Origin of the sequence: Achromobacter sp. RTa (genome assembly GCF_000757485.1) — a bacterium.
Taxonomy (GTDB): domain Bacteria; phylum Pseudomonadota; class Gammaproteobacteria; order Burkholderiales; family Burkholderiaceae_B; genus Achromobacter.
The window spans coordinates 324,784-380,803 of record NZ_JPYO01000046.1; the positions used below are offsets into that span (position 1 = coordinate 324,784).

The 56,020-nt window shown below is 67.2% G+C and carries 54 protein-coding genes and 1 pseudogene (2 of these 55 running past the window's edge); 30 read left to right on the forward strand and 25 right to left on the reverse strand.

Annotation, left to right across the window (positions count from 1 at the left end; translation table 11 throughout):
* Window positions 1-129 carry the 5' portion of a PAS domain-containing protein gene (locus JL37_RS28570; protein ID WP_043548628.1) on the reverse strand. 2,862 nt of this gene lie to the left of the window's left edge, so the window shows 129 of its 2,991 coding nt (coding positions 1-129); the start codon lies at window positions 127-129; its stop codon lies beyond the left edge, outside the window.
* A gap of 70 nt (window positions 130-199) precedes the next feature.
* The gene (locus JL37_RS28575) at window positions 200-889 is read right to left on the reverse strand and encodes a DUF2325 domain-containing protein (RefSeq protein WP_043548629.1); all 690 of its coding nucleotides are present in this window, start codon (window positions 887-889) and stop codon (window positions 200-202) included.
* A 194-nt stretch (window positions 890-1,083) separates the two neighbouring features.
* On the opposite strand from JL37_RS28575, the gene JL37_RS28580 reads away from it, so the two are divergent.
* Window positions 1,084-1,413: a flagellar transcriptional regulator FlhD gene (locus JL37_RS28580; RefSeq protein WP_043548631.1), complete on the forward strand. Its 330-nt coding sequence runs from the start codon at window positions 1,084-1,086 to the stop codon at window positions 1,411-1,413.
* On the opposite strand, the gene JL37_RS28585 is transcribed toward JL37_RS28580, so the two are convergent.
* On the reverse strand, window positions 1,408-2,718 hold the full coding sequence (locus tag JL37_RS28585) for an MFS transporter (RefSeq protein ID WP_043548635.1): 1,311 nt from the start codon (window positions 2,716-2,718) through the stop codon (window positions 1,408-1,410). The genes JL37_RS28580 and JL37_RS28585 overlap by 6 nt on opposite strands.
* Window positions 2,719-2,875: 157 nt before the next feature.
* On the opposite strand from JL37_RS28585, the gene JL37_RS28590 reads away from it, so the two are divergent.
* Together JL37_RS28590 and JL37_RS28595 are read left to right on the forward strand one after the other, a co-directional pair.
* Complete coding sequence (locus JL37_RS28590) at window positions 2,876-3,772, forward strand: LysR family transcriptional regulator (RefSeq protein ID WP_043548638.1); 897 nt, start codon at window positions 2,876-2,878, stop codon at window positions 3,770-3,772.
* Between the two features lie 155 nt (window positions 3,773-3,927).
* Window positions 3,928-5,583: a mucoidy inhibitor MuiA family protein gene (locus tag JL37_RS28595; RefSeq protein WP_043548640.1), complete on the forward strand. Its 1,656-nt coding sequence runs from the start codon at window positions 3,928-3,930 to the stop codon at window positions 5,581-5,583.
* 24 nt (window positions 5,584-5,607) lie between these two features.
* On the opposite strand, the gene JL37_RS28600 is transcribed toward JL37_RS28595, so the two are convergent.
* Together JL37_RS28600 and JL37_RS28605 are read right to left on the reverse strand one after the other, a co-directional pair.
* Window positions 5,608-6,918: a ferric reductase-like transmembrane domain-containing protein gene (locus tag JL37_RS28600; RefSeq protein WP_043548644.1), complete on the reverse strand. Its 1,311-nt coding sequence runs from the start codon at window positions 6,916-6,918 to the stop codon at window positions 5,608-5,610.
* Between the two features lie 189 nt (window positions 6,919-7,107).
* Complete coding sequence (locus JL37_RS28605) at window positions 7,108-8,334, reverse strand: EAL domain-containing protein (protein ID WP_043548646.1); 1,227 nt, start codon at window positions 8,332-8,334, stop codon at window positions 7,108-7,110.
* A gap of 238 nt (window positions 8,335-8,572) precedes the next feature.
* Here JL37_RS28605 and JL37_RS28610 point away from each other — a divergent pair, with 238 nt between their 5' ends.
* The gene (locus JL37_RS28610) at window positions 8,573-9,712 is read left to right on the forward strand and encodes a 3-deoxy-7-phosphoheptulonate synthase (RefSeq protein ID WP_043548648.1); all 1,140 of its coding nucleotides are present in this window, start codon (window positions 8,573-8,575) and stop codon (window positions 9,710-9,712) included.
* Here JL37_RS28610 and JL37_RS28615 read toward each other — a convergent pair.
* Window positions 9,703-10,944, reverse strand: coding sequence for an FAD-binding oxidoreductase (locus JL37_RS28615; RefSeq protein WP_043548862.1), 1,242 nt, complete (start codon window positions 10,942-10,944; stop codon window positions 9,703-9,705). The genes JL37_RS28610 and JL37_RS28615 overlap by 10 nt on opposite strands.
* Before the next feature lie 109 nt (window positions 10,945-11,053).
* Between JL37_RS28615 and JL37_RS28620 the strand changes: the two genes are divergently transcribed.
* From JL37_RS28620 to JL37_RS28645, 6 genes are all read left to right on the forward strand, one after another.
* Window positions 11,054-11,653 (forward strand): GNAT family N-acetyltransferase, encoded by a 600-nt coding sequence (locus JL37_RS28620; RefSeq protein WP_043548651.1) that lies wholly within the window; start codon window positions 11,054-11,056, stop codon window positions 11,651-11,653.
* A gap of 124 nt (window positions 11,654-11,777) precedes the next feature.
* Complete coding sequence (locus JL37_RS28625) at window positions 11,778-12,257, forward strand: hypothetical protein (protein ID WP_043548653.1); 480 nt, start codon at window positions 11,778-11,780, stop codon at window positions 12,255-12,257.
* A gap of 322 nt (window positions 12,258-12,579) precedes the next feature.
* Window positions 12,580-13,299 carry a response regulator transcription factor gene (locus JL37_RS28630; RefSeq protein ID WP_043548654.1) on the forward strand — a complete coding sequence of 240 codons (720 nt, stop codon included), beginning with the start codon at window positions 12,580-12,582 and terminating at the stop codon, window positions 13,297-13,299.
* A gap of 10 nt (window positions 13,300-13,309) precedes the next feature.
* A complete protein-coding gene (locus tag JL37_RS28635; protein ID WP_043548655.1) occupies window positions 13,310-14,179 on the forward strand; it encodes a CoA ester lyase in 870 nt (289 codons plus the stop codon).
* A 161-nt stretch (window positions 14,180-14,340) separates the two neighbouring features.
* The gene (locus JL37_RS28640; RefSeq protein WP_081955246.1) at window positions 14,341-15,333 is read left to right on the forward strand and encodes a serine hydrolase; all 993 of its coding nucleotides are present in this window, start codon (window positions 14,341-14,343) and stop codon (window positions 15,331-15,333) included.
* A gap of 164 nt (window positions 15,334-15,497) precedes the next feature.
* A complete protein-coding gene (locus JL37_RS28645; protein ID WP_043548657.1) occupies window positions 15,498-17,129 on the forward strand; it encodes an ATP-binding cassette domain-containing protein in 1,632 nt (543 codons plus the stop codon).
* Between the two features lie 34 nt (window positions 17,130-17,163).
* On the opposite strand, the gene JL37_RS30625 is transcribed toward JL37_RS28645, so the two are convergent.
* Entirely contained in the window at window positions 17,164-17,340 is a 177-nt protein-coding gene (locus tag JL37_RS30625) for a hypothetical protein (RefSeq protein WP_156124423.1), read from the reverse strand.
* On the opposite strand from JL37_RS30625, the pseudogene JL37_RS28650 reads away from it, so the two are divergent.
* Window positions 17,305-17,505, forward strand: a pseudogene (locus JL37_RS28650) (DUF86 domain-containing protein); the annotation flags it as partial. The gene JL37_RS30625 and the pseudogene JL37_RS28650 overlap by 36 nt on opposite strands.
* On the opposite strand, the gene JL37_RS28655 reads toward JL37_RS28650, so the two are convergent.
* Window positions 17,502-18,335: an IclR family transcriptional regulator gene (locus JL37_RS28655; RefSeq protein ID WP_043548658.1), complete on the reverse strand. Its 834-nt coding sequence runs from the start codon at window positions 18,333-18,335 to the stop codon at window positions 17,502-17,504. The pseudogene JL37_RS28650 and the gene JL37_RS28655 overlap by 4 nt on opposite strands.
* 114 nt (window positions 18,336-18,449) lie before the next feature.
* Between JL37_RS28655 and JL37_RS28660 the strand changes: the two genes are divergently transcribed.
* From JL37_RS28660 to JL37_RS28675, 4 genes are all read left to right on the forward strand, one after another.
* Window positions 18,450-20,804 carry a cytochrome P450/oxidoreductase gene (locus JL37_RS28660; protein WP_043548868.1) on the forward strand — a complete coding sequence of 785 codons (2,355 nt, stop codon included), beginning with the start codon at window positions 18,450-18,452 and terminating at the stop codon, window positions 20,802-20,804.
* A gap of 229 nt (window positions 20,805-21,033) precedes the next feature.
* Window positions 21,034-21,897, forward strand: coding sequence for an archaetidylserine decarboxylase (gene asd / locus JL37_RS28665; RefSeq protein ID WP_043548659.1), 864 nt, complete (start codon window positions 21,034-21,036; stop codon window positions 21,895-21,897).
* 109 nt (window positions 21,898-22,006) lie between these two features.
* Window positions 22,007-23,233 (forward strand): alpha-hydroxy acid oxidase, encoded by a 1,227-nt coding sequence (locus JL37_RS28670; RefSeq protein ID WP_043548660.1) that lies wholly within the window; start codon window positions 22,007-22,009, stop codon window positions 23,231-23,233.
* Window positions 23,234-23,322: 89 nt separating this feature from the next.
* Window positions 23,323-24,489 (forward strand): metallophosphoesterase, encoded by a 1,167-nt coding sequence (locus tag JL37_RS28675; RefSeq protein WP_043548662.1) that lies wholly within the window; start codon window positions 23,323-23,325, stop codon window positions 24,487-24,489.
* A 15-nt stretch (window positions 24,490-24,504) separates the two neighbouring features.
* Here JL37_RS28675 and JL37_RS28680 read toward each other — a convergent pair whose 3' ends face one another.
* Window positions 24,505-24,960 (reverse strand): Lrp/AsnC family transcriptional regulator, encoded by a 456-nt coding sequence (locus tag JL37_RS28680; RefSeq protein WP_043548663.1) that lies wholly within the window; start codon window positions 24,958-24,960, stop codon window positions 24,505-24,507.
* A 91-nt stretch (window positions 24,961-25,051) separates the two neighbouring features.
* Here JL37_RS28680 and JL37_RS28685 point away from each other — a divergent pair, with 91 nt between their 5' ends.
* Complete coding sequence (locus tag JL37_RS28685; protein WP_043548664.1) at window positions 25,052-26,248, forward strand: MFS transporter; 1,197 nt, start codon at window positions 25,052-25,054, stop codon at window positions 26,246-26,248.
* 18 nt (window positions 26,249-26,266) lie between these two features.
* On the opposite strand, the gene JL37_RS28690 is transcribed toward JL37_RS28685, so the two are convergent.
* Window positions 26,267-27,670, reverse strand: a complete 1,404-nt coding sequence (locus JL37_RS28690; protein WP_231570450.1) for a sensor domain-containing diguanylate cyclase — start codon at window positions 27,668-27,670, stop codon at window positions 26,267-26,269.
* Window positions 27,671-27,821: 151 nt separating this feature from the next.
* On the reverse strand, window positions 27,822-28,643 hold the full coding sequence (locus tag JL37_RS28695; protein ID WP_043548872.1) for a MetQ/NlpA family ABC transporter substrate-binding protein: 822 nt from the start codon (window positions 28,641-28,643) through the stop codon (window positions 27,822-27,824).
* A 160-nt stretch (window positions 28,644-28,803) separates the two neighbouring features.
* On the opposite strand from JL37_RS28695, the gene rocD reads away from it, so the two are divergent.
* Both rocD and rocF read left to right on the forward strand, forming a co-directional pair.
* Window positions 28,804-30,027 carry an ornithine--oxo-acid transaminase gene (rocD, locus tag JL37_RS28700; RefSeq protein ID WP_043548666.1) on the forward strand — a complete coding sequence of 408 codons (1,224 nt, stop codon included), beginning with the start codon at window positions 28,804-28,806 and terminating at the stop codon, window positions 30,025-30,027.
* 27 nt (window positions 30,028-30,054) lie between these two features.
* Window positions 30,055-30,993 (forward strand): arginase, encoded by a 939-nt coding sequence (gene rocF, locus JL37_RS28705; protein WP_043548668.1) that lies wholly within the window; start codon window positions 30,055-30,057, stop codon window positions 30,991-30,993.
* A gap of 28 nt (window positions 30,994-31,021) precedes the next feature.
* Here the strand turns inward: rocF and JL37_RS28710 are convergent, their stop codons facing one another.
* Window positions 31,022-31,762, reverse strand: coding sequence for an IclR family transcriptional regulator (locus JL37_RS28710; RefSeq protein ID WP_043548669.1), 741 nt, complete (start codon window positions 31,760-31,762; stop codon window positions 31,022-31,024).
* 244 nt (window positions 31,763-32,006) lie between these two features.
* Between JL37_RS28710 and JL37_RS28715 the strand changes: the two genes are divergently transcribed.
* Complete coding sequence (locus JL37_RS28715) at window positions 32,007-33,215, forward strand: ABC transporter substrate-binding protein (protein WP_043548873.1); 1,209 nt, start codon at window positions 32,007-32,009, stop codon at window positions 33,213-33,215.
* Between the two features lie 74 nt (window positions 33,216-33,289).
* The gene (locus tag JL37_RS28720) at window positions 33,290-34,348 is read left to right on the forward strand and encodes an alcohol dehydrogenase (RefSeq protein ID WP_043548670.1); all 1,059 of its coding nucleotides are present in this window, start codon (window positions 33,290-33,292) and stop codon (window positions 34,346-34,348) included.
* A 211-nt stretch (window positions 34,349-34,559) separates the two neighbouring features.
* On the opposite strand, the gene JL37_RS28725 is transcribed toward JL37_RS28720, so the two are convergent.
* Entirely contained in the window at window positions 34,560-35,078 is a 519-nt protein-coding gene (locus JL37_RS28725; RefSeq protein WP_043548673.1) for an RES family NAD+ phosphorylase, read from the reverse strand.
* A gap of 40 nt (window positions 35,079-35,118) precedes the next feature.
* Window positions 35,119-35,604 (reverse strand): antitoxin Xre/MbcA/ParS toxin-binding domain-containing protein, encoded by a 486-nt coding sequence (locus JL37_RS28730; RefSeq protein ID WP_043548675.1) that lies wholly within the window; start codon window positions 35,602-35,604, stop codon window positions 35,119-35,121.
* 194 nt (window positions 35,605-35,798) lie between these two features.
* On the opposite strand from JL37_RS28730, the gene JL37_RS28735 reads away from it, so the two are divergent.
* A complete protein-coding gene (locus JL37_RS28735; protein WP_043548677.1) occupies window positions 35,799-36,176 on the forward strand; it encodes a DUF423 domain-containing protein in 378 nt (125 codons plus the stop codon).
* 88 nt (window positions 36,177-36,264) lie between these two features.
* The gene (locus tag JL37_RS28740; RefSeq protein WP_043548680.1) at window positions 36,265-37,179 is read left to right on the forward strand and encodes a DMT family transporter; all 915 of its coding nucleotides are present in this window, start codon (window positions 36,265-36,267) and stop codon (window positions 37,177-37,179) included.
* 7 nt (window positions 37,180-37,186) lie between these two features.
* Here the strand turns inward: JL37_RS28740 and JL37_RS28745 are convergent, their stop codons facing one another.
* The gene (locus JL37_RS28745) at window positions 37,187-37,825 is read right to left on the reverse strand and encodes a glutathione S-transferase family protein (protein ID WP_043548682.1); all 639 of its coding nucleotides are present in this window, start codon (window positions 37,823-37,825) and stop codon (window positions 37,187-37,189) included.
* A 5-nt stretch (window positions 37,826-37,830) separates the two neighbouring features.
* On the reverse strand, window positions 37,831-38,985 hold the full coding sequence (locus tag JL37_RS28750; RefSeq protein WP_043548683.1) for a PQQ-dependent sugar dehydrogenase: 1,155 nt from the start codon (window positions 38,983-38,985) through the stop codon (window positions 37,831-37,833).
* A gap of 151 nt (window positions 38,986-39,136) precedes the next feature.
* On the opposite strand from JL37_RS28750, the gene JL37_RS28755 reads away from it, so the two are divergent.
* Window positions 39,137-39,748, forward strand: coding sequence for a glutathione S-transferase family protein (locus JL37_RS28755; RefSeq protein ID WP_043548684.1), 612 nt, complete (start codon window positions 39,137-39,139; stop codon window positions 39,746-39,748).
* A 29-nt stretch (window positions 39,749-39,777) separates the two neighbouring features.
* Here JL37_RS28755 and JL37_RS28760 read toward each other — a convergent pair whose 3' ends face one another.
* The gene (locus JL37_RS28760) at window positions 39,778-40,749 is read right to left on the reverse strand and encodes a LysR family transcriptional regulator (RefSeq protein ID WP_043548685.1); all 972 of its coding nucleotides are present in this window, start codon (window positions 40,747-40,749) and stop codon (window positions 39,778-39,780) included.
* A 131-nt stretch (window positions 40,750-40,880) separates the two neighbouring features.
* On the opposite strand from JL37_RS28760, the gene JL37_RS28765 reads away from it, so the two are divergent.
* The 3 genes from JL37_RS28765 to JL37_RS28775 are packed head-to-tail and all read left to right on the forward strand — an operon-like array spanning window position 40,881 to window position 44,072.
* The gene (locus tag JL37_RS28765; protein WP_043548686.1) at window positions 40,881-41,858 is read left to right on the forward strand and encodes a tripartite tricarboxylate transporter substrate binding protein; all 978 of its coding nucleotides are present in this window, start codon (window positions 40,881-40,883) and stop codon (window positions 41,856-41,858) included.
* A 2-nt stretch (window positions 41,859-41,860) separates the two neighbouring features.
* Window positions 41,861-43,327 carry an amidohydrolase family protein gene (locus tag JL37_RS28770; protein ID WP_043548687.1) on the forward strand — a complete coding sequence of 489 codons (1,467 nt, stop codon included), beginning with the start codon at window positions 41,861-41,863 and terminating at the stop codon, window positions 43,325-43,327.
* Window position 43,328: 1 nt separating this feature from the next.
* On the forward strand, window positions 43,329-44,072 hold the full coding sequence (locus JL37_RS28775) for an aspartate/glutamate racemase family protein (protein WP_043548688.1): 744 nt from the start codon (window positions 43,329-43,331) through the stop codon (window positions 44,070-44,072).
* Between the two features lie 64 nt (window positions 44,073-44,136).
* On the opposite strand, the gene JL37_RS28780 is transcribed toward JL37_RS28775, so the two are convergent.
* The 7 genes from JL37_RS28780 to proC all read right to left on the reverse strand — a co-directional run bounded on the left by JL37_RS28780 (window position 44,137) and on the right by proC (window position 51,354).
* Complete coding sequence (locus JL37_RS28780; protein WP_043548689.1) at window positions 44,137-44,838, reverse strand: ABC transporter ATP-binding protein; 702 nt, start codon at window positions 44,836-44,838, stop codon at window positions 44,137-44,139.
* Window positions 44,838-45,605 (reverse strand): high-affinity branched-chain amino acid ABC transporter ATP-binding protein LivG, encoded by a 768-nt coding sequence (gene livG / locus JL37_RS28785; RefSeq protein WP_043548691.1) that lies wholly within the window; start codon window positions 45,603-45,605, stop codon window positions 44,838-44,840. Before livG ends, JL37_RS28780 begins: the two co-directional genes overlap by 1 nt.
* The gene (locus tag JL37_RS28790) at window positions 45,602-46,837 is read right to left on the reverse strand and encodes a high-affinity branched-chain amino acid ABC transporter permease LivM (protein WP_043548693.1); all 1,236 of its coding nucleotides are present in this window, start codon (window positions 46,835-46,837) and stop codon (window positions 45,602-45,604) included. The genes livG and JL37_RS28790 overlap by 4 nt, the downstream gene beginning before the upstream one ends.
* Window positions 46,837-47,763 (reverse strand): high-affinity branched-chain amino acid ABC transporter permease LivH, encoded by a 927-nt coding sequence (livH, locus tag JL37_RS28795; RefSeq protein WP_043548694.1) that lies wholly within the window; start codon window positions 47,761-47,763, stop codon window positions 46,837-46,839. The genes JL37_RS28790 and livH overlap by 1 nt, the downstream gene beginning before the upstream one ends.
* 191 nt (window positions 47,764-47,954) lie before the next feature.
* Window positions 47,955-49,070, reverse strand: coding sequence for a high-affinity branched-chain amino acid ABC transporter substrate-binding protein (locus tag JL37_RS28800; protein ID WP_043548696.1), 1,116 nt, complete (start codon window positions 49,068-49,070; stop codon window positions 47,955-47,957).
* A 902-nt stretch (window positions 49,071-49,972) separates the two neighbouring features.
* On the reverse strand, window positions 49,973-50,524 hold the full coding sequence (locus JL37_RS28805) for a queuosine precursor transporter (protein ID WP_043548698.1): 552 nt from the start codon (window positions 50,522-50,524) through the stop codon (window positions 49,973-49,975).
* Entirely contained in the window at window positions 50,521-51,354 is an 834-nt protein-coding gene (proC, locus tag JL37_RS28810) for a pyrroline-5-carboxylate reductase (RefSeq protein ID WP_043548699.1), read from the reverse strand. Before proC ends, JL37_RS28805 begins: the two co-directional genes overlap by 4 nt.
* Before the next feature lie 194 nt (window positions 51,355-51,548).
* On the opposite strand from proC, the gene ugpB reads away from it, so the two are divergent.
* The 4 genes from ugpB to JL37_RS28830 all read left to right on the forward strand — a co-directional run bounded on the left by ugpB (window position 51,549) and on the right by JL37_RS28830 (window position 55,962).
* Entirely contained in the window at window positions 51,549-52,862 is a 1,314-nt protein-coding gene (gene ugpB / locus JL37_RS28815) for a sn-glycerol-3-phosphate ABC transporter substrate-binding protein UgpB (protein ID WP_043548700.1), read from the forward strand.
* A gap of 189 nt (window positions 52,863-53,051) precedes the next feature.
* Entirely contained in the window at window positions 53,052-53,933 is an 882-nt protein-coding gene (gene ugpA / locus JL37_RS28820) for a sn-glycerol-3-phosphate ABC transporter permease UgpA (protein WP_043548703.1), read from the forward strand.
* 21 nt (window positions 53,934-53,954) lie between these two features.
* Entirely contained in the window at window positions 53,955-54,806 is an 852-nt protein-coding gene (gene ugpE / locus JL37_RS28825) for a sn-glycerol-3-phosphate ABC transporter permease UgpE (protein WP_043548704.1), read from the forward strand.
* A gap of 67 nt (window positions 54,807-54,873) precedes the next feature.
* Complete coding sequence (locus tag JL37_RS28830; protein WP_043548706.1) at window positions 54,874-55,962, forward strand: sn-glycerol-3-phosphate import ATP-binding protein UgpC; 1,089 nt, start codon at window positions 54,874-54,876, stop codon at window positions 55,960-55,962.
* 36 nt (window positions 55,963-55,998) lie between these two features.
* Here JL37_RS28830 and JL37_RS28835 read toward each other — a convergent pair whose 3' ends face one another.
* Window positions 55,999-56,020, reverse strand: partial view of an ATP-binding protein gene (locus tag JL37_RS28835; RefSeq protein ID WP_043548708.1) — the final stretch only. It continues 1,271 nt past the right edge of the window; only the last 22 of its 1,293 coding nucleotides appear in the window; its start codon lies beyond the right edge, outside the window; its stop codon occupies window positions 55,999-56,001.

Genomic DNA, 56,020 nt, shown 5'->3' on the forward strand with positions numbered 1-56,020 from the left:
CAGCACATACTCCAGCACCTGCCCCAGCGGCACGCCGGCGGCAATGCGCTCCAACATGATGCGCTCGTCCTCAAGACGGGCCAGCGTGTCCGTCCAGGGATGAGCGACGCGGTCTCGCTTTTTCAGCATCTCATGCCCCTTAACACAAAGACTGTATTGCGGGGCCAGGCGCGCTGCCGAAACGCTAGGTAACGCGACGCTACGTTTCCCGCTCCAGCCGCAACGTGTTCAGGGCCTCGGGTTTGTCGACCAGCACGCATTGCTTGCCGGTGCGGGCGCAGTGATCCTTCACGCGCCAGTAGGCGCCGTGGCTGACGCATCCCGTCTGGCAGATCACCAGGTCCGCTTCCACCAGGCTGGCCTCCAGCGTATCGCCGTCCGCGCCGCCGCCGCTGTGGCCCAGGTAGCGCCCGCCTGCCATTTCGACCACTTTCCGCGTCAACGCCAGCGCCATCGCGTCCTCTCCAACGCACAGCACCGACTTGCGGCGCAGCGCAATGGCCACCGGCACCGCAGGCCGGCCGGCCGGCGACGGTGACGGGGCCGCCTTGCGCTCGCCGCTGCCGCGCCCCTGCCACGCCAGCCGTTCGCGCATCAGCGCCTGCACCCGCTCCATCAACTGCGTCACGGTGCGGGCGAGCGCCACCCGCCTGGGCAGCCCGGGAATCGAGACTTCCAGCGCCTTGTGGTCTTCGCGCGCCCAGGCCAGGGCCGTGTCGCGCACGATGAGCGCGGCGCGCAACCGCATATTCTCTTCCTCCAGATACAGGACCCGCGCGCTCTGTGCTGCGAGCAGGCGGCTGCAATGCGATTGCGCCTGCCCATAGGCGGCAAGCAGCGCGGCGTGCTCGCGCCTCAGGTCATGGGTGTCGGAGAAAGAGGAATTCATTGCGGCCCTCGGATCGGAAAGGAAAGCGGCGCGTCCCGCGCGCCTGGGCAGCCACAATAATAAATGAGACTTACTCCTGTTTTCGGATATGCCCCTACGAGCGGCATGGCACCGGGAAATCCATTACTGACCTTATCCGGTCGCTTAAATAAGATCGACAATCGGCATGCCGGCCCGCAAGCCAGGGATACCCAATGCCAAAGCCACAACCCACCGAGCTGCTTCGCGACATACACGAAACCAACCTGATGTATCTGCTGCTGTTGCAGCGCCTGGCGCGCGAAGGCAACGCCGGCGCGGCCGGCGCGCGCGCGTCGGACCAAGCCTGCCGGTGGCTGGCCGGGCAAAGCCGCCAGGAACTGGTCAAGCTCGCCCAATCGAGCGTATTGCTTGCGCGGCTGGACCTGCCACCGCGGCTTCTGCTGTCCGCCCTGAGCCAGGGGCTGGACGCTACGCTGGCCGGCAGCGCCGCCGTGCCGGCCAGCCATGAGGCTCCGGCCGGCCTGCCCCGCCTCGGTTCATGAAGCTCGGCCCACGGCGGCGGCGGCCGAAACGCGGCCGGTCTTCCAGTACAGGCCGGCGCTGATGGCCAGCGCCAGCGCCAGCAATCCGCCCGTCATCTCCGCCACGCCCGGCCAGGAGCCCGCCGTCCAGAATCGCCCGCCCAGCGCGCCCAGCACGCTCGACCCCACGTAGTAGACGAGGAGATACAGGGAGGCTGCCAGCGCCTTGTAGCCGCGCGCCATCTGCCCCACCCAGCCGCTGGCCACCGCGTGCGCCGCAAAGAAGCCGAAGGTGAACACCACGATGCCCGCGATCAGCACCGGAAGCGAATCCGACAGCGTCAGCAGCAGGCCCGCGAGCGCCAGGCCGGTAGCCGCGCAGAGCATCGCGCCGCGGCCGTGTCGGTCCGCCAGCCTGCCGAAATAGGTCGATGCGAATATCCCGACCAGATAGACCACGAAGATGAATCCGATGAACGTCTGGCTCAACGAGAACGGAGGCAGCAGCAGGCGGAAGCCCACATAGTTGTAGACCGTAACGAAGGCTCCCATCAACAGGCCTCCCAGCGCGAAGAGGCCGCAGAGCGGGCCGTTCCTCAGGTGAGCGCGCGCGCCCGCGCGCACGTCGCCCCACACGCCCGCCCATCCCCTGCCTCTTTGCGGCTTGAACCTGCGCGAAGCGGGCAGCAGCCAGACGAACAGCATGGCGGCCGCCATGCCCAGGACGCCCAGCGTGCCCAGCGCGGCGCGCCATCCGAAGTGATCCGCCACCAACCCGGTGATGACCCGCCCGGACAGCCCGCCGAAGGCGCTGCCGCTGATGTACAGGCCCATGGCGAAGCCCAGGGTTTCGGGCTCGACCTCTTCCGCCAGATACGCCATGGCGACGGCGGGCACGCCGCCCATGGCCACGCCCTGCAGCGCGCGCAACGCCAGCAGGCTGTGCCAGTCGGGCGCGACGGCGGCGATGGTGCCCAGCACGGCCGAGGCGAACAGGGACAGCGCCATGACGCGCTTGCGAGGCAGGGATTGCGAAAACAGGCCCACGAAGAAGATCGCCACCGCCAGCAGGCCCGTGCACAAGGACAGGACCAGGCTGCTTTGGGCGGGCGATACGCCGAACGCCCCGGTAAAGAGCGGCATCAGCGGCTGCACGCAGTAGAGCAGCGAAAAAGTGGAAAAGCCGGCCGCGAACAAGGCCCATTGGGCGCGGTGCAATCCAGGCGTGCCGCGGGCGAGGTAATCGGGCGATTCAGGGGTGGACGAGGTCGAAGGCGCGGCTGGCGCAGCGCTTTCAGGGTGGGAACTGACTGGAGGGGTAGACATCTGAAATCTCGAAAGGCGCCGGGCAACCGGCCCGCCTGCGCCGAAGAAGGCGTCGCAGCGGCTATGCCCGCTCATTCAAGGTAGACTTTTCTCGTCCATATGTCCAATATATGCAACTGATACCGTCCATATTTAATAACGATAAGTTCGCCTCGCCATGGAACTGCGCCACCTGCGTTACTTCACCGCTGTCGCGGAAGAACTGCATTTCACGCGCGCGGCGGCGCGGCTCGGCATCGGCCAACCTCCCTTGAGCCAACAGATCCAGCAGCTGGAGCGCGAAATCGGCACGCCCCTATTTCTGCGGCTGCCGCGCGGCATCGCGCTGACGGAGGCCGGCGCGCAGTTCCTGGAAGACGCGCGCGCCATCCTGGCAAGCGCCGACCGCGCCGTGGACACGGCCCGCCGCCTGGGACGCGGCGAACGCGGCGCGATCACCGTGGGCTTCACGGCTTCGGCCGTATTCCACCCCTATCTGCCGCGGGCCATCCGGGCCTACCGCGACCGGTACCCCGACGTGCGCGTCACGCTCACCGAAAGCAATACCATTTCCCTCTTGCGCGGCCTGCGCGCGGGCGATGTGGACGTCGCCTTCGTGCGTCCGCCCTATGGGCTGGATCCGGAGTTCGAATCCGAACGCGTGCTGGACGAACCCATGCTAGTCGCCCTGCCCCCGGGCCACCCCTTGAGCCGCAAGCGCGCCATACCGATGGCGGCGCTTGCGGACGAGGACTTCGTGCTGTATCCGCGCCCCATCGGCGCCGGTCTGTACGACGCCATCCAGTCGGCCTGCCAGCGGGCCGGCTTCCTGCCGCGCGTCATCCAGGAAGCGCCGCAGATGGCTTCGATCGTCAGCCTGGTCGCCGCCGGGGTCGGCATATCCGTGGTGCCGGCCGCCATGCGGCACATGGGCGCGCAAGGCATCGAGTACCGGCCCATCAAGGGCGACGCCCCGCACGCGCTGCTGGACATGGCCTACCGCCGCCATGACCGCTCGATCGCGGCGGGCAACGCCGTGGACATGCTGCGCGAGCTGGCCCACCCCGATTCCTGAAGCCGCGGCGCGCCCCGCCCGCTGGTATCGCCCTGTCGCGTTTGATACCTTCTGTAAACCTGCCGTCCTGGCGGCAATGTAAATTGGCGCGCTCGGCGGGCCGGGCCCTGATCCGGCCGTGCCCCAAGACTCCAACCTGCCTCAAAGGTGACCCAGTGCGACGTACCCTCCTGGCCTTGGCCATTGCGATGATTCCCGGCTTGGGCTCGGCCGCCGGCCTGGCCTCTTCCATCGGCGCCGTGACCGTATACCAGGACCGCGCCGTCGTGACGCGCGCGGCCAGCAGCGATCTGGCGGCCGGCGAACACGAGCTGGTACTGGAAAAGCTGCCCGCGTCCCTGCAGGAAAATTCCTTGCAGGTCTCCGCCAAGAGCACCGGCCAGGCGACGCTGCTGGATGTGAAGGTTCGCGACGCCTACCAGGCCGACACCCCGAACGAACGCGTCAAGCAGTTGGAAGAGCAGCTGCGCAAGCTCGAAGACCAGCAGGCTGCGCTGGACGACGAAGCCACCGTGCTGGACAACCAGCGCGAACTGGTGCTGATGATGCAGCGCGGCGCCACCGAACCGACGAAGGACGGCGCCCGCCTGACGCTGGACGAACTGAAGGCCATCCAGTCGCTGAGCGCGGACACGCTGTCCAAGACGCTCGCGGGGCTGCGGCGCGTTGCCGAACAGAAGGCCGCGCTGGACCGCGACATCGCCGCGCTCCAGAACGAAATGGGCCGGTTGCAGAATGCGCTCGACCGCCGCACCAAGACCGTCACGCTGCGTGTGAACCTGGCGCGCGCCGGCAAACTCGACCTGAACCTGTCCTACGCGGTGGCCGGCGCGCGCTGGACGCCAGCCTACGATGCGCGCCTGCGCCTGGCGGACCGCAGCGTGGACCTGGGCTATTTCGGCGTCATCCGCCAGAACACCGGCGAAGACTGGAACAACGTCAAGCTCACCCTCTCCACCGCCCGGCCCGCGCTGGGAGGCGGCGCGCCCATGCTGCGGCCCTGGATCATCGACGTGGCGGCGCCTCCTCCCCCGCCCGCTCCCCGCCCCGCCGCCGCGCCCACAGCAAAGATGCAGGCCGAAGTCGCGGCCGAACGCCGGGCGCGGCACAGCCCGGCGTTTGCGGGCGGAGCGCTCGACGCGGCCGAACCCGAGCCCGAAGCCATCGCGGTGTCGATCGCCCAGGTGCAGAACGAAGCCACCAGCGCCTCGTTCCAGATAAAGAACTCCGCCACGCTGCTGTCCGACAACGCCGCGCAGCGCGTGGCCATTACCACCGCCAAGCTGCCGGCCACGCTCCAGTACCAATCCACGCCTGCGCTGCGCGAAGCGGTCTACCTGACCGCGCAGGCCAGCAACAACACGGATTTCCCCCTGTTGGCCGGCCCGCTGAACACCTTCCTGGACGACGCCTTCGTCGCCTCCAGCAACCTGAAGGCGGTTATGCCCGGCGAGAAAGTCGAACTGGCGATGGGCGCGGACGAAGGGATTTCGATCAAGCGCCAGCTGGTGAACCGCTACACCGAGAGCACGGGTTTTTCGGGCAGCGGCAAGCGCGTGACCTATGAATACAAGATCACCGTGAAGAACAACAAGGCCACCAAGGAACAGGTGTCGTTCAAGGATCGCCTGCCCGTATCGCGCAACGAGAAGATCGTCGTCAAGCTGCTGTCCCCGGCCGACCGCGACATCAAGCGCGAAGACGACGGCAAGCTTGCCTGGGACTGGGAAATGGAGCCTGGCAAGTCTCGCGAAACCGTGCTGAAGTTCTCGGTCGAGTATCCCGGCGACATCGAGGTGTCGGGGCTTTGAGGCTCCTGGGCCGGTTTACGGGCGCTAGCGCATCTGGAAGGCTTCCTGGTGGAAGAGTTCGCGCACCGGCATGCCGCGCCGGTGCAGCCCGTCCTTGAGCGCATCGGCGAACCCCATCGGCCCGCAGAACCACACGCTGGGCCAAGGCGATCCGGGCTTGCGCTCCGCCACCAGGTCAGCGGCCGTCAACGGCCGCTGGGTATCGCTGTAACGCACGTGCAGGGTCACGTTGGGAACGCGCGCGCACAGCGCTTCGAGCCGCTCCGCGAACGGCGCGTCGCCGGCGTTGCGGGCGCAGTAGTACAGCGTGGCCACCGGCGCGCTCTCGGGCTGCGCCTGCAGCGACTCCATCCATGAAATAAAGGGCGTGACGCCGATGCCGGCGGCCACCCAGATCTGCGGCCTGCCGTCGCCGCGCTGGAAGTCGAAACAGCCATAAGGCCCCTCGATCGTCACCGGCTGGCCCACCACCAGGCTCTTCTGCAAGCGCCGCGTGTAATCGCCGAGCGCCTTGATGGAGAATTCCACCCGCCCCGTTCCATCGTCCGCGCCCGAGACCGTGAACGGGTGCGCTCCTTCGCGGCGGTCGGCGGTCAGGAAGGCGAACTGCCCGGCGCGGTGATGCCAGTTGCCTTCCACCCTGCAGGTCAGCGACAGGATGTCGCCCGACAGATGGTTGATCGCCAGCACCTGGCCCTTGTAGCGCCGGCCGCGCCCGATACTACCGGTCAGCGCCATCAGGGCGCACACGCCGCCCACGGCCGTACAGGCGGCGATCAGCCAGCCCGCGGGCTGCGTCCACCACCCTGCGGGCGTCAGCACAACGCCATGGAAGGCCACCACCAGGAAGATGACGGCGGAAATGCGGTGGACCTGCCGCCAGATGTGATACGGGAAACGCCGCCAGAGCGTCAGCAGCACCAGAGCCGCGAGGATCCACACCGCCCATTCGCCGATATCCTTGGCCGAGCCCCGGAACGCATCGAGCAAGGCGGCCGCGCGCGGCGTCTTGGCCACGGGGTCGAACATCGCCAGCAGCACCGGCTTGCCTATCTTTATCAGGTAATGCGCCGCCGCGAGCGCCGTGGCCAGGATGCCGCTCCATTTGTGCAGCCGGTACATCTGGTCCAGCCCGTCCAGCCGCGCTTCCAGCCACATCGGGCGCACCGCCAGCAGCATGATCAGCGTCATCAGCGCATAGGCGCTCAGTCCGGTCAGCAGGATGAGCTGGTCGCGCGCGGTCCAGATATTGAGCTGGGCTGGCGGCTGCGCCCAATAGGCTCCCGCCCAGGCCAGCACGGAAATCAACAGAACGGCCGCCAAGGTGCGTCGCATCGATTCATCACTCCGTCTCGAACCGGGCCTCGCTGCTCGGCGAGGCCTTCATGCATCAATGGTAGTTCCGCCGCGGCCGGCCTTTGCCCGGACGCGGCAGCCGGTTTGATCCGGGTCAAGCCCGCGGAAAAATCAAGGCGGTCCGGAATCGTTCGGCGTCAGGATACCCGATGCCGCGCTGGCCGCGGATCAGTGGCTGCGGCAGAACTCGATGAAGGCGTCGGGCTCGAGCGGCACCGAGATGCCGTAGCCTTGCGCCACGTCGCAACCCAGTTCGCGCAGCAGTTGCACGTCGCGCTCGTGCTCCACGCCTTCGGCCACCACGCGGCGGCCAAGTACCCGCCCCATTTCGATCGCGGCTGCCACCACCGCGCGCGACGCGGGCTCGCGGTGCATATGCACGATGAAATCGCGGTCTATCTTGAGCTCGGTGAACGGCATGGCCGAAAACAGCCGCATGGAAGCGATGCCCGCCCCGAAATCGTCCATCGCCAGCTCGAAACCGCGCACCCGCAGCAGGTTCAGCACCGAGGACAGGGCCAGCCAGTCGGTGACCGGCTCGTCTTCCGTCAGCTCGACCTTGACCAACCGGGCCGGCAGCCCCGCCTGGCCGACGCGCTGCTCCAGCAGCCCGGGCAGATCGCGGGTGCACAGCGTGGACGCCGAGGCGTTGATGGCGATGGGCACGGCGATGTCGTCGGCATGCATGCGCTTCAGGACCTCGATCACGCGGTCCATCACCCGGCTGAACAGCATGCGGTCCAGCCCCAGCCGGTGCGCGGCGGGCACGAAATCCGCGGCCGGAATGGCGCCGAGCTCGGGGTGATCCCAGCGCGACAGCGCCTCGGCCGCGAGCACGCGGCCCGTGGACAGGCTCATCTGCGGCTGCAGCACCACGCTCATGCCCGTGCCGGTGATCAGCGCATGGCCAAGTGCCACCTCCATGACATCGCGCCGCACGGCGTTCAACCGCGGCGATGCCGCATCGTCTTCGGCCACACTGCGCAGCGCGGTCTTGAGCGCCTGTTGCATGGCCGTGCGCGAAACCGGCTTGGACAGCGCCTGCGCGGACGGGCACCCCGCCTGCAGCGCAAGCCGCACATGCGATTGCAGCAGTTCGTCGCTGAGGCTGCTGATCCAGATGATGGGCGGCATGCTCTTCAGCCGTCCGGCGTCCACCAATCGCCGCAGTTCGTTCGGCAGGCGCGTGCCGTCGCCCTCGCCCATGACGATATCGCTGACCACCACGTCGTAGAACTGCCTTGCCAGCGCGCTGATCGCCTCAGTGCTGCTCCCCAGCCCTGCCACCCGCCGGAAACCAAGCGCCAGAAGCAGGTTCTGCAGGTAGGCGCGTTCGACGGGATGATCCTCCACCAAGAGGATCCGTCGGGTCGCGCCGGCGTCGGTCTTAGGCATCGTCTACCGTCCTAGTCATATAGGGCGGGCCCTTGCAGGCGGCCGCGGGAACACTGTAGGCACAATGCTACGGCATCCATGCGGCGCCTGTCCTTATCGCTAACGGGTTAATGCAGCAACATCGCCGATAGGCGTAGGAACCCGCGCATCAACCGGACGGAGGCAACCTGCTGTCGCTCCGCCGCCCCGCCGGTGCGATAATGCCGGTCTTTCCCGCATCTACGGCACGGAGCTTCCCTTGACCCGCATTGATGATCCCCTGCACGACCGCGAGGTCGGCGCGGCCGACTCCACCCAGGACAACACGCGCACCGACGACACCCGCATCAGCGCGGTGCGGCCCTTGATTTCGCCCGCCCTGCTGCAGGACGAGCTGCCCGTTTCCTCCGAGATCCAGACGCTGGTCGAGCAAAGCCGCTCGGAAATCGCCAACGTCCTGCACGGCCGCGACGACCGCCTGGTGCTGGTCGTCGGCCCCTGCTCCATCCACGACCATGGCCAGGCCATGGAATACGCCCGCCAGCTGCGCGCCGCCGCCGAACAGCACAAGCAGGACCTGCTGATCGTCATGCGCGTGTACTTCGAGAAGCCCCGCACCACCGTCGGCTGGAAGGGCTATATCAACGACCCGCGGCTGGACGGCAGTTTCCGCATCAACGAAGGCCTGCGCCGCGCGCGCGAACTGCTGCTGGACATCAGCGGCCTGGGCCTGCCCATCGCCACCGAATTCCTCGACCTGCTCAGCCCGCAGTACATCGCCGACCTGATCTCCTGGGGCGCCATCGGTGCGCGCACCACGGAAAGCCCCAGCCACCGCCAGCTCAGCTCCGGCCTGAGCTGTCCGCTGGGTTTCAAGAACGGCACCGACGGCGGCGTGCAGATCGCGGCCGACGCGATGGTGGCCGCCAGCGCCAAGCATGCCTTCATGGGCATGACCAAGATGGGCATGGCCGCCATCTTCGAAACCCGCGGCAACCAGGATACCCATGTCATCCTGCGCGGCGGCAAGCAAGGGCCGAACTACGACGCCGCCAGCGTCGATGCCTGCTGCGCCGCGCTGCGCAAGGCCGGCCAGCGCGAGCAGGTCATGATCGACTGCTCGCACGCCAATTCCAACAAATCCCATCTGCGGCAGGTCGACGTGGCCAACGACATCGCGGCCCAGCTCGCCCAGGGCGACACCCGCATCACCGGCGTGATGATCGAAAGCCACCTCGAGGAAGGCCGCCAGGACCTGAAGGCGGGCCAGCCGCTGCGCCATGGCGTGTCCATTACGGACGCCTGCCTGGGCTGGTCGCAAACCGCGCCGGTGCTGGATACGCTGGCCCGGGCCGTGCGCGAACGCCGCCAAAAGGCGGCATCCGCCTCTCAGGCGTAACGGTCGGCGCGGTAAGGCGCCGGATCCATGTCCGGCGCCTCTCCCGCGACCAGGCTGGCCAGCAGCCTGCCCGTCACGGGGCCCAGCGTGAAACCGTGATGCGCATGGCCGAACGCCAGCCACAGGCCGGGATGGCGCGGCGCGGGTCCGATCACGGGCCGCATGTCCGGCATGCACGGCCGGCATCCCATCCACGGCTCTTTCTCGACCGCCTCGCCCAGGGGCAGCAACTGCGCGGCCAAGGCGCGGGTGCGCTGGATCTGGATGGGCGAAGGCGGCGCGTCGCGCGATGCGAACTCCGCTCCTGTCGTCAGGCGCACGCCCAGCGTCATGGGCGTCACGACGAACCCGCTTTCGATATCGGCCACCGGATGCGACAGGCTCGCGCCGTCCTCAAGCGCGAAATGCTGGTGATAGCCCCGTTTGACCGCCATCGGCAGGCGATAGCCCAAGGGCCGCAGCACATCCGGCGACCACGGCCCAAGCGCCACGACCGCGTCGCGGGCCTCGATCGTCCCGGTATCGCCCTGCACCTTCCAACCCTTGCCTTCCTGCTTCAGGCTGCGCGCGTCGCCGAGCGCCAGCACGCCGCCACGCCGCGTGAACAAGCCGGCATAGCCTTTCGTCACCGCGCCCGGGTCCGAGACATTTACCGGATCCAGCCAGTGCACCCCGCCCGCCATGCGCGCGGACAGCGACGGCTCCGCGGCCGCCAGCGCCGCGCGGTCCAGCACACGGTAGTTCAGGCCATACGGCGCCAGGGCCTGCGCTTCGGCGACGGCCCGGGCCAGTCCGGCTTCGGTACGGATCCCATCGATCCAGCCATTGCGGCGGAACAGATGGGCGATCCCGGCGTCGTCCTTGAGCGCGTCGTGTTCGGCCACGCTGCGCTCGATCAGCGGCAGCATCGCATCGGAGGCCCGCGCCAGGCGCTGTGGCGCGGAGTGCCACCAATAGCGCAGCAGCCATGGCGCGATGCGCGGCAGGAAGCGCGGGTGATAGCTGACGTCCGGCGTGTTGTTCCTGGCGTAGCGCCACAGGCTGCGCCAGTCGCGCGGAAAGCCATAGGGAATCACGCTGGCGCGCTCGATCAGCCCGGCGTTCCCGTAGCTGGTTTCCTCGCCTGGCCCGCGCCGGTCCAGCAGCACGACCGAGCGGCCGCGCCCAAGAAGATGAAGCGCCGTGCTGACACCGACGATGCCCGCGCCCAGAACCACAACGTCTGTTTTCATGCGCGGCATTCTGCGCCCGCCGCCCCGGTTCGGCAAGCCTGCGCCCAGGCGTAGAATCCTCTGCAGCGCGGAGCCAGGTCCAAGCGCCCGCGACACAAAGGAACGCGCCATGGCCCTGCCCAACCTGCAACCCGTTACGCTCGAGGGCGAGATCGTCCGCCTGGAACCGCTGGCCGCGCGGCACGCCGAAGACCTCGCGCGGGTCGGCCTGCATCCGGAGCTCTGGCGCCTGCAGCCCGAACCCGTCGACACGGCCGAAGACATGCAGCGCTACGTGGACCGCGCCCTGGCCGGGCAACGCGCCGGCGCCTGCCTGCCCTTCGTCGTCGTCCACAAGGACAGCGGCCAGGTCATCGGCGCCACGCGCTATATGGATATCGCGCTGGCCCACAAAAGGCTGGAGATCGGCGCCACTTGGCTTACGCCTGGCAGCCAGCGCTCCGGCGCCAATACCGAAGCCAAATTCCTGCTCTTGCAGCACGCCTTTGAAACAATTGGTATCATACGTGTCGTGTTCAAAACGGAGTTGGGCAATGCGCAGTCCCGACAGGCCATTCTCCGCATCGGCGGCGTCGAGGAAGGCGTGTTTCGCAAACACCTGATCGCGCAATCGGGACGCGCCCGCGACATGGTCTACTTCGCGATCCTCGATGAAGACTGGCCCTCGGTCAAAGCGCGCCTCATGGCGCGCCTGCGCCGATCCGCCTAGCCAAACGCCCGCCAGCTGCCCTGTGCGCAGCTCCGATCAATCTCAACAGGCCCTATGGCGCCCTTCGTTCTTTTCACAGTCTGTCCGGGCCCAACCCGCCCGCTACCCGCACTTTTTTCCAGGTATGGACCGCAAACCCTACGTCCCGGCCGCCAGGCCGCGCCACACCATATTCGTCTACACGGAAGAGCAGCGAGGCAACCAGCTCGTCGAGTCGCCCGTGATCGGCATGATGTCCGACGTGTCGGGCTCGGATAAGCTCATCGTCGTGCAGGATCCGCACAGCGGCCTGAAGTTCGTCTATCGCGTCGACCACGAAAGCAGCAACCTGGATGCCGCCGCGCTCACCGAACAGGATGCTGCGCTGTTCGACGGCAAGCACTCCGTCCAGATCGACTACACCTCGTACCGCCTGGGCACCGCCGACAACGCCGTGAAATTGCTGCGGGGCAAAACCCAATGGATTCAGGACAAGGGAGCGGTGCTCTCCGTCCTGCTGCAGAATGCAGCCGCCCGCAAATCGCGTTTCTCCGCCGTGCGCATCGAGCGCGACCGCCTGCGCAAGGTGCCGCCAGGCGTTCCGGTGGAACGTCTGCCTACATAAAAGGCAGGGTATCCACAGCACGAGCGCTTATCCACAATTTCTGTGGATAAACCCGCGCCCCGCACACGGCTGATGGCCGTTCGGGCGATGCCGCACGGGCTGCTCATTTTTTGACCACCGCTATTTTCTTCCGCCGCCGGATGAGATCCTTGATCCATGACGCGGCGCCGCAACGGCGTTGGTGATATCCTCCCGCAAACGCGGGCCCCACAGCGCCCGACCGGCCCGGCGAGCGGCCCAATAAGAAGCCTGGACTGAAAGGAGCGGATAGCGTGTTTGTCCTTGGAGCGCGTGGCGCGGAACCGCTGCCGCCGGCGTCGCCGTGACGATCATCGTCGTCGACGACCACGGGGATTGGCGCGACACCATCGTCGAATACATCCGCGACCTGGGCCTGGGCAACGCCATTCTCACCGCCGGCTCCCTGGCGGAACTGGACCGTCTGCTGCTGACCGTCACCCCGGGCATCCTCGTGCTGGACGCCATGCTGCCCGACGGCGACGCGCTGACCCGCGTCTCGCACCTGCGCACCTCCTTCCCTTCCATGGGCATCATCATGCTCACGGGCCGCCTGCTGAGCGAAGACAAGGTATCGGGCCTGAGCCTGGGCGCCGACCACTACCTGACCAAGCCCGTAAACCTGGCGGAACTGGGCGCCACTCTCGTGTCGCTGTCGCGCCGCCTGCGGGTCGTGCCTGCTGGCGGCGTCGATGAGGCCCGGCCCATCGGCTGGCGTTTCGACCCCTCGCGCCGCGTCCTGCTGTCGCCCGAACAAGTCTGCGTGGACATCACCGATACCGAAAGCCGGCTGGTCGGCGCCCTGATCCAGGCGGCGCCCCTGCCGCTATCGCGCGGCCGCCTGGTCGAGGCGCTGGGCGCCAGCGCCGAAGCGTACGACATGCACCGCCTGGACGCGCATGTGCACCGCCTGCGCCGCAAGCTGCGCGCGCAGGCCGGCGGCGACATGGGCATCCGCACCGTGTACGGCGTCGGCTACGTATGCACCGTTCCCGTGCAGATCGTCGGCAACTCCAAGAATTGAGACCCGTCCCATGAATTCCCCGATACGTCCTCGCCGCTCCGTTCTCTACATGCCGGGCGCCAACGCCCGCGCGCTGGACAAGGCGCGCAGCCTGGACGCCGACGTCCTGATCCTCGATCTGGAGGATGCCGTCGCGCCCGACGCCAAGGCGCAGGCCCGCGAACAGGTCGCCGCGGCCCTGCGCGCCGGCGGCTACGGCCGCCGCGAATGCGTGGTGCGCGTCAATGCGCTGGACACGATTTGGGGCCTGGACGACATCCGGGCCATTGCCCGGGCGGGCGCCGACGCGGTGCTGCTGCCCAAGGTGCAGTCCGCGGCCGAACTCGACGCGCTCGCACAGGCGCTGGACGCGGCGGGCGCGCCCGCCGGCCTGCCCTTGTGGGCAATGGCGGAAACGCCTTTGGGGTTCCTGCGGCTGGATGCCATCGCCTCCGGCCACCCGAGGCTGGCGGCCATCGTCGTCGGCACCTCGGACCTGGTGAAGGACCTGCACGCGCGCCACACCCCGTCGCGCGAAGAAACCCTGCTGGCGCGCTCGATGGCGGTAATGGCGGCGCGGGCCCACGGCCTGGCCGTGCTGGACGGCGTGCACCTGGACCTGCACGACGACACGGGCCTGGAAGCGGCTTGCAGGCAGGGACGCGACCAGGGCTTCGATGGCAAGACGCTCATCCATCCCAAACAGATCGCGCCGGCCAACGCCGCCTTCGCTCCCACGGAAGAGGAACTCGCCGCAGCGCGCAAGCGCCTGGACGCTTGGCGGGCCGCGCAGGCCGCCGGCCTGGGCGTGGCTGTGGTCGACGGGGCGTTGGTGGAAAACCTGCACGCGCGCGAGGCGGAACGCGTGCTGGCGCTGGCCGAGGCCATCCTCCGCGCCTAGCTCGCCCGGACGGAAGGCCAGACTGCTCGCGCAGCCCGCGCCGGCATGTGCGGGCAAACACGGCGGTGACAACAGCCCCGGCAGCGGTAATATCAGCTTTCAAATGAATATTGCCGGTAACGCGCTGCCCAGGCGCGGGGCCGGCGGATCCGGGAGCGCTCGTGACGCTGATCTTGCGGCAAATGTCGATGTCATTCTGCGCGGCGGCGCTGTGGGCCGCCACGGCGGGCTTGCCGGCGCCGGCATGGGCCCAGGCGGCCAATTTCCATCCCTGCAATTCCCAGCCCTCGCTGCCGATGTGTCAGCATGGCTACGGCAAGCGCATCGCGGTCCAGCGCTGGGGCGCCCAGCCCGAACCGCTGGACCCGGACGCAGCCGCCAACGCCCCGTTGGTCACGCGCGACCCGGCCAAGGAAATCGGAAAACTCAAGTCCAGCACGATCCTGGTCCAGGACATGGACACCTCTGAAGTGCTGTTCGCGCGCAACGAAGATGCCGTTCGGCCCATCGCCTCCATCACCAAGCTCATGGCGGCGCTGACGCTGGTCAAGGCCGGCCTGCCCATGGACGAAATCATCACCATCGACGCCAGCGACACCCGCTCCGCCAGCGAGCTGCCCTCGCGCCTGACGGCCGGCACCAAACTGAGCCGCGCGGATTTGCTGCGCCTGGCGCTGGTCCCTTCCGAGAACAGCGCCGCGCAGGCCCTGGGGCGCACCTACACCGGCGGCATGGCCGCTTTCGTCGAGGCGATGAACGCCGAAGCCCGCGCGCTGGGCATGGCCGATTCCAGCTTCGCCGAACCGAGCGGCCTGTCCAACGAAAACCAGTCTTCGGCCAGGGATCTGGTCAAGCTGCTCGAGGCGATTTCCGCGCAACCGCTGATCCAGCAATACACCGGCGAGACCAGCTACCAGGCTGCCGGCCAGACCTTCCGCAACACCAACATCCTGGTCGGCCGCCCTCAATGGGACATTCTTGTGTCCAAGACCGGCACCACCCGCGAAGCCGGCGACTGCCTGGTCATGGCGGTCAAGGTCGGCCAGCGCAACCTGGCCATGGTGCTGCTCAACGCGCAGGGCACCAGCGGCTCGCGCTTCGGCGACGCGGTGCGCCTGCGGCGGGTGCTGGACAGCCGGTTCGCATCGCGGTAACCGAGCCAGCGGCGCCCGGCGCGCCCGGCCCGGTACAATAGCGCCCTTGACGCGGAACGAACGCCTTCCCGTCCGCCTGTCGCGCCGCCTGTGCGCCCCCTTCCCCACTTTTTTCACCGCGCCTGGCCGGCGGGAATCCTGCCGCGTCCCCTGTTGCACCACCCATGATCCGCTTCCAACAAGTTTCACTCGCCCGCGGCGTCAAGCCCCTGCTCGACAAAGCCGACCTGCTCCTGAACCCCGGTGACAAGATCGGCCTGATCGGCGCCAATGGCGCGGGCAAGTCCAGCCTGTTCGGGCTGTTGCGCGGCACGCTGCACGCGGACCAGGGCGACCTGGATTTTCCGGCCAACTGGCGCATGGCCCACGTGGCGCAGGAAACTCCCGCGCTGGACCGCCCCGCGATCGAGTACGCGATCGATGGCGACGTCACGCTGCGCCGCCTGGAGGCGGAATTGGCGGCGCTGGAGGCCGAACCGGAAAGCGCCGAGAACGGTCTGCGCATGGCCGACATCTATGCCGCGCTGGCCGATGCCGACGCCTACACCGTGCACTCGCGGGCCGAGCAACTGCTTACCGGGCTGGGCTTCACGCAGGCGCAGATGCACTTGCCGCTGACCAGCTTTTCCGGTGGATGGCGCATGCGCCTGAACCTGGCGCAGGCGCTGATGTGCCCGTCAGACCTGCTGCTGCTCGACGAGCCCACCAACCACCTGGACCTCGACGCCATCATCTGGCTGGAGGACTGGCTCAAGCGCTACCCAGGCACGCTCATCGTGATCTCCCACGACCGCGATTTCCTGGACGGCGTAGTCAATGTCATCGTCCATATCGACGAACGCAAGCTCAAGCGCTATTCGGGCAATTATTCCGCGTTCGAACGCCAGCGCGCCGCCCAGCTGGAACTGGCGCAGGGCATGATGGAAAAACAGATGCGCCAGCGCGCGCACCTGCAATCCTTCATCGACCGCTTCAAGGCACAGGCCAGCAAGGCGCGCCAGGCGCAAAGCCGCATCAAGGCGCTGGCCCGCATGGAGGAAGTGGCGCCATTGCGCGCAGCCGCCGAGTTTTCCTTTGAGTTCCGGGAGCCGCTGCGCGCGCCCAACCCGCTCCTGACCATGGACCGCGTCAGCGCCGGCTACCGGAACACGGACGAAGCCACGCAGGCCACGTCCGACAAGATCATCGTTTCGGGCATCAATTTTTCCTTGCAGGCCGGCCAGCGCATCGGCCTGCTGGGCATCAACGGCGCGGGCAAGTCCACGTTCATCAAGACCATCGCCGGCGAACTGGACTCGCTTGCCGGCGACACCCAGTTCAACAAGGGGCTGTCCATCGGCTACTTCGCCCAGCACCAGGTGGAGATGCTGCGCCACGACGAATCGCCGTTGTGGCACATGACCAAGGCCGCGCCGACGGTGCGTGAACAGGAACTGCGCAACTTCCTGGGCAGCTTCAATTTCAACGGCGCGATGGCCACCAGCTCCATCGCGCCGTTCTCCGGCGGCGAAAAAGCCCGGCTGGCGCTCGCCCTCATCGTCTGGCAGCGTCCCAACCTGCTGCTGCTCGACGAACCCACCAACCACCTGGACCTGGAAACGCGCGAAGCGCTGACCACCGCGCTGGCGCAGTTCGAGGGCACGCTGGTTCTGGTATCGCACGACCGCCATCTGCTGCGCGCCACGACCGACCAGTTCATCATCGTGGCGGACGGCAAGGTCAGCCCCTTCGATGGCGACCTGGACGACTACAAGGACTGGCTCTACAAGACCAAGCTGGCGGCGAAGGCCGCTTGACGCGAAGCGCGCCGCCCGGGCCGGCCGCGCCGCATCACGCCAGCGCGCTGGGATAGGGGCTGGTGTCGACGTGCTCCAGCATGCCGTAGGCCAGCCGTTCCAGCAGGCGCGCGCGGTCGGCGGCATGCGCGGGGTCGTCCCACAGGTTGCGCAGTTCATGCGGATCCCGGTTTAGATCATGGAACGTTATGCCGAGTTCGCACAGGCTCATCCCGAAGTGCCTTGGCGTGGCATGCGCGGCATGCGCAACCGTATTGCCCACGGCTACTTCGACATCAACCTGGACGTAGTGTGGGACACCGTACAAACGGCGCTGCCCGATCTGCTCGGGCAACTGCCGGCGGTGAGCCGGGACGCTGACGCTCCTCTGTCCTAAGCGCGCTGGTAACCCAAGAGCACGCTGGCCGCTTCGGCCTCGCGCCGGACCGCCTGCGCAATGGGGCCATCGGGTGAGGCGTCGAATCCCCCGGTCGCGCCCAGCGCCGTCAATGCCGCGCAGGGCCTTCCATTGTGGTTGAGCAGCGGCGCGGACACCGCGCTGATGCCCTTCAGGTTGGTATCGCGCACCGTGGCGCAACCCTGCGCCAGCACCTGCTTGCGCAGGCGTCCGATCGGATCGGCGGCGTCGAGCTGAGCGCGTAGTTCCGCCGGCGCGCGGGCCAGTTCCGCTTCGGCCAGGGCACGCACGCGCGCGTCGTCCTGCAGCGCCAGGAACACCCGTCCGGTCGCGGACCACAGCATCGACAGCACCGAGCCCATCCGCACGTTGACCGTCACCGGCAGGCCCGGCTCTTCGAAACGGACGATGGTCGGCCCCTTGTTGCCCATCACCGCGATAAAGCAGGTCACTTCCAGCCCTTCGCGCAGGCGCACCAGGCTGGGCTCGGCCAGGCGGATGGGATCGGCCTGGCGCAGCGCGGCCAGGCCCAGCAGCATGGCTTCCAGGGCCAGGTAGTACTGTTGAGTGGCGGCGTCCTGCGCCACCAGGCCCTCTTCCATCAGGCTGACCAGATAGCGGTGGACCTTGGCCGGGCTTTCGTCCACCTGCGCGGCCAGCAAGGTCAGGCTGGCGCGTCCGCCCAGCCGGCCCAGGCCCTTGAGCACGGCCATGCCGGTTTCGGCGGCCTGCACGCGCTGGCGCCGTTCGCGCGGGCGCGCCGGTTCGGACGGAGTGGGAACGGAGTTCGGATCGGAAATCGGGTTCATGTCGGCGCGAAGGATGGACTGCCTGCCGGCTGCGGGCGCAGCCCGGAGATTACCCCAATTGAAAAATTACGCAATGCGTATATGATTTACGCAATCGTAATCCGGAGCGACACCATGGGCCAGACTTCTTCCCCCGAATCCACGGCGTCCGCCAGCAACGGCGGCTGCCCCATCGACCACGCCGCCCTGGCGCGGGCCCAGGGCTGTCCCGTCAGCCCGCGCGCGGCGGAATTCGACCCCTTCGGCGACGGCTACCAGCAGGATCCGCCCGAGTACGTGCGCTGGGCGCGCGAACAGGAACCGGTGTTCTACAGCCCCAAGCTGGGCTACTGGGTCGTTACGCGCTACGACGACATCAAGGCCGTATTCCGCGACAACCACACCTTCAGCCCCTCGATCGCCCTGGAGAAAATCACCCCGACCGGCCCCGAGGCCAACGCCGTGCTGGAAAGCTACGGCTATGCCATGAACCGCACCCTCGTCAATGAAGACGAGCCGGCCCACATGCCGCGGCGGCGCGCGCTGATGGATCCATTCACGCCGGAAGCGCTCAAGCATCACGAGCCCATGGTGCGCCGGCTCACCCGCGAATACGTGGACCGCTTCATCGACGACGGCCGCGCGGACCTGGTCGACCAGATGCTGTGGGAAGTGCCATTGACGGTGGCCCTGCATTTCCTGGGCGTGCCCGAGGAAGACATGGACCGCCTGCGCGAGTATTCCATCGCGCACACCGTCAACACCTGGGGCCGGCCCAAGCCCGAGGAACAGGTGGCGGTGGCGCATGCGGTGGGCAACTTCTGGCAACTGGCCGGCAAGATCCTGGACAAGATGCGCCAGGATCCCGACGCCCCAGGGTGGATGCAGTACGGCATCCGCAAGCAGAAGGAGTATCCCGACGTCGTCACCGACTCCTACCTGCATTCGATGATGATGGCCGGCATCGTCGCGGCGCACGAGACCACGGCCAACGCCTCGGCCAACGCCATCAAGCTGCTGCTGCAGCATCCCGACGCCTGGCGCGAACTGTGCGAAGACCCGGGCCTGCTGCCCAACGCTGTGGAGGAATGCCTGCGCCATAACGGCTCGGTCGCCGCATGGCGGCGGCTTGCCACGCGCGATACCGAAATCGCCGGCGTGGCGATCCCGGCAGGCGCCAGGCTGCTGATCGTGTCGTCGTCGGCCAACCATGACGAACGCCATTTCGCGGACGCCGATTTCTTCGACATCCGCCGCGAGAATGCCAGCGACCAGCTCACCTTCGGCTATGGCGCGCACCAGTGCATGGGCAAGAACCTGGCGCGCATGGAAATGCAGATATTCCTGGAGGAGCTGACCCGGCGGCTGCCGCACCTGCGCCTGGCCGAGCAGCGCTTCACCTATGTGCCGAATACCTCGTTCCGCGGGCCCGAACATCTGTGGGTGGAATGGGACCCGTCCGAAAATCCCGAACGCCGCGATCCCGGGCTGCTTGCCGAACGCCAGCCGGTGCGCATCGGCGAACCCTCCACGCACGCCATCAGCCGCAAGCTGCTCGTCGCCTCCGTGACGCCCGCGGCCGACGGCATAGTGCGGATCCGGCTGGAATCGCCCGACGGCAAGCCCTTGCCGCGCTGGACGCCAGGCTCCCACATAGACATCGAATGCGGCGACACCGGGCTATCGCGCCAGTACTCGCTTTGCGGCGATCCCGCGGCCGCGGGGTCGCTGGAAATCGCGGTGCTGCGCGAAGCCTCCGGCCGCGGCGGCTCGGCCTGGATCCATGAGCATCTGCGGCCCGGCAGCACGCTGCGCGCGCGCGGGCCGCGCAATCATTTCAGGATGGACGAAAACGCAGCCAGCCTCGTCTTCATCGCGGGCGGCATCGGCATCACGCCCATCAGCGCCATGGCGCGCCGCGCCCGCGAACTGGGCATGGACTACCAACTGCACTACAGCGGCCGCACGCGCCGGTGCATGGCCTTGCTGGAAGAATTGACGGAGCTGCATCGCGAACGCCTGCACCTGCACATCAGCGACGAGGGCGGCCGCAACGACTTCACGAGCTTGCTGGCCAAGCCCGCGCCCGGCGCCCAGGTCTATGCCTGCGGCCCTGAACGCATGCTGGCCGCGCTGCAGCAAGCATGCGCAGGCTGGCCCGACGATTCCCTGCGCGTGGAGCATTTCCACTCTACCCTGGCCACGCTGGACCCGTCCAGGGAACACGCGTTCGAGGCGGAGCTGAAGGATTCCGGCATCGTCGTGCAGGTGCCGGCCGGCCAGACCCTGCTTGCCGCGTTGCGCGGCGCCAATATCGACGTGCAGAGCGATTGCGAGGAAGGGCTTTGCGGATCCTGCGAAGTGCGCGTGCTGGGCGGCGCCGTCGATCACCGCGACGTAGTCCTCACGCGCGCCGAACGCGAAGCCGGCAATCGCATGATGGCCTGCTGTTCCCGCGCTCAGGGCGGCCGCATCGTGCTGGAGCTGTAGCGCCGAAGGCGACCCTGGGAACCCGCCGCCCGCATGCCTGAAGTGGGGCTGAACGCGTTACAATTCATCCCCTTTATTCATCACGGCGTCCCGCAAAGGCGGGACACGTTTTTTTGTTGCCCGGCCGCCCCAAGACAAAAACGCCCCCGGGGGGGCAGCAAGCGGGCGAAGCCTGCGCCGCACGGGTTGTTTTTGCCGCCGGGCCCGCCCTTTTTCCTAGCGCTCCTAGATGCCGATCAAAGACCAACTATTTCTCGCCAGCCAGTATCTTGCGCCTCACCATCTGGTGTCGCGCCTCTTCGGATACGCCTCCGACTGCCGGGAACCCGCGGTCAAAAACTGGATGATCTCGCGCTTCGTGCGCCGCTACGGCGTGGACATGCGCGAGGCCCTGCAGGAAGATCCGTTGGCCTACGAGTGCTTCAATGATTTCTTTACCCGCGCATTGAAGGAAGGAGCCCGCCCGCTCGATGACGAGCCGGGTTCCGTGGTCTGCCCCGCGGACGGAGCCATCAGCCAGATGGGCGCCATCGAGCACGGCCGCATCTTCCAGGCCAAGGGCCACTCTTACGGCCTGGCCGACCTGCTGGGCGGCGACGCCGAGCGCGCCGCGCCCTTCCAGGGCGGCGAGTTCGCGACGGTATACCTGTCGCCCAAGGACTACCACCGCGTCCACATGCCCGTCGCCGGCACCCTGCGCGAAATGGTCCACGTTCCCGGCCGCCTGTTCTCCGTCAATCCGCTCACCGCGCGCAACGTGCCGCGCCTGTTCGCGCGCAACGAGCGCGTCGTCTGCATTTTCGACACCGAGCACGGTCCGATGGCGCTGGTGCTCGTCGGCGCGATGATCGTCGCGTCGATTGAAACCGTATGGGCGGGCCTGGTCACGCCGCACAAGCGGCGCGTCAGATCCACGCGCTACGACGACGCCGCGCGCGCGCCCATCCATCTTGCGAGAGGCGCCGAAATGGGCAGGTTCAAGCTGGGCTCGACGGCCATCGTGCTGTTCGGGCCGGGCAAGATCCGCTGGGCCGACACGCCCTCGGTGCTGGGCCCCGTGCGCATGGGCGAACTGATGGCGCTGCCTGCCTGAGGGCTGCCTGCCACGCGCTAGTTCGCCAAAAGCGAAATTGGATGTCGTGATTTATTCGCTTTATGCGAGAAACCGGCGTTGCTAGATTACGGGTTTTTGCCGGCCCGCCATGACATCCACCCTGCCCTCCGCCGCCGTTCCCAGCGCGGCTCCCGCTGCCCCGGCGCCGCCGCGCGCGCTTGCGCGCCTGCTCTCGCTGGACGATTTCGAGGCGGCCGCCCGCAAGCGCCTGCCCCGCCCCATCTTCGGCTACATCGCCGGCGCGGCCGAGGACAACCAATCCCTGCGGAGCAACCGCCAGGCCTTCGCCCGCTACGCATTCGCGCCGCGCGTGCTGGTGGACGTGTCGCGGCGCACGCAGCGCACCGAACTCTTCGGACGCCGCTACGAATCCCCCTTCGGCATCGCGCCCATGGGCATCAGCGCGCTGTCCGCCTACCGCGGCGACATCGTGCTGGCGCGGGCCGCCCGCGCTCAGGGCATTCCGGCCATACTCAGCGGCACGTCGCTGATCCCGCTCGAAGAGGTCATCCGCGAGGCGCCCGGCACCTGGTTCCAGGCCTACCTGCCCGGCGACCCGCAGCGCATCGACGCCCTGGTCGAACGCGCCCGCCGCGCAGGCTACGAAACCCTGGTTCTGACAGTGGACATCCCCGTGTCGGCGAACCGTGAAAACAATGTGCGCACGGGATTCTCGACCCCGCTCAAGCCCAGCCTGAGGCTGGCGTGGGACGGCATCACGCGGCCCCGCTGGCTGGCCGGCACGTTCCTGCGCACCTTGCTGGCCCATGGCATGCCGCATTTCGAGAACTCGTTCGCCACGCGCGGCGCGCCCATCGTATCGGCATCGGTACTGCGCGACTTCACCGCGCGCGACCATCTCAGTTGGGAGCACGTAGCGCGCATCCGCAGGCAGTGGCCCGGCGCGCTCATCATCAAGGGCATCCTGCACCCGCGCGACGCGGCCCTGGCGAGGCAGCACGGCGCCGACGGCGTCATCGTGTCCAATCATGGAGGGCGCCAGCTGGACGGCGCAATCTCGCCCTTGCGCGCGCTGCCCGGGGTCGTGGCGGAGGCCGGCGGCATGGCCGTGATGATGGACAGCGGCGTACGGCGTGGCGGCGACGTGCTCAAGGCGCTGGCGCTAGGCGCGCGCTACGTCTTCATCGGCCGCCCGTTCAATTACGCGGCGGCGGTCCGCGGCGAGGCCGGCGTCTCGCACGCCATCGGCCTGCTGCGCGCCGAGGTCGACCGCAACATGGCCATGCTGGGCATCAACGACATCCAGGAAATGAATGCGGACCTGCTCACGCGGGAAACGCTGGAGACGGACTGAAGCGGGCCCTGCCCGGCCCGGAATAGAATGGCGTTTCTCTTGACACGCGCGCCCGGGGCCCTCCCGCGGGCGCGCCTCGCGAGCCGCCTGTGTCCCTACGCCAATCCTCGTTTTTCCTGCGTTTCCTGACCCTGGGCGCGTTGGCCCACGTCTACGTGGGCGCCCGCCTGATTCCCGACGCCATGCTCGGCGGCAGGGAATCCGCCGCCGCCGTTCTCGTCCTGGTGCTGTCCTGCATCCTGATTCCGCTGGGCATGCTGGCCCGCTCGTCCCTGCACCCGCCCTGGGGCGACCGCATCGCGTGGGTCGGCTTGTTCGCGATGGGCCTGTTCTCCTCGCTGTTCGTGCTGACGGCGCTGCGCGACGCGCTGCTGCTTGCAGGCTGGCTGGCCACGCTGCCCATGGACGCCGCGCCGCCCTGGGCCCTGCTGCGCCAGACCAGCGCGTGGGCAGTCGTCGGCCTGGCGCTGGCCGGCACGCTGATCGGTTTGTACAACGCGCGGCGGCGCGCGCGCGTCGTCGACGTGGACGTTCCGATCGACGGGCTCGCTCCGGACCTGGACGGCTTCACCATCGTCCAGATCAGCGACATCCACGTCGGGCCCACCATCAAGAAGCGCTATGTGCAGGCCATCGTGGACGCCGTCAATGAACAATTGCCCGACATGATCGCGATCACCGGCGACGTGGTCGACGGCAGCGTCGACCACCTGGCGGGCCAGGCCAGCCCGCTCGGCCAGCTGCGCGCGCCCTATGGCGTTTACCTGGTCACCGGCAACCATGAATATTATTCAGGCGCCGCGGCCTGGGTGGCCGAGTTCCGCCGCATGGGCCTGCGGGTGCTGATGAACGAGCACGCCGTCATCCATCCCGCCGGCCTGCCGGTCGTCGTGGCGGGCGTGACCGACTACAGCGCTGGCGCCTTCGATCCGCAGCAGCGCAGCAACCCCGCCGCCGCGCTGTCCGGCGCGCCCGCGGACGCCAAGCCCAGGATCCTCCTGGCGCACCAGCCCCGCAGCGCGGCGGCGGCCGAGCCGCTAGGCTATACCCTGCAACTCTCCGGCCACACGCATGGCGGCCAGTTCTTCCCCTGGGGTTTCTTCGTGCGCTTCCAGCAGCCCTATACCGCAGGCCTGCACCGGCTGGGCAAAATGTGGGTGTACACCAGCCGCGGCACCGGCTATTGGGGACCGCCCAAGCGCCTGGGCGCGCCTTCGGAAATCACGCGGCTGCGCCTGCGCGCGGCGGCCCGCTGACCGGACGGCGCCGGTTCAGGCGTTGTCCGGCAGCGGGCCGCGCTCCAGGTAGCTGGTCAACGCGATATCGCTCGTGGTGTTGGTGATGCCTTCGATCTGGTGGATGCGCGCCAGCAGCAGTTCCAACGCCTGGGTGTCGCGCACCCGCACCTTCAGGAGCATCGCGCTCTTGCCGGTAATCGTGTGGATCTCTTCGACCTCGTTCAGCTCCGCCAGCCCCAGCACCTGCTGCGTGATGCTCCAGTTGTTGGTGTCCACATGGATGAAGGCCAGCAGCGGCCGGCCGATCCTGGCGCCATCCAGCCTGGCGGCGATGCCTTTGATCAATCCGTCGCGCTTGAGCCGCTTGACGCGCTCGTGCACGGCCGGGGCGGAAAGATTCAGCATCTTGCCCAATTCCGCGTAGCTGGGCGTGGCATCTGCCGCCAGCAGCGTTAACAGTTTTCGGTCGCGGTCGTCTAGGTCTGACATTGGAATTGCATTCTGCCGAACGGCATTCGAACTTTTATGGAATAAGGAAATATAGGAGTTAACCCTTATTTTATTCCAATAAAATTCCGGGATGCATAACCGTAGCACCCGTAGCACCCGCCCCCTTTCTTCCGTTCCCGCCCTGATGTTCGCCGTCAGCGTAGTCGGTTCCAACGGCCTCGCGCTCAGTCCCATCCTCAGCGATGTCGCCCGCTCGTTTTCCACGTCCGCGCTGACGATCAGCACCGCCATTTCGGCGTACGGCGCGGCGACCGCCGCCAGCGCTTTCTTCCTGGCCGCGCGCATCGACCGCATCGGGATCCGGCGCGCGCTGCTGGCCGCCATGGCCGTGCTGATCGCCGCCCTGGCCTTGTCAGCGGCCGCGCCGCACTGGATCGTGCTGACGGTGGCCCAGGCCCTGGCGGGCGCGGCCGCCGGCGTGATCCTGCCCGCGGCCTACGGATCTGCCTCCCTGGTCGCGCCGCCCGGCCAGGAAGCGCGCACGCTGGGCCGCGTCATCGCGGGCTGGTCCGTGTCACTGGTGGCCGGCGTGCCGCTGTCCGCGCTCATCTCGGACGCCGTGGGCTGGCGCGCCACCTATGCAACATTGGCGCTGTGCGCCGCAATCGCGGCGCTTGGCCTGCGCCGGCTGCCGGAGCGGCGGGCGGCTCATCCCGCCCCGCTGCGCCTGTCCCGCCTTCTTGCGCCCCTCTCGTACCGCGATGTGCCCGCGCTGCTGCTGGGCTGCCTGGCCTTTTCATCGGCGTTCTATGGCGTCTACGCCTTCCTGGCCGACCACGTGCGCGCCTTGCTGGCGCTGTCCGCCGGACAGGTGGGCTTCATCGCTTTCGCCTACGGCGCAGGCTTCCTGCTGGCAGGCATGGCCGGCGCGCCGCTGATCGAACGCGCGGGTCCGCGCCGCGCCCTGCCGCTGGCGCTGGGGGCCATCGCGCTGGTCTACGTGGGGCTGCTGCCGGCCGCGCACTCGCTGGCGGCCGTGCTCGCCCTCGCCACGCTGTGGGGAGCCGCCTCGCAATTCAGCCTGAATCTGCTGGTGCTGCTGCTCTCCCGCGCCCGTCCGGAAGAACGGGGCGCGGTGCTGGGATTGAACACCTGCACGACGTATCTGGGCGCCAGCGTCGGCACCGCGGTCGCCGGCACGATCTACACGCACGCCGGCTTCGAAACGCTGGGTCTCGTCGCGGCCGCCGCCCTTGCGGCCGCGGCCATCGGCCTGCACTGGCGCCTGAATGGCCGGCGCGCCGCCACGGGCGAAGCCGCCGCCTGAACGGCCGTCGCGCCGCGCTCAGACGCGGTATTCGACCGCGCAGTCGCGTCCGGCCCGCTTGGCCTGGTAGAGCGCGAAATCGGCGCGGCGCAGCACCTCCGACGCGTTTGAATCCCCGTCGGCAAAACGCGCGATGCCGCCGCTCACCGACAGTGCCACCGCTTCTCCGTCGATATCCACCGGGTGCTGCCGCAGGCTTGCACGCAGGCGGTCGCAGATCGCATGCGCCACGTCCACGTCCGAATCGGCGAGCAGCACCAGGAACTCTTCGCCCCCGAGGCGGCCGATCGAGTCGCCTTCGCGCAGGCAGGCGCGCAGCTGGCTGCAAAAATGCCGCAAGGCGGTGTCGCCTCCCAGATGGCCGTAGCGGTCGTTGACCTGCTTGAAGTAGTCCAGGTCCAGCATCAGCGCCGTATTCGGGCCACCTTCTCCGCCTCTGGCCGCGGCCAGCCTGTCCTCCACGCGCCTGAGGATCTCGGCGCGGTTCCAGCAGCCGGTCAGGCTGTCGATCCGCGCCAGGCGCGCCAGCGCCGCTTCGGTGCGCCGGTTGTCCGTCATGTCCATCCCGATATTGACCACCTTGCCGTCGGGCAGGCGGACGTTCGACCACAGGACCGCCAGCATCTCTCCGCCGCGCGTGCGCGGATTCCATTCGCGGAATGCGCGGTTGGGCTGCAGCCCGACGCTGTCGATGACCTGCTGCCTGACCTGCGGATCGGGATAGAACAGTTCCAGCGGGTTCCGGTATGCCTTGAGTTCGGCCTCCGACCAGCCAAAGCGCTCTTCACAGGCTTCGTTCCAGAGAATGCACTGGCCGTCGGCCCCGAACGCGTTGATCAGCACCGGCGCCTTCTGGAACAGGGCCTCATGCTGCGCCACCACGTCGCGCAGGCGCGCAAGCTCGCGCTCGCGCGCCGCCGCCCCAAGCACGGCATGCCGGGCAAACGCGGCCAACATGGCCTGGGCGCCGGCATAGGCAGACGCGTCGGCCAGGCAGCGCTTGAAGAGGAAGGCGATGTGGCCGCAAGCCGCCCCATCCATGTCGAAGATCCTATGCGCGACGCAGGCGCGCGCGTCCGCCTGCCCGAACCAGGGGTGGCTCGCAGGGATGCCGTCCAGGCATTCGAACGAAGCCGCCAGCGCCAGCCGGGTCTCCAGCTCGGCGGCGGCGCCGCCCGCATCCGCGGGCAAGCCGGCGCGGCAACTCTTGCTGGCGGTGAATTCCACGCCGCCGCCCAGGGCTTCCAGCCGCACCCAGGCATAGTCCACCCCCATGTCCTCGACCGCGCGGCAGACCAGTCTCTCGAAGAACCGAGCATCGGTCTCCGCCCCCAGGATGCCGCTGGCGGCGCCGAGGATGCGGGCGTCTTCCGGGACCTGCGCCGGAACGCTGGCCGCGCAGGTGGACGATGATCTTCGCATGCTGCAATCGGTATAGGGGCGCCAGGCCGACGGGCCAGGCGGGGCCGGCAACGCCGGAATGCCCGGCCGGGAGTCGGCGCCAGTATACGGTCCATATCCGCTGGCGACTGCCAAGAATCGTCAACGCCCGCCCGCCGGCGGCCGCGACGCCCTACCAGGGGAAATCGATCAGGTCGCCGTAAAGGGCGCGCAGCTTGGCCTTGACCTCGGGCGATTGCTGGTAAATCGCGATGAACTTCAGCAGGCGTGGATCCTGGGCGCCCTTCGGCGTGGCCACCCACCGGATCGCGTAGCGGCGCACGTTGACCGGATCCGCGTTGTCGAACGCCAGGCCGTCTTTCTCGTCGATGCCGGCCTGCTTGGCGAATGTCGTGTAGGTCACGGACGCGGTCACGTCGTCGAACGTGCGCGCCGACTGCGAACCCTCGATCTGCACGAACTTCAGCTTTTTCGGATTCGACACCACGTCCTCCAGCGTCGCCCGGTGGGCCACGCCGGGTTTCAGCTTGATGAGCCCGATGGATTCCAGCAGCAACAGGGCCCGGCCGGTGTTCACCGGATCGTTGGGCACCGCGATCGTCGCGCCGTCGGGCACGGTATCGCCCTTCTTGAGCTTCTTCGAGAACAGGCCGATCGTGGTGGAATAGCCGTAGGCGATCGGCACCAGGTCGGCGCCGCGGCGCTGGTTGAACAACTGCAGGAAAGGTTCGTGCTGGAAGAAGTTCGCATCCACGGATCCGTCCGCCACCGCGATGTTCGGCAGCACCCAATCGTTGAACTCCACCAATTGCACCTCCAGCCCTTCCTTCCTGGCCTGGGCGATCGCCAGTTCCGTGGCTGCGTTCGCCACGCTGGCGATCACGCCGATCCGCAAGGGCTTGTCCTGCGCCACCGCGCTCGTTCCGCAGGCCAGGGCCAGCGCCGCAACGGCCGCGCCGCGGGTCAGTATCGAAAACAAACGTCGCATGTGCATGAAGACCATCCAGGTAGGGAAAACGGGGCGTCGCCCGGCATAGCCGCTATTGTGCAGCAGCCCATCGCCGGCGCCGGCAAAGGCCTTTGTCACGCAATGGCAATCCCGCCGCCCGGCAAGCGGCGCTAAGATGGCATCAATACGTCCTCGGGAGACGCTCATGAGCGCCGTATTGACATCCCCGTCCGCCGCCAGCCATCGCGACCAGGTCGAAGACCAGCTGGGCGCGCACAATTACCATCCGCTGGACGTGGTGATCGCCCGCGGCAGCGGCGTCTGGCTCTACGACGTCGATGGCCGCAAGTACCTGGACTGCCTGTCCGCCTATTCGGCCGTCAACCAGGGGCACTGCCACCCCGCCATCCTGGCCGCCATGACGGAACAGGCGCAGAAGCTCACGCTGACCTCGCGCGCCTTCCGCCACGACCAGATGGCGCCGTTCTACGAAGACCTGGCCCGCCTGACGGGCGCGCACAAGATCCTGCCCATGAACAGCGGCGCGGAAGCCGTGGAAACCGCCATCAAGGCGGTGCGCAAATGGGGTTACGAAGTGCGCGGCGTGCCTGAAGGCGAGGCGGAAATCATCGTCTGCGCCAACAACTTCCATGGGCGCACCCTGGGCATCGTCGGCTTCTCGACCGACCCGGACGCCTATGGCCATTACGGCCCCTTCGCGCCTGGATTCAAGGTGGTCCCTTTCGGCGACTACGAAGCCTTCGACGCCGCCATCACGCCCAACACCGTCGCCTTCCTGGTCGAGCCCATCCAGGGCGAGGCCGGCGTCGTGCTGCCGCCCGCCGGATACTTCGCCCGTGTGCGGCGGCGCTGCACCGAACTGGGCATCACCTTGATCCTGGACGAGATCCAGACCGGCCTGGGACGCACCGGCAAGCTGTTGGCCGAGGAGCACGAAGGCATCGAAGCCGACGTCACCCTGATCGGCAAGGCGCTCTCCGGCGGGTTCTATCCCGTGTCGGCGGTGCTGTCCAACGCCGACGTGCTCGGAGTCTTCCAGCCCGGCCAGCACGGCAGCACCTTCGGCGGCAATCCGCTAGCCTGCGCCATCGCGCGCGCCGCGCTGCGCGTGCTGACCGAGGAAGGCATGATAGAAAACGCCGCGGCCATGGGCGCGTACTTCCTCGAACGCCTGCGGGCGCTGCCCGGCCCCGTGCGTGAAGTGCGCGGCCGCGGCCTGATGCTGGCCGTGGAACTGGAGCCCGGCGCGGGCGGCGCCCGCCTGTGGTGCGAACGCCTGCAGGCGCGCGGCATGCTGGTCAAGGATACCCACGGCCACACCTTGCGCCTGTCCCCGCCCCTGATCGTGACGCGCGAGCAGATCGATTGGGCCTGCGACCAGCTCGCCGCGGTACTATCCGCCCCTTGACGACGCACCTAGCCCGGAGCCCGCAACTTGCAGAACGCATCCCCCCAGCCCAAGCTCATCACCCTCATCGGCGCGCCCACCGACATCGGCGCGGGCGCCCGCGGCGCGTCCATGGGCCCCGAAGCCTTGCGCGTCGCCGACCTGGGGCCCGTCATCGAAGCCCAGGGCTTCCAGGTTACCGACCGCGGCAACCTGTACGGTCCCGCCAATCCCTGGCTGCCGCCCGTGGACGGCTACCGCCATCTGGAAGAGGTCGCGGCCTGGAATCGGGTGGTGCACAACGCCGTCTATGAAGAGCTCCGCCTGGGCCACCTGCCGATCCTGCTGGGCGGCGACCACTGCCTGGGCATCGGCTCCATCAGCGCCGTGGCCCGCCACTGCCGCGAGGCCGGCAAGAAGCTGCGGGTGCTGTGGCTGGACGCCCACGCGGACTTCAACACCCATGCCCTGACCCCCACCGGCAACATCCATGGCATGCCCGTCGCCTGCCTGTGCGGCTATGGGCCGGAACAGATCACCGGCCTGTCCGGCCAGACCCCGGACATCGAGCCGGGCTGGGTGCGGCAGATCGGCATCCGCAGCGTGGACCAGGGCGAGAAGCGCCTGGTCCACGAAGCGGGCCTTGAAGTCTTCGACATGCGCTACCTCGACGAGATGGGCATGCGCGCCACCATGGAGGCGGCGCTGTCGGGCCTGGACGCCGACACGCACCTGCACGTGAGCTTCGACGTGGACTTCCTCGATCCCGAAATCGCGCCCGGCGTCGGCACCACGGTGCCCGGCGGCCCTACCTACCGCGAAGCCCAGCTCTGCATGGAGATGATCGCCGATACGGGCCTCATGCGGTCGCTCGACGTCGTCGAGCTGAACCCCGCCTTCGACGTGCGCAACAAGACTGCGGAACTGGCCGTGGACCTCATCGAAAGCCTGTTCGGCAAATCCACCCTGATGCGGCGCGGAGCCTGAGCCAGGCCGCCGGCATGGCCGCGCCCGGCTAGCCGTCCCGCCCCTGCCGGATCCCTTCCGCCGCGGCGCTCAGCTGGCGCAAGCGTTCCTCGCGCCGTCCGCTCATGCGCGGCGTCGGGCCGGCCATGCAAAGCGCGTACCACTCCCCGCCCAGGTCCAGCGCCACGGCCAGCCCGGTCAGGTCCGCCACGCTTTCCCCCACATTCTCGGCCCAGCCTCTTTCCGCGGCGCGCTCGACCTCGGCCAGCAGAGCCTGGCGCGTAACCAGCGTGCGTTCCGTGTAGCGCGTGTATTCCGCCGAGGCCAGCACGGCCTCGCGCTCGGCCGGCGGCAGGCGCGCCAGGATGGCCTTGGCCACGGAGCTGGTATGCAAGGGCCGGCGGGTTCCCGGCCTTGCCGTGTAGTGCACGGGCTGCGTGGCCTCCACCACGTCCACATACAGCACGTCGCCATCCTGGATCTTGGCCAGCATGACCGTCTCGTCGGCCGCGTCGCGCAAGGCGACGAGTTGCGGGCGGACCTGCTCCAGCCAGGGATCGCCCGTCAGGATCTGCGCGCTAAGCGCATGCAGCTTGGCGGTTGGGTAGTAGCCGCCACGGCGGCGCACTTCGTACAGGTAGCCGCGCGCCACCAGCGTGCGCACCAGCGCCAGGCAGCTGGACATCGGCGCCCCCAGCCCCTGCGCCAGTTCGGTTAGCGGCAATGGGCGCCGCACTTGGGCAAACAGTTCGATCAGTTCCAGCGTGCGTGCGACGAGCTTCACTTCCATGACGGCCACCTGCCTCCTGGTTCCCGCGGCCCCGCAATCGGCCCGCGCCTTCCCGCGCCAACATGCCCTGGGTATTCCACTATGTTGACTTTCCCTGTATGGAAACATAAATTCTTGCACAGGAATTTTTATTCACCAACTAGAAAGAAATTTCAGCCGGATGGAGAACCGGCGGGCAGGCCAGATACACCGCGTCCAGACGAACATCGATAATTCGGCCCCAAACGGGCTGGGAGACAAGCAGATGCGTATCAAACCCCTGTTGGCGGCGCTGGCCGCCGCGCTGGCCGCCTCCGCGGCCCATGCCCAATCCGACGTGGTGCGCCTTGGCGTATCCAACGACCGCTCGGGGATCTATTCGGACCTCGGCGGGCTGGGTTCGGAAATGGCCGTCCGCATGGCCGTCGAGGATTTCGGCGGCAAAGTCGCCGGCAAGACCGTGGAAGTCATCGGCGCCGACAACCAGAACAAGGCAGACGTGGCCTCGGCCCTGGTGCGCCGCTGGTTCGACACCCAGGATCTCGTGGCCGTGGTGGACGGCGGCGCCAGTTCCGCCGGCCTGGCCGCCCAAGGCGTCGCCCGCGAGAAAGGCGGCACCGCCCTCATCAGCGGCGGTTTCGCCGGCGACTTCAGCGGCAAGCAATGCAGCAACCTGAGCACCCAATGGGCGCCCGACACCTACGCGCTGTCCAATGCCGTGGTCAAGAGCGTGGTCGAAAGCGGCGGCAAATCCTGGTACTTCATCACCACCGATTACGTCTTCGGCAAGTCGCTGGAGAGCAATGCCACGCGCTTCGTGCAGAATTCAGGCGGCACCGTGCTGGGCAGCACGCGCCACCCCCTGGGCGCGCTGGACTTCGCCTCGTTCCTGGTGCAGGCGCAATCGTCCAAGGCCAACGTCGTGGGCCTGGCCAGCGCCGGCGGCGACCTGGTCAATCTCATCAAGCAGGCGCAGGAATTCGGCCTTACAGGCGGCAAGCAGCGCATGCTGACCTTCCTCACCTTCATCAATGACGTCCAGGCGATGGGCCTGCCCGTCGCCCAGGGCCTGACGTTCCCCACCGGCTTCTATTGGGATGCCGACGAAGACACCCGCGCCTGGACTCAGCGCTGGCAGAAGAAGATGGGCGTGACCCGCGCGCCCTCGATCGTGCAGGCGCTCAGCTACGTCGCCACCACGCATTACCTGCAGGCCGCGCAGGCGGTGGGCTCGTTCGACGGCGCCGCCGTCAACCAGAAGATGCGCGAGTTGCCCATCACCACGAAATTGATCAAGAATGCGCGGGTACGCCCCGAAGACGGCCGCGTCATCATGGACCTGTATCTGGTGGAAGTGAAGAAACCCGCCGAATCCAAGTATTCCGGCGACTTCTACCGCGTCCTGTCCACGGTGCCGGGTGAAAAGGTCTTCGTGTCCCTGGCGGACAGCGAGTGCCCGAGCGTAAAGAAGTAATGCCCTGCCGGCGACGCGCCCCTTAACGCGGAGCGGCGGCCCGGCAGCAACGACACACCCAAAGGAGACAACCCATGAAGTGCTATTGCGTCGTGAACTTCCGCGAGCCCCTGCAGGAAATGAATCAGCCCACGCCCACGCCGCAAGGGTCGCAGGTGCTGCTCAAGGTCCGCGCGGCTGGCGTTTGCCACAGCGATATCCACTTGTGGGAAGGCGGCTACGACCTGGGCCAGGGCCGCACCCTGTCCCTGAAGGACCGGGGCGTCTCGCTGCCGCTGACCATGGGCCACGAAACGGTCGGCTCGATCGTGTCGGCCGGCCCCGAAGCGCAAGGGCTGGCGCCGGACCGCAACTACCTGGTGTATCCCTGGATCGGCTGCGGCAACTGCCCGTCCTGCCTTTCGGGCATGGAGAACCATTGCTCCGCCCCCGCCTGCCTGGGCGTGCACCGCGCCGGCGGCTATGCCGACCACATCCTGGTGCCGCATCCGCGCTACCTGATCGACATCGGCGAGCTGGAACCGGCGCAGATCGCGCCGTACGCCTGCTCGGGCCTCACCACCTATTCCGCGCTGAAGAAGATCGGCGCGGACATCTACCGCGAACATCCGGTCGTGATCTTCGGCGCGGGCGGCCTGGGCCTGATGTGCCTGACGCTGATCAAGGCGCTGGGCGGCGCTGGCGCCATCGTGGTCGACATCGACCCGGCCAAGCGCCAGGCGGCGCTGGAAGCCGGGGCGCTGGCCGCGATCGACGGGGCCGCCCCCGACGCCGCCCAGCAAATCATCAAGGCCGCCGGCGGCAAGCCCGCGCAGGCCGCGATCGACTTGGTGGGCGCGCCCGCCACCACCTCGCTCGCCTTCGATTTCCTGACCAAGGGCGGCAAGCTCATCATCGTGGGCCTCTTCGGCGGCGCCTCGTCCTGGCCGATCGCCCTGATTCCCATGAAGGCCCTGTCCATCATCGGCAGCTACGTGGGCAACCTGGCCGAATTGCAGGAACTGATGGAACTGGTGCGCACCGGCAAGGTGCCTCCCATCCCGGTGCACCGCTACGCGCTGGATGAAGCCGACAGCGTGCTGGCGTCGCTGCGGGCGGGCAAGGTCGTGGGCCGCGCGGTGCTGACAACCTAACCCTTCCGCGTGTCTGACACCCGTACGAGATGGCATGGGAATCCAAGCCTCTCTCCCCGGGTGTCAGACACCGGCTGACTTTGGAACAGCCTCAAGATGGCCGGTGTCAGACACCCGGGATCACCGTTGCAGCGCACAGGGCATCGCGCATGGTGTCAGACACGCGGAGTATGAGTCTCGGTGTCAGACACCCGGGATCACCGTTACGCTGTCAGACACCCGGAGTATGTAGTCTCGGATCGTAGATGAAGCGCTCCCGCCGCACGACTTCAATAAGGGCGGCGTCGGGATGCGCGGGATTGACGAGCAGGTTGAAGTCCGGCACGCCGGCACAGGCCACGATCGCGCTGGGCACCTGCAGCAGCGCCGAAACTCCCGAGGCGACCCAGGTATCGCCCACGCCCTGCGCCGCCTCGGCGAACGGGACCGCGTCCCAGAACGGGTAGTCGTCCTGCAGCTGATCCAGGGTCAGGATCTGCCTGCCGTCGTAGACCGCGCGCGGCACCGACAGCTCGATCAGGTAGCGGTTGGCCTGCTCAGAGGCCCGCGCCGCGAAATGCACCACCGTTTCCAGCACCGCCAGGGACACGCACGACGACGCATAGACCAGGGCCGTGCCCGGACTGTTGTAGCGGCCGCCCACCGCAGCCGCGCCCGCCCCGCTCAGGTCATCCGCCCGGTACTTGCCGGCCGTGGTGCCGATACGCCATAGCGAAACGTTGGCGGTCACAGGGCTGCCTTCATGCTGCGTGCCCCGGTCTTTTGCGGGCTCATGCGTAGACGCCGGCCGCAGCGCGGGCCAGCGTGTCTTCGACGATGCGGCTGCTGGCGTCCGACGTCAGCAGCGACAGCGGCTTGACGTTGCCCAGCGCGGGCACCGGCGTATTCAGCCACTGCACCGCCTCTTCCTCGCTGCCCAGCACCTGCCGGGCCACCCGGACCACCCGCGCCACGCGGGCGAGGCGGTCGGACTCGCCCAGGGGCAGCATGTGGCCTTCGCGGGTCCAGCGCGACAGAGACGCCGCCTTGACCTCGGTGATCGCCATGATCTCCGACTTGGGAACCTGAAGGTAGTCGGCGGCGTCGTCGACCATCTGCGCGGGCAAGCCGCGGCTTACGTCGCGCGCCATCTGGATCAGGGGGCTGTCCACGAGCCCGCGGAACAGCTGCTTGGGCCGCGCAGCCGAATGGCGGGGCGGCCGCTTGGCGACAGCCCCGCGCTTGGCGGGGGACTTTTCAGCGATGGCGATGGTCATGGCATTCTCCTGGAAGGCCGCGGCCCCAGGCCACGGTCATTACCAAATTGAATTCATAATATCCCATTTGGAAATTCCAAGGCAAGGCCGCAGCCGAACAGGCGGCTGCCGCCCGCCAGCGGGCATGCACCGGATTTGGGCATATCATAGGCAGCTGTAACACGATTCATCAGACTCTACGACAAGGACAGGCAATGACGGACCGGCAGCTCACGATACTCGCGGCGTTGAACCTCATGGTGGCGGTCGGCGCGGGAGCCTTCGGCGCCCACGGGCTCAAGCGCATGATCACGCCCGAGCTCCTGGCCGTCTGGCAAACTGGCGTCCTGTATCACCTGATTCACGGGCTGGGCCTGTTCGCCATCGCGCTGCTGGGAGCCCGTTACGGCTCGCCCCTGCTGTCGGCGGCCGGCGTGGTGATGTTCGTGGGCATCGTGCTGTTCTCCGGCAGCCTGTATGTGCTGTCCCTGACGGGCACGCACTGGCTGGGCGCCGTTACGCCCTTCGGCGGAGCCGCCTTCCTGGCTTCGTGGGCCATGGTGGCGCTGGCCGCCTATCGCGCCCAAGGCTAGCCCGCCCGGGGCTGGCCAGCCCCAGACCGGCCGCGTTTTTCCCATCCCTCCACACGGCGGCAGGAACCGCCGCTTTTCCAGGCTGTAGATGTCCACCTCGACCGCATTGCCCGCCACCCAGAACCAATCCGCCGCCGCAGGCATCGCCTGCGTGGTGGGCGGCATTTTCTTCCTGACGCTGAGCGACGCCAACGCCAAATGGCTGGGCTCCGCCTACAACCCGCTGCAAATCCTGTTCTTGCGCGCGCTCATCGCGCTGCCATTCGTCATGACGCTGGCATTGTGGCTGGGCGGACGCCGCGTGCTGCGGACGGCGCACCCCGGCCTGCACCTGACGCGCGGCGCCATCAACGTGGTGTCCGCCTGTTGCTTCTACCTGGGACTGCGCGCGCTGCCGCTGGCCGAGGCCACGGCCATCGCGTTCGCGGCCCCGCTGTTCGTGACCGCGCTGTCGGTATTCATCCTGAAAGAGCGCGTGGACGGCAAGCGCTGGCTGGCGGTGCTGGCGGGCTTCGCCGGCGTGCTGATCGTGGTGCGCCCCGGCACCGCCGCCTTCCAGGCGGCCACCTTGCTGCCCCTGACCACCGCCCTGCTTTATGCGGTCATGATGATCACTGCCCGCGGCATCAGCCGGGGCGAAGGCATGTTGACGACCACCTTCTACATCGTGCTGGGCCAGCTGGTGTGCAGCGCGGCCGGGTTGCCCTGGGTATGGCGCACGCCCGCCATGGAAGATCTGCCCTACTTCGGCGCCGTGGCGCTCTTCAGCACACTGGGCTTGGCGCTCATCACGCAAGGCTTCCGCATCGGCCCCGCCTCGGTGGTCGCTCCCTTCGATTACACGGGCCTGATCTGGGCCACCATCCTGGGCTGGATATTCTGGCGCGAGGCGCCCGACGCCTACGCCTATCTGGGCGCCCTGTTCATCGCCGGCAGCGGCGTGTACATCGCCGTGCGCGAAGCGCGCGCCAAGGCCAGGCCCCGCCGGCCCGCCGCGAACTGACGCGCGGCTACTCCGTGGGCGCCGGAAAATGCCGACGCAGCACGCGCGCCACGTTCGGCTCCTGCGCGGCCTCCCGCGCCACCGCGGTCAAGGCCGGGCAGACCGACTCGAACCACGCGTGCCCCGGGCGCCAGCGCGTCATCACGGTGATGTACAGATCCAGCGCCGAAAACCGCCTGCCGAGCATGTGCGGCGCGCCGGCCTGGCGCTCCAGCTCCTGCCAAAGCTCGGCCCGCCGCATGTGCACGCGCTCGCGCAGCAAGTCGGCGGGCGCGCCCGCCATCGTCCATTGCGGCGGATCGTCGCCGTACGTGAACGTGGGATAGATGGCGCCCACCAGCCGGATCAGCAGGTTCAGGAAACGCGTCCGCTCCGGCTTGTCGGCCGGCGGCGCCAGCCCGGCCTGCGGCGCCACGTCGTTCAGGTGCAGGATGATGGCCGCGCTCTCGGTCATGACCTCGCCGTCCGGCATCACCAGGGTCGGCACCTGGCCCAGCGGATTCAGCTGCAGCAGCCGGTCGCGTTCCGGACCGGGCTTCAGGTAGGGAATGTCCGTCAGCGTGTGCGGCACGTTGGCCAGCACCAGCGCCATTTCGACGATGGCGGACCCGCAGCCCGCCGACCCGATCAGCTCATATGGTTTCATGGCATTCACTCTCCGGAATCCGCTGGCGCCACCCGCAGCAGTTCGCCGGGCGAGGCGTCGGTCAACACGTACACGTAGCCGTCCGGCCCCTGCCGCACATCGCGTATGCGGCTCTTGCGGTCCACCAGCAGGCGCTCCTGCGCCACCACACGGTCGCCGTCCAGGGTCAGGCGAATCAGGTTCTGGTTGGCCAGCGCGCCGATGAATACGGAATTGCGCCACGCGGGGAAGCGGTCGGCGTCGTAGAACGCCATCCCGCTGATCGCGGGCGACTTCGGCCACCAGAACAGCGGAGCCTCCATGCCGGGCAGCGTATCGCCCTTGGCTTCGGGTATGGGCAGGCCCGAGTAGTTGATGCCGTGGGTCACCAGCGGCCAGCCGTAGTTCTTGCCCGGCCGGACGAGATTGATTTCGTCGCCGCCGCGCGGACCGTGCTCGTTTTCCCAGAGATCGCCCGACCAGGGATTCAGCGCCATGCCCTGGGGATTGCGATGCCCGTATGACCAGATTTCCGGCCGTGCGCCGGCCTGGCCCACGAAGGGATTGTCCGGCGGCACCGAGCCATCGGCCTTCAGCCGCACTACCTTGCCCTGCAGCTTGTCCAGGTCCTGCGCGGTGGGGCGCTGGTTGTTCTCGCCCAGCGAGATGTACAGATAGCCCTTGCGGTCGAACACCAGCCGCGACCCGTAGTGCAGGCCGGACGAGAGCTTTGGCTCCTGGCGGAACAGCACGCGGAAGCCCTCCAGCGCCGTGCCGTCGTCCGACAGGCGCCCGCGCCCCACGGCGGTGCCGCTCTTGGAGCCGTCGGCCTCGGCATACGACAGGTAGACATAGCGGTCGTTGGCGAAATCGGGAGAGAGCACGACGTCGAGCAGGCCGCCCTGCCCCTGCGCCGCCACCTTGGGCAGACCGCTCAGAGGCTTGGACAGGCCGCCCGCCGCGCGCAGCAGCCGCAGGCTGCCGGAACGCTCCGTGATCAGCATGCCGCCGCCAGGCAGGAAGGCCATCGACCAGGGATGGTCCAGCCCGCCAGCTACCGACGTGACGCGGGCCGCTACCGAGGGAGGCTCCGAGGCCGCGCGCGTCGGCGCGGCCAATGCCGCCGACAGGCTCAGGAACAGGAAGAAAGCGCGCGTGCTCGCGGCGGGGCTTGGCGGCATGGTCATCTCCGGCGGCAACTGGTTTGAATGCGTCGTGGCGGGCGCAGCGCATGGCCCGGCACGCCGGAAGCCCCGCGGGCGGACGCGCGGGTGGCGTACCATATCGGCCAAGGACGGGGCTCCCGTCCTTCCTCCCAGGAGACTCCATCACATGAAACTGTACTACATGCCCGGCGCGTGCTCGCTGGCCTCGCACATCGTCCTCGAATGGATCGGCAAGCCCTACGAAACGCACAAGCTCAGCCGCGACGAACTGAAAGGCCCCGAGTTCCTGAAGGTCAATCCGCTGGGCGCGGTGCCGGCGCTGTCGGACGGCGACTGGACGATCACGCAGAACGCCGCCATCCTGGAACACCTGGCCGAACAGGCCCCGCAGTCCGGGCTGATGGGCGACGGCACTGCCCGCGCGCGCGCCGAGGTGCGCCGCTGGCTCGGCTTCATCAATTCCGACGTCCACAAGACCTTCTCGATGATCTTCGGCGCGCCGCGCTTCGTGTCGGAGGAAGGCGCCCAGAAGGAATTGGCCGGCTCCGCCTCCAGGCTGCTGACCAGGCTCTTCTCGCAACTGGACGCGCAACTGGCCGGCAAGCCCTACCTCACCGGCGAGGCGCCCTCCATTGCCGATGCCTATCTGTACGTGGTGCTGCGCTGGGCCCGCGCCAAGGAAGTGGATCTGTCGGGGCAAGACAACCTGGCGGCCTTCTTCAAGCGCATGGAAGCCGACAAGGGCGTGCAGACCGCGCTGGCGGCGGAAGGCCTGTAAGCGGCAAGCCGGGCGCCCCGCGGTCCGGATCAGCCGACGCCAGCCGGAATTTCCGCCAGATCGGGCGGCGCCCCATCCTCCAGCGTCTTCTTGACGGCCGCCAGGAAGCGCCTGGCCAGCAAAGGCGGCGCGCTCAGGTTCGAGTGGGTAGCCCAGATATCCACGTACGCCGCCGGCAGTATCGGCCGCAGCACCATACGGGCGGCCTGATCGGGCGTGACGCACCAGGCGTCCACCAGCGCCGGTCCCAGCCCCTGCTGCACGAACGAGCAGGCGGTCACCGGAGAATGCACCTCCACCGCCGCCGGACAGGCGCCGCGCTCTCCGAAGAACGGCTTGAGCGCCCGCGCCAGCGGCGTATCGCCGGGATAGCCTATCCAGGCCGCCGTCGAAAAATCCTCCGGACGCACTACTTCCCTGCCCGCCAGCGGATGCGCCGCGGGCAGCGCGCAGATCACCGGCACCTGCGCCAGCCGCACCGAGGTCAGGTTGGGATGATCCGGCGGTTGCATCGAAATTCCGATGTCCGCCTGCCCCGACAGGAAATAGGCGGCCAACTCGTCGAAGGTCACGCTGCGGTAATCCACGCGCGCGTCGGCATTGCGGTTGCGGAAGCGGTCCAGCGCCATCGGGATCAGCCGCTGGCCGAAGCTGGCGCTGGCGACGATCTTCAGCATGCCGGCGCCCGATTGCGCCAGGCTGGCGGCCAGGTCGTTCACCCGCTGGATGCCGCCATACACCTGCTCCACCTCGGCATACAGCCGCCGCGCCTCGGCGGTGGGCGACAAACGGCTTTTCACTCGCTCGAACAACCGATAGCCCAGGCGGCTCTCGGTCAACGCGAGCACCCGGCTGACGGCGGGCTGCGACACATGCAGCATCCGCCCCGCGCCGCTGATCGAACCCGACATCATGATGGCCCGGAACACTTCGATCTGCCTCAGGTTCAGCGGCCGTCCGGCAGTCGGTCCCACCTCGTCCGCATAGGCGTACATATCCACTTTTCCCCGTCCCAGTCGCACCGAATCGATAACTGCCGATTATAGGTTTTCGACATTTTTCGATGACGGCCCGCCCCGGCCTCGGGTGTAACCTGCCGGCCTCTACCACAACAGAATCAGGGGAATCCATCATGCGCAACCGTATCTTCCGCGGCCTTTCTGCGCTGGCGCTTGGCGCCGCGCTGTCGGCCACCGCCGCCGCCGGCGCCTATCCCGACAAGCCCATCACCTTCGTGGTCCCGTCCGCGGCCGGCGGCTCGCCCGACGTGCTGTCGCGCCTGATCACGACCCAGCTCGCGCGCGACACCGGCGCCACCCTGGTGATCGAGAACCGTCCCGGCGCGGCCGGCAACATCGGAATCGCGCTGGTGAAGCGCGCCGCGGCGGACGGCTATACGGTGGGCTACGGCAACATCAACACGCTGGCGGTGAACCGCTCGCTGTTCAAGCGCCTGCCCTACGACGTGGACCAGGACCTGACGCCCGTCGCCCATCTGTTCGACCTGTACAACGCGCTGATCGTGCCGGCCGACTCGCCGATCAAGAGCGTGCAGGACCTGATCGACCGCGCCCGCAAGGAGCCCGGCCGCCTGTCTTACGGCGCCTCCGGCGTGGGCACCACCGGCCACATGGGCGGCGAACTCTTCAAGAGCATGGCCAAGGTCGACGTGATGTTCATTCCGTACAACGGCGGCCCTGCCGCCATCCAGGATCTGCTGGGCGGGCGCCTGGACTACCTGTTCGTGAACACCTCTGAGGCGGCGCCGCTGGTCGCCAGCGGCAAGGTGCGCGCCATCGGCGTCAGCAGCCTGAAGCGCCTGCCCATGATGCCGGACGTGCCGACGCTCGACGAGGCCGGCGTGAAAGGCTACGAAACGGTCTCGTGGGGCGGCGTGGTCGCGCCCAAGGGCACCCCCGACGACGTGGTCGCCACGTTGAACGCCGCGATCCAGAAGGCGCTGCAGGCCCCCGACGTGCGCACCGGACTGGCCACGCTGGGCGCCGAGCCGGCCGGCGGATCGCCCGCCGAGTTCAAGCATCTGATCGACCGCGAAACCGCCAAGTGGCGCCAGATCATCGAATCCGCCGGCATCGAGAAGCTCGACTGAACATGACCATGTCCCGCTTGCAGGCTGACTTCATCGTGGCCGGCGCCACGCTCATCGACGGCTCGGGCGGCCCCGCCCGCCGGGGAGACCTGGCGGTGCTGGGCGAGCGTATCGTGGCCGTGGGCGGCTTCGCCCATCCCGCCGGCGTGCCGGTGATCGACGCCCGGGGCCTGGTCCTGGCGCCCGGCTTCATCGACTCCCACACCCACGACGACGGCTACCTGCTGGCGCATCCCGACATGCTGCCCAAGGTGTCGCAGGGCATCACCACGGTCGTCACGGGCAATTGCGGGATCAGCCTCGCGCCGCTGGCGCGCACGGAGATTCCGCAGCCGCTGGACCTGCTGGGCCCGGCCGCGCTGTTCCGCTACGGCACGTTCCGCGCCTGGATGGACGCCCTGCGCCAGACGCCGGCGGCGGTCAACGTGGTGCCCCTGGTGGGCCACACCACGCTGCGCGTGGCCGTCATGCAGGACACCTCGCGCGCCGCCGACGAGCGCGAACGCGCCGCCATGCGCGAACTGCTGGCGCAGGCGCTGGACGCCGGCGCCTTCGGCGTCTCGACCGGAACGTTCTATCCGCCGGCCAGCGCCGCGCCCACGTCCGAAATCATCGACGTCTGCGCGCCGCTGCGCGGCCGCCCCGGCATCTACGCCACCCATTTGCGCGACGAGGCGGACCATATCGTCCCGGCGATGGAGGAAGCGCTGCTCATCGGCCGCGAACTGGGCTGCCGCGTCGTGTTCTCGCACCACAAGCTGGCGGGAGAGCGTAATCACGGCCGCAGCCGCGAAACGCTGGACCTCATCAGCCGCGCCGCCGCCTCGCAGCCCGTCTGCCTGGACTGCCATCCCTATCCGGCCACCTCGACGATGCTGCGGCTGGACCGGGCGCGGCTGGCCAGCCGCACGATGATCACCTGGTCCAAGGGGCATCCGGAGGCCACCGGCCGCGATTTCAGCGAAGTCATGGCCGAACTGGGGCTGGACGACGAGGCCGCCATCGCTCGCCTGGCGCCGGCCGGCGCGATCTATTTCCTGATGGATCCGGAGGACGTCAACCGCATCTTCACGCATCCGCTGACGATGGTGGGCTCCGACGGCCTGCCCTTCGATCCGCATCCGCATCCCCGCCAATGGGGCACCTTCACCAACGTGCTGCGCGCGATGGTGCGCGAACAGCAGCTGCTGTCGCTGGAGTCCGCCATCCACAAAATGACCGGCCTGGCCGCGGACCAATACGGCATCGCCGAGCGCGGCCGGCTGCGCGAGGGGTATCATGCTGACTTGGTGCTGTTCGATCCCGCCACGGTAAGCGATGTGGCCACTTTTTCAGCTCCCATTCAGGCAAGCCAGGGCATCCAGTCGGTATGGGTCAATGGCAAGCGCGTATGGGACGGGGAACGGACAGGCGCCGAACGCCCGGGCCAGGTTCTGGCGCCGGGTGCCGCATTACCTCGGAGTGAATAACGTGAATACCTATTCCCAGGGTTGTTACCTGGGTGTACTGGGCGGAATGGGCCCCATGGCCGGCGCGGCCTTCGCCCTACGCCTGGCGGCGCTGACGCCCGCCGATGTCGACCAGCAGCACATCCCCACCCTGCTGCGCAACGACCCCCGCATTCCCGACCGTTCCAGCGCCTACATGGCGGGCGGCGAGAATCCCCTGCCCCACATGGTCGAGGGCGTGCGCTTCCTCGAGCGGGCCGGCGCGCAACTCATCGCCATCCCGTGCAACACGGCCCATCTCTGGTACGACGAGATCGCCGCGTCCACGAACCTGCCTGTGCTGCACATCATCCAGGCAGTCATCGAAGACCTGCGCCGCCTGGGCCTGCCCAAGGGCCGCATCGGCCTGATGGGCACCGCCGCCACCCTCAAGCTGGGCCTGTACCAGCGGCACCTGGAAGCCCATGGCTACGAATGCATCGTGCCGGACGACGATGAGGTCGAGCGCTACTGCATGGGCTCCATCCGCGCCGTCAAGGGCAACCAGCTGGAAGAGGCTTTCGCCCCGGCCGCCGAATGCATCGCCCGCCTGCGCGCCCGCGGGGCCGACGCGGTGGTGCTGGGCTGCACGGAACTGCCGCTGGCCGTGCCGCACGCGCTGCGCCCTAGCCTGGGCGTCACGCTGACGGACTCCATCGATGCGCTGGCCCGCGCCGCAATCGCGCATTACCAGGCCGACGAGCCGCGGGAATTGATCGCCGCCTGATGGGCTGGCGAAAAAAAAAGCGCATCTTGCGATGCGCCCCAATATCCCTTCGCGGGGATAGCGGTCAACCGCCCAGGTACGCCTTGCGCACCTGGTCGTTGACCAGCAAGTTGGCGCCCGTGTCCTGCAGCACGACGCGGCCGTTCTCCAGCACGTAGCCGCGGTCGGCCACGCCCAAGGCCTTGTTCGCGTTCTGTTCCACCAGGAACACCGTCACGCCCTGCTCCCGGATCTCGCGGATGATGTCGAAGATCTGCGCGATCACCAGCGGGGCCAGGCCCAGCGTGGGCTCGTCCAGCAGCAGCAGGCGCGGACGCGTCATCAGCGCGCGGCCGATCGCAAGCATCTGCTGCTCGCCGCCCGACATCAGCCCGGCCCGCTGGCTGGCCCGCTCCTTCAGGCGCGGGAACAGGCCGTAGACGTGGTCGATGCCCGCCTCGATCTCTTCGCGCTTCGAGAAGAAGCCGCCCATCATCAGGTTCTCGGCCACCGTCAGGTCCTTGAAGACCCGCCGCCCTTCGGGCGAAATGGCGATGCCGCTACGCATGATGTGGTGCGTGTCCTTGTGGGTGATGTCCTCGCCCTCGAACGTGATCCTGCCCTCTCTTGCGCGGGGGTTGCCGCAAGCCGTCATCAGCAAGGTCGTCTTGCCGGCGCCATTGGCCCCGATCAGCGTGACGATCTCGCCCTTGTTGACGTCCACCGACACCCCGTTCAGCGCCTGGATGGCGCCGTAGTAGGTATGTATGTTTTCCAGCTTAAGCATCATTCCTCCCCGAGGTACGCCTTGATGACGCGCTCGTCGTTGCGCACCTGCTCGGGGGTGCCGGTAGTGATGGGCTTGCCGTGCTCCATGACGAGGATGCGGTCGGAAATGCCCATGATCAGGCTCATGTCGTGTTCGATCAGCAGGACCGCCACGCCGAACTCGCGCCGCAGCTGGTCGATCAGCGACTGCAGGTCGCGCTTCTCCTGGGGATTCAGGCCCGCTGCCGGCTCGTCCAGCATCAGCAGGCGCGGCTTGGTGATCATGCAGCGGGCGATCTCCAGCCGGCGCTGGTGGCCGTAGGCCAGGTTGCCCGCCTCGCGGTTGGCGAACTCCCGCAGCCCCATGAAATCCAGCCACTGGGCCGCGCGCGACAGCGCGTCGGCTTCGGACTGGCGATAGGACTTCAGCTTGAGCAGGCCCGGCAGCAGCCGCGATTCCACCTGGGTGTGCTGGGCCACCAGCAGGTTCTCCAGCACGGTCAGCTGCTTGAACAGCCGCACGTTCTGGAACGTGCGGACCAGGCCATGGCGCGCCACCTTGTGGCTGGGCAGGCCGGTGATGGCCTGGCCGTCCATGGTGATCTCGCCCGCCGTCGGCGAATAGAAGCCGCCCACGCAGTTGAACACCGTGGTCTTGCCCGCCCCGTTGGGGCCGATGATGGCGAAAACCTCGTCGGATTTGACTTCGAACGCCACGCTGTCCACGGCCAGCAGGCCGCCGAACCGCATGGTGAGCCCGGAAACTTTCAGCAATGCCTCGCTCATTTGGCCAGCTCCACGTGGGGACGCTTCATGGGCAACAACCCCTGCGGACGCCACATCATCATCAACACCATCACCAGACCGAACATCAGCATCCGGTACTCGGCGAACTCGCGGGCCACTTCCGGCAACACCGTCAGCAGCACGGCCGCGAGGATCACGCCCACTTGCGAGCCCATGCCGCCGAGCACCACGATGGCCAGGATGAGCGCGGACTCGATGAACGTGAAGGACTCGGGGTTCACCATGCCCTGGCGCGCCGCGAAGAACGCGCCGCCAAAGCCGGCGAACATGGCGCCCAGCGTGAACGCGGACAGCTTGATGCGCGTGGGGTTCAGCCCCAGCGAGCGGCACGCGATCTCGTCTTCGCGCAGGGCTTCCCAGGCGCGGCCGACCGGCATGCGGATCAGGCGCGTCGACACGAACAGCGTGACCAGCGCGAGCAGCAATGCCATCAGGTACAGATAGATCACCATGTGCTGGTTCTGGAACGTCCATCCCATGAATTCATGGAACGTCGTGCCTCCTTCCTCGCTGGCGCGGCGCGTCATTTCCATGCCGAACACCGTCGGCTTCGGAATGCCGGAGATGCCGTCGGGGCCGCCCGTCAGCGTGTTCAGGTTGATCAGCAGCAGGCGGATCATCTCGCCGAAGCCCAGCGTCACGATGGCCAGGTAATCGCCGCGCAGCCGCAACACCGGAAAGCCCAGGATGAATCCGAACAGCGCCGCCATCGCGCCCGAGAACGGCAGCGCTTCCCAGAAGCTCCAGCCGCCCCAGTGGTACAGCAAGGCGTAGGTATAGGCGCCCACGGCATAGAAGCCGACGAAGCCCAGGTCCAGCAGGCCGGCGAAGCCGACGACGATGTTCAGGCCCAGGCCGAGCATCACGTAGATCAGCACCAGCGTGGCGATGTCCACCGAACTGCGGCCGGCGAAGAATGGCCAGATCACCGCCACCGCCAGGAGCAGCAGCGCCAGCGGCTTGTGGGTCTTGACCGGCGCGGCCGGCAAGGTGGGCAGGCCCGTCTTCAGCTTCTGGAACGGCTTGGCGATCCAGGGCCGCAGCAACTGGAAGGCGAACACGATCGCGGCGGCGATGGCCACCAGCGACCAGTTCGCCTCCATGCTGGTGCGCGCGCCCTGGCGGATCAGTTGCAGGCCGAATACCGGGGTAACAATGACCGCCGTCAGCACGGCCGCCATCGTGGCGTTTTTCAGGTTGTTGTTCGACATCAGACTTTTTCCACCTCAGGTTTGCCCAACAGCCCGGTGGGACGGAACAGCAGGATCAGGATCAGCAGCGAGAACGCCACGATGTCCTTGTACTGCGAGGAGATGTAGGCGGCCGCGAAGGTTTCGGCCAGGCCCAGCAGCACGCCGCCGAGCATGGCGCCCGGGATGCTGCCGATGCCGCCAAGCACCGCCGCCGTGAACGCCTTGATGCCGGCCAGGAAGCCGATGAAGGGATTGAGCTTGCCGATGGTGATGGCGATCAGCACGCCCCCCACCGCCGCCAGGATCGCGCCCATCACGAACGTGAACGAGATCACGCGGTTGGTATCGATGCCCAGCAGGTTCGCCATGTGCATGTCCTGCGAGCAGGCGCGCGAGGCGCGGCCCATGCGGGAATACTTGATGAAGAGCGTAAGCGCGATCATCAGCGCCACCGTGACCACGATGATCATGATGCGCGAATACGGCACGGTCACTTCGAAATCGGATCCCATATGGAACTGCCAGGCGCCCGATACCAGCGAAGGCACGGCCATGTCGCGCGCGCCCTGGCCCAGGGCCACCCAGTTCTGCAGGAAGATCGACATCCCGATGGCCGAGATCAGCGCCACCAGGCGCGGACTGCCCCGGACCGGGCGGTAGGCGACGCGCTCGACGGAAAAACCGTAGATGCCGGTGACCACGATGGCCACGACCAGCATCGCCGCGATGACGAACGGGATCGGCAGCCCGCTATTGGTGCCGATGGCGGTCAGGGTGACCAGGCCGACATAGGCGCCGATCATATAGATTTCGCCGTGGGCGAAGTTGATCATACCGATGATGCCGTAGACCATTGTGTAGCCAATGGCGATCAACGCGTAGATCGCGCCCAGAGACAATCCGTTGAAGAATTGCTGGGTAAGTTGGGGTATGAGGTCGGACATTATTTCTCTTGCTCCAAATAGTTCCGGCTCCGGTAGAGAGACCCGGAGCCGGAAACCTGGGCGTATTTTATAAGGGCCTGTCACCGGCTCCTGCCGGCCGCACAGCGCTTTTGGCGCATCGCTACGCGGATTACGGCAGAACGAGGACGACAGGCCCTACACGCCGGCGAGCCGCCGGCGGGATCGCGAGTTTACAGCTGGGTCTTCTTGCCGTTCTTATCCCACTTGTAGACCGCGAATTCGAAGTTCTTCAGATCGCCCTTGGCGTCGTACTCGACCGGGCCGATGCCGGTGGAGAACTTCGTCTTGTGCATGTAGTCGGCCACCTTGGCGGGGTCCTCGCCCACCGCGTTGATGCTGTCCGCCAGGATCTGCACGGCGGCGTACGCCGGCATCTGGAAGGCGCCGTCCGGATCGCGCTTGGCGTCCTTGAAGGCCTTCACGATGCCTTCGTTGCCGGGCAGCTTGGTGAAATCGGCGGGCAGCGTGACCAGCAGCCCTTCGATGGCCGGGCCGGCGATCGCCACCAGGTCCTGGTTGGCGGTGCCTTCCGGACCCATGAACTGGACCTTCAGGCCCTGCTCGCGCGATTGGCGCAGCAGCAGGCCGAGCTCGGGGTGGTAGCCGCCGAAATAGACCAGATCCACGCCGGCCGACTTCAGCTTGGTGATGATGGCCGAGTAGTCGCTGTCGCCGACGTTGATGCCTTCGAACATCGCGACGTTCACGCCGTCCTTGGTCAGCGTGTCCTTGACCTGGGTGGCCACGCCCGAACCGTAGGTCTGCTTGTCATGCAGCACGGCGACCTTCTTGGGCTTCAGCGTCTTGGCGATGTAGTTGGCGGCGTACGGGCCCTGCTGATCGTCGCGGCCGATGGTGCGGAAGAAGAAGTGCGGCTTGATCGTGTCGGTGACCAGCGGCGACGTGGCGCCCGGAGTGATGCCGACGATGCCCTCTTCCTCGTAGACCTTGACAGCGGCCACGGTGACGCCGGAGCAGGCATGGGCCACGGCGAACTTGGCGCCGGAGTTGACCACGCGGTTGGCGGCGGGCACGGCCTGCTTGGGTTCGCAACCGTCGTCGATGAGGATGGGCTCGAGCTTCTTGCCCTTGACGCCGCCCTTCGCGTTGATGGTTTCGATGGCGGTCAGCGCGCCGGCCTGGATCTGGTCGCCGTACTGCGTATTGGGACCCGTCATGGGCTGGGGAATGCCGATTTTGATCGTGTCGGCTGCGTGCACGGCGCCGGCCAGGGCAAGCGCCCCAAGCGCGACGGCTACCGGGGTAAGACGATGCAGAAACTTCATGCGGAGTTCTCCAGCGAGGTTTTGAGCGGCTCTGTTCGACGCGGCTTATCGGGTGGGTGCCCCGTAATCCGTATCGCCCGTCGCCGGCTTCTTGGGCAAAAATACGGTGTGGGCGGTATTCTGGAAGCAAGGCGCCATACTGTCACTGCGTGTAATCCCCAATATTTTGAAGACCGCCTTTAATCGTGACGGATTGCGCCCGCAAGCCCGTGAAATCACTGGAGAATTCGCAAGTAAACCTTAAATCCACACTGGCGCGCCGCAAGGACTTGTGCTTGGAGTTTTATATATGCGGCGGTTAATACACTGTTTAAATACGCATTTAAATACAGTGCTTACGCGGGACTTACGGATAATGATTAATCGCGCGAACTGCGAGTGTCCGGCACCTGTCAGTGTCTGACACCCCTACGAGACGCCGCTCCATGCGGAAGCGCTGCCTCCCGGGTGTCAGACACAGGCACTGGTAAGTGTCTGACACCCGTACGAGATGCCGCCCCATGCGGAAGCGCTGCCTCCCGGGTGTCAGACACAGGCACTGGTAGGTGTCTGACACCCCTACGAGACGCCGCTCCACGCTGAAGCGCTGCCGCCCGGGTGTCAGACACAGGCCCTGGTAAGTGTCTGACCCCCCTACGAGACGCCGCTCCATGCTGAAGCGCTGCCTCCCGGGTGTCAGACACAAAAGCTCGTTGGTGTCAGGCGCTGAAGCCGGTGTGTGTCTGACACCCGGATACGCCCTCGCCATTCCTCGGGCGTCTCGTACGGGTGTCAGACACTGGACCATCCCATACGGGCGTCAGACACTAGGCCATCCCATATCGGTGTCAGACACTAAACCATCCCATACAAATGCCAGACACTGGCCCATCCCATCCGGGCGCCAGTCCCTCGCCCTCTGCTCAAACGCTGGCCGGCTTGGCCAGGTTCCACATCAGCGCGCGGAACGGCGCCAGCATGCTTACGTTGACGGCCAGCTTGATCGCCAGGTCGCCCATCATCCAGGTCACCCAGGGCGCGCCCGTGGCGGCGAAGGCCACGCTGAAGAACACAGCCGTGTCGAGCACCGCGCCCAGCGTGCCGGACACCAGCGGCGCGCGCCACCAGCGCTGGTCGCGCAGGCGGTCGAACACCTGGATATCCACCAGCTGCGCGCAGATATAGGCCAGGCCGGAGGCCAATGCGATGCGGGGCGAAGCCACCCACACCGATACCGCCAGGGCCGCAGCGAAGCCGAACCACGCCACGCGGCGGGCGGCGGCCGGCCCGAAACGGCGATTCAGCAGATCCGTTACCAGGAAAGCGACCGGATACGACAAGCCGCCCCAGGTCAGCCAATCGTTCAGCGGCACCTGGACCAGGATATTGGAACCCACCACCACCAGGAGCATGCACAGCACGGCGATGCCGAACTGCGCGCGGCTCATGGGCTGATAGCGTCTTGCCGCCATCATTTGCCGAACTCCTCCGCCAGCTCGCGCGAACGCCGCGCGGCGGCGGCCATGGCCTCCTCCACGATGCCGGCAAAGCCTGCCGCGCCGAACGAGTCCAGCGCGGCGGCGGTCGTGCCGCCCTTGGACGTGACCCGTTCACGCAAGGTGGAAAGCGGCTCGGAGGACTCGGCCGCCAGCCGCGTGGCGCCGGCCAGCGTGCCCAAGGCCAATTGCTTGGCCTGCTCGGCCGTCAGGCCGACCTTCCGGCCGCCGGCGACCAGCGCCTCGAGGAACAGAAAGACGTAAGCGGGGCCGCTGCCCGACAGGGCCGTAACGCCGTCCAGCGCGGCGTCCCCGTCCACCCAGACCACGCTGCCCACGCTGGAGAGCAGCTTGGCGGCAAGCTCGCGGTCGGCCTCGCCCACACCGTCCAGCGCCGCCAGGCCCGTCATGCCCGCGCCCACGAGGGCCGGCGTGTTGGGCATGCAGCGCACCAGGCGGTTGAAAGGCGCCTCGGGCGTGCCCAGCCACGAGGCCAGCGTATCGGCCCGGATACCCGCCGCCACGCTTACCACCAATGTGTCTTCCCGCAACCACTGACGCGTGGAAGCCACAACGTCTTTCATGTTCTGTGGCTTCACAGCGAAAACCCATACCCGGCACCGCGCCAGGGCCTCATCCGGGGCCGTGGCGGTGGTCATGCCGCGGGCCTGCCAGGCGGCGTGCGCATCCTGGTTAATGTCAATGACATGAATGTTGCCGGCGGCGCATACTTTGCCCGCCAGGCCCGATGCCAGGGCGGCCGCCATATTGCCGCCACCAATGAACGCAATCGAAAGTTCGTTTTTCATAGCCAGCGATTGTAAACGGTAGTCCCCGTAGGGAGAAAAAGGAAAAATGTTCGTTCGCGCCTGAAACGCGCAATTTGACAGGCGTTTAGACTGATGTGAAAGTCACGGTTTTGTCACAAACAATTCATAAGGTGTCGTGTTTTCCGCGCCCGGACACCCCGGCTGCAACACGCCCAACCTGGAGGAACCTCACTATGCGATCCCACCGTATTGCCTTAACTTTTGCCGCCATCATGGCGGCTTTCGCAGGCGCCTCCGCGCATGCCGCCACCGAGATCCAGTTCTGGCATTCGATGGAAGGCGCCCTGGGCGACCGCGTGAACGGCCTGGTCGACGAGTTCAACAAGAAAAACCCCGACTATCAGGTCAAGGCAGTTTACAAGGGCAACTACGGTGAATCCATGAACGCCGGCATCGCCGCGTTCCGCGCCGGCAACGCGCCCGACATCCTGCAGGTCTTCGAAGTGGGCACGGCCACCATGATGTACGCCAAGGGCGCCATCAAGCCGGTGCAGCAGATGTCCGAAGAAGTCGGCAATCCCATCGATCCGAAGGAATTCATCGGCGCCGTGGCCGGCTACTACTCCTCGGCCGACGGCAAGCTGGTGTCGATGCCGTTCAACAGCTCGACCGTGGTGTTCTACTACAACAAGGACGCCTTCAAGAAGGCCGGCCTGGACGCCGACAATCCTCCCAAGACCTGGGAAGAGCTGGCCGCCGCCGGCCAGAAGCTGAAGGCCGCCGGCCAGGAATGCGGCTACACCACGTCGTGGCCGTCGTGGGTCCAGCTGGAAACGTTCTCGGCCTGGCATAACGTGCCGTACGCCACCAAGGACAACGGTTTCGGCGGCCTGGACGCGCGCATCGCCATCAACACCCCGCTGCACGTGCGCCACCTGGACAACCTGGCCAAGCTGGCCAAGGACGGCATCTTCATGTACGGCGGGCGCGGCGACGAGCCGAACTCGCTGTTCATCAGCGGCAAGTGCGCGATGATCACCGGCTCGTCCGGCCTGCGCGCCAACATCGCCAAGAACGCCAAGTTCGAATTCGGCACCTCGACCCTGCCCTACTATGCCGACGTCAAGGGCGCCCCGCAGAACACCATCATCGGCGGCGCCTCGCTGTGGGTCTTCGCCAACAAGAAGCCGGAAACCTACAAGGGCGTGACCGCGTTCTTCAAGTTCCTGGCCAGCCCGGAAATCGCCGCCCGCTGGCATCAGCAGACCGGCTACGTGCCCGTCACCAAGGCCGCCTACGAGCTGACCAAGAAGGACGGCTTCTACGACAAGAACCCGGGCACCGAAGTCGGCGTCAAGCAATTGAACGTCGAGACCACCGCGCAATCCCGCGGCTTGCGCCTGGGCTTCCTGCCGCAGATCCGCGAAATCGAAGACGCTGAAATCGAACGCATCGTGTCCGGCAAGGTCGCCGCGAAGGACGGCGCCGAGAACATCGTCAAGCGCGGCAACGAGCTGCTGGAAAAATTCGAGAAAAGTGTAAAGTAACGCCCTTCCCATAACGCTGAAGAGTCCTTGTCAATCGGCATTTTCCATGCTGCGACAAGGACTTGGCATGTTCGGCGCAAGGCTTAAGGCCCTGGTTTTTTTGGGGCTTTAAGCCTATCGTATTTTGCGAATGCGGTTTCAGGCGGCGGTGATTCCAACCGCCGCTTTTCTGTACCTTGGGTTCCCCCTATGGAAAAACGCGTTGTATTCGGGCACAAGACCTTGCCCTATCTGCTGCTCCTGCCGCAGATCATCATTACCGTGGTCTTCTTCTTCCTGCCCGCCGGACAAGCCATGTGGCAGTCCATGCGCCTGGAAGACGCCTTCGGCCTGTCCTCCGAGTTCGTCGGGCTGGACAACTTCATCGACCTGTTCTCGCAACAGGCCTACCTGGATTCCTTCCGCGTCACTGCCGTCTTCTCCGTCCTGGTGGCGGTCGTCGGCCTGGGCGTGTCCCTGCTGCTGGCCGTCATGGCCGACCGCGTCATCCGCGGCGCCGGGCTCTACAAGACGCTTTTGATCTGGCCCTACGCCGTGGCGCCCGCCGTCGTCGGCGTGCTGTGGCTGTTCCTGTTCTCGCCCTCGGTCGGCATCCTGGCCGTGGCCCTGCGCCATGCCGGCGTCGACTGGAACCCGCGCCTGGACGGCAACCAGGCCATGCTGCTGGTGCTGATCGCCGCGGTATGGAAGCAGATCTCGTACAACTTCCTCTTCTTCCTGGCCGGCCTCCAGTCCATCCCGCGCTCGCTCATCGAAGCCGCCGCGATCGACGGCGCCAGCCCCTCGCGCCGGTTCTGGAGCATCGTCTTCCCGCTGCTCTCGCCCACCACGTTCTTCCTGCTGGTGGTCAACATCATCTATGCCTTCTTCGATACCTTCGCCGTCGTGGACACGACGACGCAGGGCGGTCCCGGCACCGCAACCTCGATCCTGGTCTACAAGGTGTACAGCGACGGCTTCCGCGGCCTGGATCTCGGTTCGTCCGCGGCCCAGTCGGTGGTGCTTATGTTCATTGTGATTGCCCTGACGGTCGTGCAGTTCCGCTACGTCGACCGCAAAGTGCAGTATTGATTTTGTCCGAGGCTACAAACAATGGTTGAACGCCGTCCCTGGCTGGATATTCTGGCCCACTTCATCCTGCTCTGCGGCGTGGCGATGGTGGCATTTCCGCTCTACGTCACTTTCGTCGCGTCCACCCAGACCGCGCAGGAAGTGGCGTCAGCGCCCATGTCGCTCATTCCCGGCAAGCATTTCGTCGACAACTACATGCAGGCGCTGTTCGGCGGCTCGTCCGGCGGCTCTTCGGGCGCTCCCGTGGGCCGCATGATGTACGTCAGCCTGATCATGGCGCTGGCGATCTCCATCGGCAAGATCGCCATCTCGCTGCTCTCGGCCTTCGCGGTGGTGTATTTCCGCTTCCCGGGCCGCATGTTCTTCTTCTGGATGATCTTCGTCACGCTGATGCTGCCCGTCGAAGTGCGTATCGCGCCCACCTACAAGGTGGTGGCCGACCTGGGCCTGCTCAACAGTTACGCCGGCCTGACCCTGCCGCTGATCGCCTCGGCCACGGCCACCTTCCTGTTCCGGCAGTTCTTCCTGACCGTGCCGGACGAACTGATCGAAGCCGCGCGCATCGACGGGGCCGGCCCCCTGCGCTTCTTCCGCGACGTGCTGCTGCCGCTGTCCAAGACCAGCATCGCGGCCCTGTTCGTGATCCAGTTCATCTACGGCTGGAACCAGTATCTCTGGCCGCTGCTGATCACCACGCAGGAAGACATGTATCCCGTCGTCATCGGCATCAAGCGGATGATCAGCGGCGGCGACAGCGTGACCGAATGGAACATCACCATGGCTACCGCCATGCTGGCCATGATTCCGCCGGCGCTGGTCGTCATCCTGATGCAGAAATGGTTCGTCAAGGGTCTGGTCGACACTGAGAAATGACGCCCACCCACGCTGCGCCTTAGCGCTGGCCGCCTCCCCCGAACACGACTCCGAACACGAATAACACATGGCTACTCTCAGCTTCCGCAACGTCAAGAAAACCTACGCCGGCAACGTCCCGGTCATCCATGGCATCGACATGGACGTCAAGGACGGCGAATTCATCGTCATCGTCGGCCCATCCGGCTGCGGCAAATCCACGTTGATGCGCATGGTCGCCGGGCTGGAAACCGTCACCAGCGGCGACATCCTCATCGAGGACAAGGTCGTCAACAACCTCGAGCCCGCCGAGCGCGACATCGCGATGGTGTTCCAGAACTACGCGCTCTACCCGCACATGACCGTGTTCGAGAACATGGCCTATGGCCTGAAGATCCGCAAGTTCTCCAAAGAAGAGATCAAGAAGCGCGTGGACGCGGCCGCCCAGATCCTGGAGCTCTCCCACCTGCTGGACCGCCGCCCCCGCGCGCTGTCCGGCGGCCAGCGCCAGCGCGTCGCCATGGGCCGGGCCATCGTCCGCGAGCCCAAGGTCTTCCTGTTCGACGAGCCGCTGTCGAACCTGGACGCCAAGCTGCGCGTGGCGATGCGCCTGGAAATCATGAAGCTGCACCGCCGCCTGGGCACGACCAGCCTGTACGTGACGCACGACCAGGTCGAGGCCATGACGCTGGCTCACCGCATGATCGTCATGTACCAGGGCGTGCCCGAGCAGATCGGCACCCCCATGGAGGTGTTCGAAAAGCCCGCCTCGACCTTCGTGGCCGGCTTCATCGGCTCGCCCCCCATGAACCTGATGGAAGTGAACGTGGCCGGCGACGGCACGGTCCAGAGCCTGGACGGCATCGCGCTGGACATTTCGCCGCTGGAAGTGCCCGCGCAGGTCCGCGGCCGCAAGATCATCATGGGCATGCGACCCGAACACATGCTGCTGAACACGCAGGGCGTGCCGGCGGAAGTGGAAATGGTCGAAACGCTGGGTTCCGAGCAGCTGGTCCACTGCCGCTGCGGCAAGGCGACGCTGGTCGTGCGCTGCACGACGCGCCAGCTGTCGGAATCGTCGGCCAAGGTGGGCGCCCGCGTGAACGTCGGCTCCGACGGCCGCCACCCGCTGCACTGGTTCGAGCCCGACACGGGCCGCCGCGTGCAAGGCCTGTAGGAACCCGTCCGCCCGAGGGCGGCGCAGCGCGCGCCCTCAGGCGGTTTTCCACCTGATC

Coding starts and splice junctions, on each gene's coding strand:
- JL37_RS28575 (WP_043548629.1), bottom strand. CDS start 889: ATGAATTCCTCTTTCTCCGACACCCATGACCTGAGGCGCGAGCACGCC.
- JL37_RS28580 (WP_043548631.1), top strand. CDS start 1,084: ATGCCAAAGCCACAACCCACCGAGCTGCTTCGCGACATACACGAAACC.
- JL37_RS28585 (WP_043548635.1), bottom strand. CDS start 2,718: ATGTCTACCCCTCCAGTCAGTTCCCACCCTGAAAGCGCTGCGCCAGCC.
- JL37_RS28590 (WP_043548638.1), top strand. CDS start 2,876: ATGGAACTGCGCCACCTGCGTTACTTCACCGCTGTCGCGGAAGAACTG.
- JL37_RS28600 (WP_043548644.1), bottom strand. CDS start 6,918: ATGCGACGCACCTTGGCGGCCGTTCTGTTGATTTCCGTGCTGGCCTGG.
- JL37_RS28605 (WP_043548646.1), bottom strand. CDS start 8,334: ATGCCTAAGACCGACGCCGGCGCGACCCGACGGATCCTCTTGGTGGAG.
- JL37_RS28615 (WP_043548862.1), bottom strand. CDS start 10,944: ATGAAAACAGACGTTGTGGTTCTGGGCGCGGGCATCGTCGGTGTCAGC.
- JL37_RS28620 (WP_043548651.1), top strand. CDS start 11,054: ATGGCCCTGCCCAACCTGCAACCCGTTACGCTCGAGGGCGAGATCGTC.
- JL37_RS28625 (WP_043548653.1), top strand. CDS start 11,778: ATGGACCGCAAACCCTACGTCCCGGCCGCCAGGCCGCGCCACACCATA.
- JL37_RS28635 (WP_043548655.1), top strand. CDS start 13,310: ATGAATTCCCCGATACGTCCTCGCCGCTCCGTTCTCTACATGCCGGGC.
- JL37_RS28645 (WP_043548657.1), top strand. CDS start 15,498: ATGATCCGCTTCCAACAAGTTTCACTCGCCCGCGGCGTCAAGCCCCTG.
- JL37_RS30625 (WP_156124423.1), bottom strand. CDS start 17,340: ATGAGCCTGTGCGAACTCGGCATAACGTTCCATGATCTAAACCGGGAT.
- JL37_RS28655 (WP_043548658.1), bottom strand. CDS start 18,335: ATGAACCCGATTTCCGATCCGAACTCCGTTCCCACTCCGTCCGAACCG.
- JL37_RS28660 (WP_043548868.1), top strand. CDS start 18,450: ATGGGCCAGACTTCTTCCCCCGAATCCACGGCGTCCGCCAGCAACGGC.
- asd (WP_043548659.1), top strand. CDS start 21,034: ATGCCGATCAAAGACCAACTATTTCTCGCCAGCCAGTATCTTGCGCCT.
- JL37_RS28670 (WP_043548660.1), top strand. CDS start 22,007: ATGACATCCACCCTGCCCTCCGCCGCCGTTCCCAGCGCGGCTCCCGCT.
- JL37_RS28680 (WP_043548663.1), bottom strand. CDS start 24,960: ATGTCAGACCTAGACGACCGCGACCGAAAACTGTTAACGCTGCTGGCG.
- JL37_RS28685 (WP_043548664.1), top strand. CDS start 25,052: ATGCATAACCGTAGCACCCGTAGCACCCGCCCCCTTTCTTCCGTTCCC.
- JL37_RS28690 (WP_231570450.1), bottom strand. CDS start 27,670: ATGCGAAGATCATCGTCCACCTGCGCGGCCAGCGTTCCGGCGCAGGTC.
- JL37_RS28695 (WP_043548872.1), bottom strand. CDS start 28,643: ATGCACATGCGACGTTTGTTTTCGATACTGACCCGCGGCGCGGCCGTT.
- rocD (WP_043548666.1), top strand. CDS start 28,804: ATGAGCGCCGTATTGACATCCCCGTCCGCCGCCAGCCATCGCGACCAG.
- JL37_RS28710 (WP_043548669.1), bottom strand. CDS start 31,762: ATGGAAGTGAAGCTCGTCGCACGCACGCTGGAACTGATCGAACTGTTT.
- JL37_RS28715 (WP_043548873.1), top strand. CDS start 32,007: ATGCGTATCAAACCCCTGTTGGCGGCGCTGGCCGCCGCGCTGGCCGCC.
- JL37_RS28720 (WP_043548670.1), top strand. CDS start 33,290: ATGAAGTGCTATTGCGTCGTGAACTTCCGCGAGCCCCTGCAGGAAATG.
- JL37_RS28730 (WP_043548675.1), bottom strand. CDS start 35,604: ATGACCATCGCCATCGCTGAAAAGTCCCCCGCCAAGCGCGGGGCTGTC.
- JL37_RS28735 (WP_043548677.1), top strand. CDS start 35,799: ATGACGGACCGGCAGCTCACGATACTCGCGGCGTTGAACCTCATGGTG.
- JL37_RS28740 (WP_043548680.1), top strand. CDS start 36,265: ATGTCCACCTCGACCGCATTGCCCGCCACCCAGAACCAATCCGCCGCC.
- JL37_RS28745 (WP_043548682.1), bottom strand. CDS start 37,825: ATGAAACCATATGAGCTGATCGGGTCGGCGGGCTGCGGGTCCGCCATC.
- JL37_RS28750 (WP_043548683.1), bottom strand. CDS start 38,985: ATGCCGCCAAGCCCCGCCGCGAGCACGCGCGCTTTCTTCCTGTTCCTG.
- JL37_RS28755 (WP_043548684.1), top strand. CDS start 39,137: ATGAAACTGTACTACATGCCCGGCGCGTGCTCGCTGGCCTCGCACATC.
- JL37_RS28765 (WP_043548686.1), top strand. CDS start 40,881: ATGCGCAACCGTATCTTCCGCGGCCTTTCTGCGCTGGCGCTTGGCGCC.
- JL37_RS28770 (WP_043548687.1), top strand. CDS start 41,861: ATGACCATGTCCCGCTTGCAGGCTGACTTCATCGTGGCCGGCGCCACG.
- JL37_RS28780 (WP_043548689.1), bottom strand. CDS start 44,838: ATGCTTAAGCTGGAAAACATACATACCTACTACGGCGCCATCCAGGCG.
- livG (WP_043548691.1), bottom strand. CDS start 45,605: ATGAGCGAGGCATTGCTGAAAGTTTCCGGGCTCACCATGCGGTTCGGC.
- JL37_RS28790 (WP_043548693.1), bottom strand. CDS start 46,837: ATGTCGAACAACAACCTGAAAAACGCCACGATGGCGGCCGTGCTGACG.
- livH (WP_043548694.1), bottom strand. CDS start 47,763: ATGTCCGACCTCATACCCCAACTTACCCAGCAATTCTTCAACGGATTG.
- JL37_RS28800 (WP_043548696.1), bottom strand. CDS start 49,070: ATGAAGTTTCTGCATCGTCTTACCCCGGTAGCCGTCGCGCTTGGGGCG.
- JL37_RS28805 (WP_043548698.1), bottom strand. CDS start 50,524: ATGATGGCGGCAAGACGCTATCAGCCCATGAGCCGCGCGCAGTTCGGC.
- proC (WP_043548699.1), bottom strand. CDS start 51,354: ATGAAAAACGAACTTTCGATTGCGTTCATTGGTGGCGGCAATATGGCG.
- ugpB (WP_043548700.1), top strand. CDS start 51,549: ATGCGATCCCACCGTATTGCCTTAACTTTTGCCGCCATCATGGCGGCT.
- ugpA (WP_043548703.1), top strand. CDS start 53,052: ATGGAAAAACGCGTTGTATTCGGGCACAAGACCTTGCCCTATCTGCTG.
- ugpE (WP_043548704.1), top strand. CDS start 53,955: ATGGTTGAACGCCGTCCCTGGCTGGATATTCTGGCCCACTTCATCCTG.
- JL37_RS28830 (WP_043548706.1), top strand. CDS start 54,874: ATGGCTACTCTCAGCTTCCGCAACGTCAAGAAAACCTACGCCGGCAAC.